Origin of the sequence: Oceanobacillus kimchii X50 (genome assembly GCF_000340475.1) — a bacterium.
Classification (GTDB): Bacteria; Bacillota; Bacilli; order Bacillales; family Amphibacillaceae; genus Oceanobacillus; species Oceanobacillus kimchii.
The window spans coordinates 3,053,934-3,111,604 of record NZ_CM001792.1; the positions used below are offsets into that span (position 1 = coordinate 3,053,934).

The 57,671-nt window shown below is 34.5% G+C and carries 42 protein-coding genes and 1 pseudogene (2 of these 43 cut by a window edge); 13 read left to right on the plus strand and 30 right to left on the minus strand.

Annotation, left to right across the window (positions count from 1 at the left end):
* From C794_RS15720 to C794_RS15745, 6 genes are all read right to left on the minus strand, one after another.
* Positions 1 to 755 carry the start of a polysaccharide biosynthesis protein gene (locus tag C794_RS15720; protein ID WP_017798118.1) on the minus strand. The gene continues 1,075 nt to the left of window position 1, outside the view, so the window shows 755 of its 1,830 coding nt (coding positions 1–755); its start codon is at positions 753 to 755; the stop codon falls past the left edge of the window.
* A gap of 25 nt (positions 756 to 780) precedes the next feature.
* Complete coding sequence (locus C794_RS15725) at positions 781 to 1,476, minus strand: LuxR C-terminal-related transcriptional regulator (RefSeq protein ID WP_017798119.1); 696 nt, start codon at positions 1,474 to 1,476, stop codon at positions 781 to 783.
* An 89-nt stretch (positions 1,477 to 1,565) separates the two neighbouring features.
* Positions 1,566 to 2,252 carry a response regulator transcription factor gene (locus tag C794_RS15730; protein WP_017798120.1) on the minus strand — a complete coding sequence of 229 codons (687 nt, stop codon included), beginning with the start codon at positions 2,250 to 2,252 and terminating at the stop codon, positions 1,566 to 1,568.
* 118 nt (positions 2,253 to 2,370) lie between these two features.
* A complete protein-coding gene (locus tag C794_RS15735; protein WP_017798121.1) occupies positions 2,371 to 3,135 on the minus strand; it encodes a tyrosine-protein phosphatase in 765 nt (254 codons plus the stop codon).
* A gap of 358 nt (positions 3,136 to 3,493) precedes the next feature.
* Positions 3,494 to 4,189: a CpsD/CapB family tyrosine-protein kinase gene (locus C794_RS15740; RefSeq protein WP_017798122.1), complete on the minus strand. Its 696-nt coding sequence runs from the start codon at positions 4,187 to 4,189 to the stop codon at positions 3,494 to 3,496.
* Entirely contained in the window at positions 4,167 to 4,931 is a 765-nt protein-coding gene (locus tag C794_RS15745; RefSeq protein ID WP_017798123.1) for a YveK family protein, read from the minus strand. Before C794_RS15745 ends, C794_RS15740 begins: the two co-directional genes overlap by 23 nt.
* A gap of 568 nt (positions 4,932 to 5,499) precedes the next feature.
* Here C794_RS15745 and C794_RS15750 point away from each other — a divergent pair.
* Positions 5,500 to 6,573 (plus strand): C40 family peptidase, encoded by a 1,074-nt coding sequence (locus C794_RS15750; protein WP_017798124.1) that lies wholly within the window; start codon positions 5,500 to 5,502, stop codon positions 6,571 to 6,573.
* Positions 6,574 to 6,709: 136 nt separating this feature from the next.
* Here the strand turns inward: C794_RS15750 and C794_RS15755 are convergent, their stop codons facing one another.
* Positions 6,710 to 7,663 (minus strand): NERD domain-containing protein, encoded by a 954-nt coding sequence (locus C794_RS15755; protein ID WP_017798125.1) that lies wholly within the window; start codon positions 7,661 to 7,663, stop codon positions 6,710 to 6,712.
* A gap of 254 nt (positions 7,664 to 7,917) precedes the next feature.
* Here C794_RS15755 and C794_RS21385 point away from each other — a divergent pair.
* From C794_RS21385 to C794_RS20525, 3 genes and pseudogenes are all read left to right on the plus strand, one after another.
* Positions 7,918 to 8,463, plus strand: a pseudogene (locus C794_RS21385) (cupin domain-containing protein); the annotation flags it as partial.
* 529 nt (positions 8,464 to 8,992) lie between these two features.
* A complete protein-coding gene (locus C794_RS15765) occupies positions 8,993 to 9,385 on the plus strand; it encodes a hypothetical protein (RefSeq protein ID WP_017798127.1) in 393 nt (130 codons plus the stop codon).
* Positions 9,386 to 10,130: 745 nt separating this feature from the next.
* Complete coding sequence (locus C794_RS20525) at positions 10,131 to 10,301, plus strand: YfhD family protein (RefSeq protein ID WP_017798128.1); 171 nt, start codon at positions 10,131 to 10,133, stop codon at positions 10,299 to 10,301.
* 95 nt (positions 10,302 to 10,396) lie between these two features.
* On the opposite strand, the gene nagA is transcribed toward C794_RS20525, so the two are convergent.
* Positions 10,397 to 11,572, minus strand: a complete 1,176-nt coding sequence (nagA, locus tag C794_RS15775) for an N-acetylglucosamine-6-phosphate deacetylase (protein ID WP_017798129.1) — start codon at positions 11,570 to 11,572, stop codon at positions 10,397 to 10,399.
* A 229-nt stretch (positions 11,573 to 11,801) separates the two neighbouring features.
* Between nagA and tagD the strand changes: the two genes are divergently transcribed.
* Positions 11,802 to 12,188 carry a glycerol-3-phosphate cytidylyltransferase gene (gene tagD / locus C794_RS15780; protein ID WP_026133829.1) on the plus strand — a complete coding sequence of 129 codons (387 nt, stop codon included), beginning with the start codon at positions 11,802 to 11,804 and terminating at the stop codon, positions 12,186 to 12,188.
* 136 nt (positions 12,189 to 12,324) lie between these two features.
* Positions 12,325 to 13,389: an LCP family protein gene (locus C794_RS15785; protein WP_017798131.1), complete on the plus strand. Its 1,065-nt coding sequence runs from the start codon at positions 12,325 to 12,327 to the stop codon at positions 13,387 to 13,389.
* Between the two features lie 42 nt (positions 13,390 to 13,431).
* Here the strand turns inward: C794_RS15785 and C794_RS15790 are convergent, their stop codons facing one another.
* Together C794_RS15790 and C794_RS15795 are read right to left on the minus strand one after the other, a co-directional pair.
* Positions 13,432 to 14,511 (minus strand): glycosyltransferase family 4 protein, encoded by a 1,080-nt coding sequence (locus C794_RS15790; protein WP_017798132.1) that lies wholly within the window; start codon positions 14,509 to 14,511, stop codon positions 13,432 to 13,434.
* A gap of 134 nt (positions 14,512 to 14,645) precedes the next feature.
* On the minus strand, positions 14,646 to 18,050 hold the full coding sequence (locus C794_RS15795; protein ID WP_017798133.1) for a peptidoglycan-binding protein: 3,405 nt from the start codon (positions 18,048 to 18,050) through the stop codon (positions 14,646 to 14,648).
* 177 nt (positions 18,051 to 18,227) lie between these two features.
* Between C794_RS15795 and C794_RS15800 the strand changes: the two genes are divergently transcribed.
* Complete coding sequence (locus C794_RS15800; RefSeq protein WP_017798134.1) at positions 18,228 to 19,241, plus strand: YheC/YheD family protein; 1,014 nt, start codon at positions 18,228 to 18,230, stop codon at positions 19,239 to 19,241.
* Positions 19,242 to 19,335: 94 nt separating this feature from the next.
* On the opposite strand, the gene C794_RS15805 is transcribed toward C794_RS15800, so the two are convergent.
* The gene (locus C794_RS15805) at positions 19,336 to 20,526 is read right to left on the minus strand and encodes a YheC/YheD family protein (RefSeq protein WP_017798135.1); all 1,191 of its coding nucleotides are present in this window, start codon (positions 20,524 to 20,526) and stop codon (positions 19,336 to 19,338) included.
* A gap of 23 nt (positions 20,527 to 20,549) precedes the next feature.
* Positions 20,550 to 21,995 (minus strand): acylphosphatase, encoded by a 1,446-nt coding sequence (locus tag C794_RS15810; protein ID WP_017798136.1) that lies wholly within the window; start codon positions 21,993 to 21,995, stop codon positions 20,550 to 20,552.
* A gap of 158 nt (positions 21,996 to 22,153) precedes the next feature.
* On the opposite strand from C794_RS15810, the gene C794_RS15815 reads away from it, so the two are divergent.
* A complete protein-coding gene (locus C794_RS15815) occupies positions 22,154 to 23,818 on the plus strand; it encodes an ATP-binding protein (protein ID WP_017798137.1) in 1,665 nt (554 codons plus the stop codon).
* 62 nt (positions 23,819 to 23,880) lie between these two features.
* Here the strand turns inward: C794_RS15815 and C794_RS15820 are convergent, their stop codons facing one another.
* The 13 genes from C794_RS15820 to galU all read right to left on the minus strand — a co-directional run bounded on the left by C794_RS15820 (position 23,881) and on the right by galU (position 41,922).
* Positions 23,881 to 24,912 (minus strand): CapA family protein, encoded by a 1,032-nt coding sequence (locus C794_RS15820; RefSeq protein ID WP_017798138.1) that lies wholly within the window; start codon positions 24,910 to 24,912, stop codon positions 23,881 to 23,883.
* Between the two features lie 19 nt (positions 24,913 to 24,931).
* Positions 24,932 to 26,584 carry an acylphosphatase gene (locus tag C794_RS15825; protein WP_017798139.1) on the minus strand — a complete coding sequence of 551 codons (1,653 nt, stop codon included), beginning with the start codon at positions 26,582 to 26,584 and terminating at the stop codon, positions 24,932 to 24,934.
* A gap of 21 nt (positions 26,585 to 26,605) precedes the next feature.
* Complete coding sequence (locus tag C794_RS15830) at positions 26,606 to 28,225, minus strand: acylphosphatase (protein WP_017798140.1); 1,620 nt, start codon at positions 28,223 to 28,225, stop codon at positions 26,606 to 26,608.
* Between the two features lie 18 nt (positions 28,226 to 28,243).
* Positions 28,244 to 29,626, minus strand: coding sequence for an ATP-grasp fold amidoligase family protein (locus C794_RS15835; RefSeq protein WP_017798141.1), 1,383 nt, complete (start codon positions 29,624 to 29,626; stop codon positions 28,244 to 28,246).
* 22 nt (positions 29,627 to 29,648) lie between these two features.
* Positions 29,649 to 31,754 carry a glycosyltransferase family 2 protein gene (locus tag C794_RS15840; RefSeq protein ID WP_017798142.1) on the minus strand — a complete coding sequence of 702 codons (2,106 nt, stop codon included), beginning with the start codon at positions 31,752 to 31,754 and terminating at the stop codon, positions 29,649 to 29,651.
* Positions 31,747 to 33,684, minus strand: a complete 1,938-nt coding sequence (locus tag C794_RS15845; RefSeq protein WP_017798143.1) for a glycosyltransferase family 2 protein — start codon at positions 33,682 to 33,684, stop codon at positions 31,747 to 31,749. The genes C794_RS15840 and C794_RS15845 overlap by 8 nt, the downstream gene beginning before the upstream one ends.
* Before the next feature lie 53 nt (positions 33,685 to 33,737).
* A complete protein-coding gene (locus tag C794_RS15850; RefSeq protein ID WP_017798144.1) occupies positions 33,738 to 35,303 on the minus strand; it encodes an ABC transporter ATP-binding protein in 1,566 nt (521 codons plus the stop codon).
* Between the two features lie 14 nt (positions 35,304 to 35,317).
* The gene (locus C794_RS15855) at positions 35,318 to 36,100 is read right to left on the minus strand and encodes an ABC transporter permease (RefSeq protein WP_017798145.1); all 783 of its coding nucleotides are present in this window, start codon (positions 36,098 to 36,100) and stop codon (positions 35,318 to 35,320) included.
* A 138-nt stretch (positions 36,101 to 36,238) separates the two neighbouring features.
* Positions 36,239 to 37,021, minus strand: a complete 783-nt coding sequence (locus C794_RS15860) for a glycosyltransferase family 2 protein (RefSeq protein ID WP_017798146.1) — start codon at positions 37,019 to 37,021, stop codon at positions 36,239 to 36,241.
* Positions 37,005 to 38,165 (minus strand): glycosyltransferase, encoded by a 1,161-nt coding sequence (locus C794_RS15865; protein ID WP_017798147.1) that lies wholly within the window; start codon positions 38,163 to 38,165, stop codon positions 37,005 to 37,007. The genes C794_RS15860 and C794_RS15865 overlap by 17 nt, the downstream gene beginning before the upstream one ends.
* 22 nt (positions 38,166 to 38,187) lie before the next feature.
* Positions 38,188 to 39,309: a glycosyltransferase gene (locus C794_RS15870; protein ID WP_017798148.1), complete on the minus strand. Its 1,122-nt coding sequence runs from the start codon at positions 39,307 to 39,309 to the stop codon at positions 38,188 to 38,190.
* A gap of 397 nt (positions 39,310 to 39,706) precedes the next feature.
* A complete protein-coding gene (locus C794_RS15875; protein WP_017798149.1) occupies positions 39,707 to 41,020 on the minus strand; it encodes a UDP-glucose dehydrogenase family protein in 1,314 nt (437 codons plus the stop codon).
* Positions 41,021 to 41,037: 17 nt separating this feature from the next.
* Positions 41,038 to 41,922 carry a UTP--glucose-1-phosphate uridylyltransferase GalU gene (galU, locus tag C794_RS15880; RefSeq protein ID WP_017798150.1) on the minus strand — a complete coding sequence of 295 codons (885 nt, stop codon included), beginning with the start codon at positions 41,920 to 41,922 and terminating at the stop codon, positions 41,038 to 41,040.
* A gap of 157 nt (positions 41,923 to 42,079) precedes the next feature.
* On the opposite strand from galU, the gene C794_RS15885 reads away from it, so the two are divergent.
* Complete coding sequence (locus C794_RS15885) at positions 42,080 to 43,393, plus strand: nucleotide sugar dehydrogenase (RefSeq protein ID WP_017798151.1); 1,314 nt, start codon at positions 42,080 to 42,082, stop codon at positions 43,391 to 43,393.
* A gap of 99 nt (positions 43,394 to 43,492) precedes the next feature.
* On the opposite strand, the gene C794_RS15890 is transcribed toward C794_RS15885, so the two are convergent.
* The 3 genes from C794_RS15890 to C794_RS15900 all read right to left on the minus strand — a co-directional run bounded on the left by C794_RS15890 (position 43,493) and on the right by C794_RS15900 (position 50,277).
* Positions 43,493 to 47,257: a S8 family serine peptidase gene (locus tag C794_RS15890; protein WP_017798152.1), complete on the minus strand. Its 3,765-nt coding sequence runs from the start codon at positions 47,255 to 47,257 to the stop codon at positions 43,493 to 43,495.
* 220 nt (positions 47,258 to 47,477) lie between these two features.
* The gene (locus tag C794_RS15895; RefSeq protein ID WP_017798153.1) at positions 47,478 to 48,932 is read right to left on the minus strand and encodes an APC family permease; all 1,455 of its coding nucleotides are present in this window, start codon (positions 48,930 to 48,932) and stop codon (positions 47,478 to 47,480) included.
* A gap of 253 nt (positions 48,933 to 49,185) precedes the next feature.
* Positions 49,186 to 50,277, minus strand: a complete 1,092-nt coding sequence (locus C794_RS15900; RefSeq protein WP_017798154.1) for a glycosyltransferase family 4 protein — start codon at positions 50,275 to 50,277, stop codon at positions 49,186 to 49,188.
* A 204-nt stretch (positions 50,278 to 50,481) separates the two neighbouring features.
* Between C794_RS15900 and C794_RS15905 the strand changes: the two genes are divergently transcribed.
* From C794_RS15905 to zwf, 4 genes are all read left to right on the plus strand, one after another.
* Positions 50,482 to 50,913, plus strand: coding sequence for a hypothetical protein (locus tag C794_RS15905; protein ID WP_017798155.1), 432 nt, complete (start codon positions 50,482 to 50,484; stop codon positions 50,911 to 50,913).
* 243 nt (positions 50,914 to 51,156) lie between these two features.
* Positions 51,157 to 51,903 carry a threonine/serine exporter family protein gene (locus C794_RS15910; protein ID WP_017798156.1) on the plus strand — a complete coding sequence of 249 codons (747 nt, stop codon included), beginning with the start codon at positions 51,157 to 51,159 and terminating at the stop codon, positions 51,901 to 51,903.
* A 68-nt stretch (positions 51,904 to 51,971) separates the two neighbouring features.
* Complete coding sequence (locus C794_RS15915; RefSeq protein WP_017798157.1) at positions 51,972 to 52,409, plus strand: threonine/serine exporter family protein; 438 nt, start codon at positions 51,972 to 51,974, stop codon at positions 52,407 to 52,409.
* Positions 52,410 to 52,537: 128 nt separating this feature from the next.
* A complete protein-coding gene (zwf, locus tag C794_RS15920; protein ID WP_017798158.1) occupies positions 52,538 to 54,013 on the plus strand; it encodes a glucose-6-phosphate dehydrogenase in 1,476 nt (491 codons plus the stop codon).
* Positions 54,014 to 54,125: 112 nt separating this feature from the next.
* On the opposite strand, the gene C794_RS15925 is transcribed toward zwf, so the two are convergent.
* Both C794_RS15925 and C794_RS15930 read right to left on the minus strand, forming a co-directional pair.
* Positions 54,126 to 54,443 carry a hypothetical protein gene (locus C794_RS15925; protein ID WP_017798159.1) on the minus strand — a complete coding sequence of 106 codons (318 nt, stop codon included), beginning with the start codon at positions 54,441 to 54,443 and terminating at the stop codon, positions 54,126 to 54,128.
* Positions 54,444 to 54,813: 370 nt separating this feature from the next.
* Positions 54,814 to 57,671, minus strand: the 3' portion of a protein-coding gene (locus tag C794_RS15930; RefSeq protein WP_017798160.1) for an efflux RND transporter permease subunit. 193 nt of this gene lie beyond the right edge of the window; the window shows 2,858 of its 3,051 coding nt (coding positions 194–3,051); its start codon lies beyond the right edge, outside the window — the gene reads right to left on this strand; its stop codon occupies positions 54,814 to 54,816.

Below are 57,671 nucleotides of genomic sequence, written 5' to 3' on the forward strand. Positions count from 1 at the left end.
TTCAAATGACTGACGGATACTTTCCCCATCATCAAGTCTTCGATCTTCGGAATCATTTGTACTTTTGCTTCTGTTTCCCCACAAAGCTCGACAATTCTCTTTAATTCACCATTTTTCAAAGATGGAATAGCAATAACAATATGTTCAATCTCAAGATCCTTTACTTTATCTGGTATATCTTTTGCTCTGCCGACAACAGGAAGATTATATACTTCCATCTTTTGCTTCGCTAAATCATCATCAATAAAGGCAACCGGGTAAATCTCTGATTGTTGGTGATCATTTTGAAGCTGACGAGCAATCATTGCTCCTGCTGACCCAGCACCAATGATTAGAGTACGTTTTTGATCCATATTTTTTTTAATATAACGATCTCGAACAATTCTCCACATAAATCGAGAACCGCCAATTAACACAATATGTAATAGCCACGTAATTACTAAAGCTCGACGATAAACCATTCCATTGGTTATTAATTGTACAACTGCAACAGATAAAACAGTAAGCGTTACTGCTTGTACGATCGCTAGTAATTCTCGTACACTAGCATAGGCCCATACTTTGTTATATAACTTATAAATGAATGCAAATACATGGTGGAATACGAGTAATGCAATTGCACTTACCCATAATTCTTCTCCTAGGAGTACTCCTGGATACGCTGGATACACGACCCAAAAAGCAATGAAAATGGCAGTACTGACAATTGCTGAATCAAGCAAAATTAGCAATCCTAACCTTTGCCTATACGACATCTATGCACATCCCTTTCTTATGCAATTATGAAATAACATTAAATTCTTTATTTTCCTTATCGATGAAAGAGTCAGATTTTAAATCATTTAAAAATTCTATCATATTTCGTCGACCCTTTATATGCAACTTTCGGTACAGATTACTTACGTGAATCTTTACTGTTCCTTCTGTAATGCCTAATTCACTTGCAATGTTAAGATTTCTTAACCCTTCCTTTACACGATAAGCGACATGCGCTTCTTTAATGCTAATTTCAATACCATTGTCGGTTAACTTCTGATAAAAAATATCGAAATTCGTTTTTTTCAATTCCTGCACCCGCTCCAGCAAACTTTTATGAACGGATATTGGCAAATAAAAATAATCATGTTGTAAATGGTTGATAACTTGCCGTAGTTCATTCTCTTTCATTTGATATTTTTCGAGAATACTGTCCACCTGACTATCAATCATTGTATACATTTCTTTTTCAAGGATGGTTTGGACTAGAAAGATAATCTTAATATCAGGTTGCATTTCTTTAATAATGGTCATTTTCTCCAACAATTCTTCATACGAGAGCGATTCCACATCAAATATAGCAACATCGGGACTATAGCTTAAGATACGATCCGTGATTTTCCTATCCCATGACAATACTTGTACAGCCTTACGTTCTAAAAGTCTATGTATATATTGCTTTTGTTCTTTACCGTTACTTACATACACAACCTCTATCATACTTTTTCCGCCTTACTTCAATAATCATCTATTTAAAAGATGTATATACATCATACTATAGACCCAATCATATAATTAGTGACTTTTTGTCATAAAAAGTCACTTTTAGAAAAATATTCCTCTGATTGGAAAATCTCCATTAAAAATTCAATTGTTTTAGATCGATTATGGATATTTAATTTGTTATAAATTTCACTAATATAGTTTTTTACAGTACCTTCACCAAGGAATAATTTAGAAGCTATTTGTAGATTTGTATGGTTAGTCATTAAAAGATAAGCAATATCCACTTCTCTTTTTGTTAGACGAATACCATGTTGTTTGATTTTCTCTTGAAATAATTCTTTTTTATCGATGACAACTTCCTTTAATTGCTCTGAAACGATTCCATTTACCTCAAAAGGAAAAACAGTAGCTCCAGCTTGAACAATACGTAAAGTCTCAATACTTTGATTGATAAATAATTCATACGGAATTACTGCATCTAATCCAATAAGCATTCCTTGCAGTAATTGTTCTTTATTTGGTGTGTTATAGATGAGGATTACTTTGCTATATGGTAATACTTGTTTTACCTTTTTTGCTTGTTGAAGGGTGTCATTATCAATATATTCTTCATGTAAAATAACCATATCCGGGATAGACTGTTCAATAGCATTCCCATCAAGTTTATTAATAGAATTTTGCTCGATTAATGTAAGTGTGTCAACTTGTTTCAAATAATCTTTTAGATTGACTTGATCTTCTTTTCCATTCTCGACTAATAATACTTTCATGCTAAACTACCCCTTTAATCAGTATGCGCTTCCCCCCAGAATTGCATATGAATAAATCCTGTTGTAAATGAAAATTCTCCCTGTTAATTTCCCCTTAGAAGAATTCCTTCTTGTTGTTTTAAAAGAGTCCTAGAAATTTCTTTTTTTTCGGTTGTGTTGGTTCCATTCGGTTAACATTACTATTGTTTACAAGTAATTGCGCATTTTCCTGAAGGATATATACGTAATCATTGCCAAATTTAGTTCTTACATGATCAAATGCTTCAGCCATCACAAATTTACGAGATTTAATATTATGTGCATCTGATGCTATGAAGTGTGTCTGGTTACATTCGATTAATTGGTTGGCATACTTCTGAATATCTTTCCCAAATTTACCAATGAGACTTGCCGCTGTTACTTGTGTAAGGGCACCATTTTTCACAAAGTTGTATAGCTTATCTTGCTGTTCCATCAATTCTTGATTTCTTTCCGGGTGTACGATTACTGGAGTATACCCTTTCATTTGAATGTCAAATAACATTTGCTTAGCATAACGAGGCACACTGGCTGATGGAAATTCGACAAATAGATACTTCGAATAATTAATTGGCAATAAATCATCTGCATCTATGTCAATAATCATATCTCCATTTATTCGAGTCTCTTGTCCCGGCAAAATTTCCAATGGAATGTGGTGATCGGATAATAATTGATTTAATATATTCACATTATGAACAATGGAAGATTTGTCATTAAAATATGAACCATTCCGGTGATGTGGTGTCGCGACGATTGTCGTGATGCCTTGATTAACTGCTTGTTTTGCCATTGCGATGCTATCTTCTTCTGTTTTTGCACCATCATCGACGCCAGGTAAAATATGTGTATGGATATCTATCATGTTGAAAAACCTTCCTTTCTATAAAATATTTTCATATCAATTATTTGAATTGTTAAACTATTAAAATCTATTATACGGTACTCTTATGACTAATACAATAATTAACTTGCATATTTGTATGTCTTAAGGTATATAACGAGATTCCTAAATAGGAAAAATTTACCACACGTAATTGTAGCAAAAATCCAAGTAAATTTCTAGGATTTTCAGTCATTAAAAAGTCATAGATTCATCTGGAGATTCCGATGACTTTGAAAAGTGTACTCCGAGCTATGACGTCACATCTACACGACAACCCCTTACAGTGGTAATAATAAAGAAGGAGCGCATCACAGAATGGTTGCGCTCCTTTTTTCACTTAACTTCCATAGTAATAATAGTAGTTCGCATCTTTCTTATCACGATCATTTAACACAGCTCCTAGCACGTTTGCGTTAACTGATTCCAATGCTTCGAGGGCTTTATTGGCTGCTTCATTATCTGTTCGTTTACTACGAACGACAAGAATCGCACCGTCTACAAAGTTGGACATCACTTGTGCATCTGTTACCGCTAGTACTGGTGGCATATCAAAAATGACTACATCATAATGTTGCTTCGCTTCTTCGATAAAGAATTGCATACGTTTCGATCCTAATAATTCAGAGGGGTTTGGAGGAATTGGACCACAAGAGATAAGATCCAGATTTTCTACATCGCTTGACTCCACAGCATCTTGCATCGATGTTTCCCCTACTAAGATATTACTAAGACCACGAAGATTATCTAATCGGAACGTATAATGAATGGTTGGTTTACGTAAATCCGCGTCTACTAATAGGACACGCTTTCCTTGCTGTGCATACACAATTGCCAAGTTTGCAGTTGTCATTGATTTTCCTTCTGAAGGACCTGCAGAAGTAAGCAGGATACTCCTTATTTCATGATCAACTGAAGCGAATTGCAGGTTCGTACGGATGGTACGATATTGTTCTGATATCGGTGAACGTGGATTTATCTTTGTGATTAAGTGACGCATCTTATTGTTGATGTTAGACAGTTTTTTTCGCGCCATCCAGACCACCCCTTACTGCATTTTTGGAAGTTCCACGTGAGAACTGTTCATTACGAATATCCTTTTCGTCTAAATGAGAGATTACACCTAACACAGGGATATTCAATTGCTTCTCAATATCTTGTTCTGTCTTAATCGTATTATCTAGGTACTCTAGTAAGAATGAGATACCCACGCCTACCATCGCCCCCAATACAATTGCAATTGCAATATTCAAGATTGGGTTTGGAGCAACTGGTGTAGGTTCTTCTGCAAGTTCTGCCTGAGAAAGAACGGAGACATTATCTACATTCATAATTTGTGGTATTTCCTCTTGGAATACGTCAACTGTCGTATTGGCAATATCAGTCGCTAATACAGGATCAGGGTCTGTTGCAGTAACGGTAACTACTTGGGAGTTTTCCTCACTAGTCACACTAATTTTCTCTGATAACTGGCTACTTGATAAATCTAATCGTAATTCATCAGCTACCGTATCTAAAATTGCAGGACTTTTAATAATAACGTTATATGTATTAATGATTTCTACATTCGTACGAATATCTGTCTGGGTAAATTGGTTTGCTTGTTCTTGGTTGCTCTGATTTACAATAAACTGTGAACTATTTTCATATTTTGGTGTCAATACAAAGTAACTTATAATTGCTGCTGCAAGCGCCGCGACTAAAATAAACGTAAAAATTAATAAAAGGCGCTTCTTGATGACCCCAAAGATTTCCTTGAGGGATATTGTTTCTTCCATTTGTGTACCTCCAATATTTTGTGTCACCTTTGGTATGATGACAAAAAGAATAATTTCATAATTCAGAGTAGAGGAGCCGACCTAGATCTCCACACTTTACTCGATAGTATAGATCAACCTCTTTTACCATTCTCTTCATAGAGTTTAGATTTAAACCAATTACCAACAAAACTACCAAAATTATCCTCTACGATACGACATTATAAACCGAATTATATCATATTACTATGTGAATTCTATATTTATTTTATAAAGTTTTGAAAATAAGGTTTATTTTTTAGGCTGAATTACCCAGTCGCGACTGAATTCCCATGTTATATATTACAAATAGATTACAAATAACCTCTGAATCTATAAAATTATGTCAAAAAACGGTATAATATGATTAAATTATTGTTAATAATTGGATATTATTTAAAAATCAACCAATCTCACAACTATCGATTCGCTTCTTTAGACCTACGACATCCTAATGCTTTCAGACTTCTCCTACGATTTATCTACGATCAGGCAGAAGTATTTATTACAATCAGATTTCAATTATTAAACTCAACTAGGGGGACTACGAATGGCAAATAAGAAAATCTTTTTTTCAGTTACCGCAAGTGCAGTAGTGGCATCGGCATTTTTTGCAGTAGATGAAGCAGAAGCAGCATCTTACAAAGTAAAATCTGGGGACTCATTATGGAAAATCGCTCAGCAACATAGCACTTCTGTTTCCACTTTGAAGTCGATTAATAATTTATCTTCAGATGTGATTTATCCAAATCAAGTATTGAAAACAAGTAAGTCTAGTTCTGGAAGCTCTAGTAACTCAAACTCTAGTAATTCTAGTTCTAACTCCAATTCCTCAGGCAGCGCGACATACACTGTTAAGCGCGGTGACACATTAAGTGGAATTGCATCTAAACATGGTATTTCATTATCTAACTTAATGAAATGGAACAACCTTTCAACTACTTTAATTTATCCAGGAGATAAGTTTGTTGTAAGCAAAAATGGTACAAGTAATTCTGGATCAAGTAACTCCGGTTCCAACTCAGGAAGTTCAAATAGTGGTAATTCTAATTCAGGAAGCTCAAAGGTACATACAGTCAAATCAGGTGACACATTATCCGCACTTGCGAAGAAGTATAATACGAGCGTATCAAACTTAAAGAAATGGAATAACTTAAATTCAAGTCTAATTATAGTTGGACAGAAGTTGAATGTATCTTCTACTGGAAGCAGTGGCAATAGCAATAGTAGTAGTAATTCTTCTAGCAATGCAGATGTTGATTATAATGTCGATAAATTAATCAGCACGGCCAAAAGTCTAAATGGTACTCCTTATGTATGGGGAGGATCTACACCAAGTGGATTTGATTGCAGTGGTTTTATCTATCACGTATATAACAAAGCAGGCAAAGGAATATCTCGTACATCCAGTCAAGGATATTTCGATCGTTCCTATTATGTGAATTCGCCACAAAAAGGTGATTTGGTATTCTTTAAAAATACTTACAAATCTGGTATCTCTCATTTAGGAATTTACATTGGTAATAACCAGTTCATCCATGCTGGTTCTAGCGGCGTACAAATTACAAGTCTAGATAATTCATACTGGAGCAAGCACTTCGATAGCTTCAAGCGTTTTTATTAATAGTATATTTTCTAATCGAACCCTCGTGATGAACGAGGGTTTTTTGATTAAGATCTTTTTTAAATTTCTTTTCTTTAAATATCCACAAAGATAAAAGGCTACCCTCACCTTTTTACAAAATGCGGATAACCCTTTATCATTTCAAAAACCATTTCTGTTGTTTCTTATTAAATACATAGTTAGCACTCTTCAATAAGTATTTCACAATATGCCTTGATGTTACATGTAGCCATTTGGCAGCCTCTTTATTTGTTAGTGAACGTTGAAAAATATAATAATAATCCATCAATGCTTGTCGATGAGCATGTTTCGATGTATGCTTACAAGACTGACATTGCCACTTCCCATTATACCGGAGCATTCCTAACTTCCCGCACTCGGGGCATGCAACTCCAGTTAAGACATCGCCTTCCTTGATTCTATATTTCTTCAAGATATTTATTTTCTTCTTTTTACATACAGATTTTAATCGATCTCCCAACTTCTCATGATTAATGATTGGCGGATGAGTCGATTTTTCCTGTTCGAGATCCGTTATTTTTTGCTGAAGTTTATTTACCATTATCACCGAGTCATTCATGGGTATTGTATCTTGCATAATCTTCATCATTATTTTTGGATCACTTATGACGATAAAAGCCTCTATCGATAAATTGTATACCTCTTGGGACTCTAACCATTTTTGTAATTGAATTTTTTTAATTTCTAATTGTTGGAATGGAAATAAATCTTCTATTATAAGCTTTGGTTTGTATGGCACATTCTGAATTTGTTCTGAAGTAAATTCAAATGCAGGTTCAACGATATCATTATTTACATCTATTATATAAATAGTATGCGGTGTAATAATCAAGTTATCTACCTCTAAGTATTGATTCTCAACTTTAATATACACTTCATGTAATATCGTATAAGATGCTCCTATCGCTTTTAAAGAAAAATCAACAGAAGTCATACCAAGAAAATGACGATGACTTTTGGAGTAATGTTGTTCAATTATTTCTTTCTCCGTAAAGTCATTTCTCAATCTAGCCAATATTGATTCATACGAATTCAATATAATTGGCTTCTTCCTTTTCTTGATAATCATCCAAAATCACGTTCCTCTATCTCTATATCTTTCCATTACATTCTTTCATTATGTAGAAATATAACAAACCTAGTCTATAAAATGCACAGTAATCCTCTTATTCTACCATCAAATTGACAGTAAATTATATAATAAATCATTACTTAAAATTAAATTGATATATCTAGGTATCTGTCACAACCAACCACTTCTTTACATAGGCTACTATTGAAAATTTAAAGATTGGAGTTGTATTTATGGCAGGATTATCCCCAATGGAGTTTTATTCAAATCCAAATAGACAATACTTTTTAGATGTAAATCAGGAGCGCCTATTTACTCGTAATGACAATAACTACATTAATCGTCTAGGAAGAGATGTATTAGATACACTTGGAGACGTGTCAATGCTGGATATATATTTAAGTAATGGTCGTGTCGTTGAACCACACTATCATCCGAATGCAGCTGAACTGGTTTACTGTATTACAGGAAGCGTGGTTGTCTCATTTATTAATCCATTCACAAATGAAAGAAAAGATATTACAATTACTCCTGGAGAAGTAGCAAATATTCCGAAAGGTTGGTGGCATTGGGAGGAAGCTTCCGAAGATCAAACTCATTTATTAGCCATTTTTGATGCGCCTTATCCACAGTATATTCTTGGTTCCGATATCCTAACAAAAACACCAGTGGAAGTGATGGCACATACGTATTGTCTTGATCCAGATACATTTAGTGAAGCAATTGCACCAATTGGTAACCAATCAATTGTTATTGGTCCAACAGATGCTTGTATACAAAATCGGGATAATCGAAATTCGGGAATAGCTGAACAAGAAACCAATCCTGAACGAGAGGTAAGCAATCCAGAAGACCATGTAGATCAACCAATATATCAACAAAACTTACCACAATACACACCAGCGCATATACAACCACTTGGAAATCCTACACAGCAATCCAACTCTTTTCCAAATCAATCGCATGATTGGGAAAATCAACAATATCAAGGACAACCAGAAATTCAATCAAATTGGCATCCAAAACAACAACCTTATCTATTATACCCGCAAATGAATCAAGTAGGTACAAATTTAAACTTTCATCCCCAACAGACGATGTATCCGAATAACTCAGTAGCTCAAAGTCATCTTATCAATGAATACCCACAGCAACCTAGAAATTATGATCGCCCTGTAAATAATTTTAATGGCGGACCAGTATACTATTACCCGAATCCAAATGGTAATAACGACTCTGTATAGGTATAGGAAACAAGTCTAGTAATATTCACCACTCCTTGTCCATAAAATGTACAAATGGACTTTTTTGAGGAGGAAATGACTAATGAATACAGGGGATTATGCAGTTACAGAAGATATGCTATCTCGATATTACGAATTAAATAAGCTACGGAAAGAAATTGACTCCGAAATGAAAGAACTGAAAGAGGTGTTTCATTCCTATATGGACCACCGGGTAGGAGAAAACAAAAAAGGGGAATTTTCAGAAGGAAGTTATCAATTAGTACGGCAAATTAGAAAAGCAGAAAAATACCGTGAGGCTGAAACTGTAGAGAAATTAGAAGAAATGCAGCTACATGATTTAATTCAAGTGCAAAAGAAACCAAATGTCACAAAAATTAATGCAGCTGCTGAATTAGGTTTACTCCGTGAAGATGAACTAGAAGATTTAAAGACAATAAGTTATACACAAGCAATTGCAGTGAAGAAAGCATAGCTCGCTTCAACTGACATAATAGGAAGAATTGATTTATGAAGTTAAACCATAACAAAATGCGCCAGTTAATTGGTACCTTGCATTGTTGATTGATTGGATTAATCCATTTTCACCAATTTAATTAAGGTGCATTTTTGTTTTGGGGTTGGGTTTTGGGGTAGTTTGAGTGATGAGAGGTGAGGGTTGAGTGATGGATTTCGATTTGTAAGTTTGAGCTTAACCGTTTCCCTTACCTTTGCCTGTAAAAAGTGAGCATAAATCAAAGCTTACTTATCCTCGTCTCCTATTTTGAGTTCGGGAAGTCATCATCTTTATGGGTGCCCATGTTTCCTTTATTCCTTGTATTCTGGTTACTCATCACCTATATGAGTGACCATTTTTTCACTCTTCCTTGTATTCTGGGCATTTATCGCCTTTATGAGTGACCATTTTTTCACTCTTCCTTGCATTCTGGGCATTTATTTTATTTTACGTAAAAATAGCAAGACAATTATTACCTTATTGGGTCGGCTAGTGTATTTCGGACACATATTTCCATCTTGGAGATGGCTTCTTCATTACGGGCACTTATTTTCTGTTTATCTTACCAATCTCGGATGGTACTTTATTTTCGAGAATATTCCACAACTTCACATTAATTCCTCCCCAATAGCATATTTAATTTCCCTCTTTGGGCTTTAGTGATAATAATTTAACCGCATTGGTAAATACTAAGATTCTAAACTAATACAATGAGGTGATTATCATGGGTAGAGATGAACACAAGAAGTCGAAGAACAACTTTCTTTCACAAACTCCTGAAAATCAAAAGTCAGATGGTCGTGATATTGAGTTCTCCGAGGAATTAGCAGATTATGATGACAAAGAGGCACAAGCAAGAAGTCGTGCTGCGGATAAACGTGCAAAGAGGAAATAGTTAATACGAAAGAGGCGATTCCTTTATGAATCACCTCTTTTTAATACCTTTTCTATAGCATAGACTTAATCAAACGTTTGATCAACACTCATACATTACTTACGATAAGCAGTTTTCCCTCGACAAATCGTATACTGAATATCCAACTCATTATTTACCAGGAGAATATCTGCATGCTTCCCTACTTCTATACTCCCCTTCTGATCAAAAATACCAACTTGCTTAGCGGGGTTTACAGAAGCCATCTGAATAACATCTTCTATACTAACTCCTTCTAACCCTAACATATTCTTAACACCATCAATCATTCGCAACACACTTCCAGCTAAACTACCATTCGCAAGTGTTGCTCTCCCCTCTTTTACCGTTACAGGTTGTCCGCCTAATTCATAATCACCGTCTTCTAGTCCTTTTGCTCGCATCGCATCTGTAATAATAATAATTCGTTCTGAACCCATTGAATCATAAATAAGTTGCATCATTTCTGGTACAACATGAATTCCGTCTGTAATTAGCTCTGCACGTAGGTCTTCTAATTGAAAAGCTGCTCCCACAGCTCCAATACCACGATGATGAATGCCGTTCATCGCATTACATAGATGGGTTAATTGACGAACACCTTGAGATACAGCTGTTTTCATTTGAGAAAATGAAGCATCTGTATGACCAGCAGATACATTCACGCCTGATTCGTGTAGGTATTTAATAAATTCTCCATTTGCATCATGCTCGGGTGCCATCGTAATTGTACGAATGTTATTTCCTGATATCTGTTGCCAATGTCGAAATTGATCTAAGTCTGGCTGTACAATATATTCTTTTGGCTGTGCTCCAGCTTTCGACACTTCCACAAATGGCCCTTCTAAATGAACACCCATCATTTCTGCAGTACCAGCCTGATTTTCAAACGAATAAACATTTGAAAGAGCTTTTTCAATTTCTTCAGGTGATTGAGTAATTGTTGTAGCAAGATAACTTGTCGTTCCTTCACTAGGAAGTTTTTCCGCTAACATTTGTAATGAATGAACATCTGCATCCATAACATCAACGCCATATCCACCATGAATATGCCCGTCAATAAATCCCGGCATTGCATTCCATTCATGGTTTGCATCAATTACTTCGAAACCTTCTGATGGCTCAAACTGCTCCTTCTCGGAAATAATGCACTCAATTTTCCCTTCACTTACAAAAATCCCTGCATTCTCTATTTTTTCAAAACCAGTATAAATCGTTTTTATATTCTTTATCCATACGTTTCCGTTCCCCATTTTTTCAGGCACTCCCATTCTAAAGCATCAATCATATAGTACTTTTATTATATACCTTCTACCGAAAACAAAAAAGATTGCTGTCGATATTTCCCGGGAAATGATAAGTTAGTAATTAAATTGTCTAATTTTTATCCAAAAACAAGAAATTTTTCTATAATTATATTGTAGGATTAGTCCATATAGTTATATAATATAGAAATAAGTGTTTTACTTGGAGGGGAAAATTATTACTACCGTCTTAACATATGGTACATTTGATATGTTACATATTGGACATATTAATTTACTTAAAAGAGCGAAAAGTTTAGGCGATTATTTGATAGTAGGAATTTCAACAGATGATTTCAATACATTAAAATCTAAAAAATCTTACTATTCATATCCAGACCGTAAATTAATTGTAGAAGCAATACGGTATGTAGATAAAGTAATTCCAGAATCCACTTGGGAGCAAAAAATAGAGGATATTAAGAACTATAATGTCGATTATTTTGTAATGGGAAGTGATTGGGAAGGTAAATTTGATTATTTGAATCCATATTGTGAAGTAATATACTTATCCAGAACTGAAGGTATATCGACTTCCAAGATAAAAGATGACTTTTCACAATAAATTACCATATTAGCCAATTTCCGACAAATTACATTTGAAATGTAATTTTAAATTTACGTAAAGTTATATTCATAGTAAAATGATATATGGTTGTCAAGAATTCCAACCTAAATCCTTTTGAAAAGGAGTTTAAAAGATGAAAAAGAATAAATCTGTACAAACACGTACAGTAATGAGAAAAAAGAAAAAACGTAGAATAAGAAAGCGTGTCTTATTTATTTTACTACCAATAGTTATTATATTTTTTGGAGTGTTAGGCTACGGCGTTCATTTATATGTTCAAGCTCAAAATGCTGTCTCTAACTCGTATGAAGATGATGGCAGAGAAAAATCAGATCTACGAGAAGGACAAGTGGATCCGAACATTGATAATGTATCTATCTTAATTATTGGTACAGATGCAAATGAACACCGTGATAACGCAGATAATGCAAGATCAGATGCACTTATGCTTGCTACATTTAACAAAGATAAAGAAAGTGTGAATTTAGTTAGTATACCACGTGATTCTTATGTTCATATTCCCGAGGTAGGATATGAAGACAAAATCACACATGCTCATGCGTATGGAGGACCTAAAGCAACAATCGAAACCGTGGAAAACTTGATGAATATTCCAGTTGACTATTATGTTCGTGTAGACTTTCATGCTTTTGTAGATGTAGTTGATGCTATTGGGGGTATCGATGTTAACGTTCCTTATGAGTTTAAAGAATCTAACTCAATGGATAAACGAGACGCAATTCACTTATTAGCCGGTGAACAAACAGTAGATGGAGAAGAAGCACTTGCTTTAGCCCGTACTAGAAAATTAGATAATGACATTGAACGTGGAAAAAGACAAATGGAAATCATTAATGCAGTAGCAAAAAAAGCAGCTTCAGTTAATTCAGTATTTAATTTTGATGATGTCATAAATGCTGTCGGTGACAACATGTCTACAAATATGAGTTTTAAAGAGATGAGAACTTTCGTAAGTTATGTAACAGGTGGGTTAAATATTAATAACTATACTTTAGAAGGAACTGATTATCAGCCTGGTTCTACGTATTACTGGCAATTGGATGAAGTAGCACTTCAAGAAACAAAAACTATGCTACAAGATCATCTAGAGATATCAAGTCCTACAGTGAATACCGGAAGCGAATCATATAATCAGACAAACGAGACTCAAGAATCACAAGACCCTCAAAATTATTAAAATAAAACTACCAATCTATAAATATCAGATTGGTAGTTTTATTTATCTATTAATTTTCACTTTTTCTCCCAAAATACGTAATTGTGAGAGGATCGGTTTTTTCTTGTCAGCAATGCCTACTATTTCTGAGAATAGCTGTATTGCAAATAATATTAAACATCCTATCATCAATGAAGTAATCATACGAGCACTATTAAAAATAACGGCCATTACTCCAAAATAAATACTAAATCCATAGATAATCAGTACAGATTTCCGATGAGAATACCCTTTATTCATTAACAAGTAATGTATATGTTTATTATCAGCAACCGCTATCCCTTGATGGTTACTTAAGCGTCTAAAAATAGCTAATATAGTATCAAATATAGGGATTGCTAATACGATTGCTGGAACAATGAAACTAAAGAATGCAATATTTTTAAACAATCCTAACATGGAAACAACAGCTATAGAATAACCTAATAATAATGCTCCTGTATCTCCCATAAAAATTTTAGAAGGATAGAAGTTATAAGGTAAGAAACCTAACGTACTTCCAATCAGTATCACACATAATCCAATCACTAAAATACGATAGTCCATGATAGCCATCACCAGAATACTGGATAATCCAATGACTGATATGCCAGCAGCTAATCCATCTAATCCGTCTATTAAATTAATCGCGTTAGCTGCAGCTACAATCCAAAAAATAGATAAGGCTATTCCTATATAATCATTTAAAAAAACTGTTCCAGCAAACGGAATCGTCAGTTTCTCAATCACAAGTCCCGAAGATGTAACAACAGTTGCCGCCATTAATTGACCAGCCAACTTATAACTTGCCCGTAAATTAAACATATCGTCTAATAATCCTGTTAGTAGTATAATTACAGCACCTATTATAATCCCAATCATCTCAGGTGAGTCTGGTGATAAATATATAAAGCCAACAGCTATACCGATAAATATCCCTAATCCACCCATACTAGGCTTTGGTATTTTATGCATTTTTCGTACTTGATCTGGTCTATCTACAAAATTCAAAGTATGAAACAATTTTATCATCAATGGTGTAACAATAAGAACTGTTCCAACTGATAAAAGAAATGCAATTAACAACTCTCCTATCGACCACATAATAATCCCCACTTTTCAAGGAGTTTTGTATATCCTTGTACATTTTATCATATTTTTAATAGATTAGGTGTTTTAATGTAGAAATATAGTAAAAACCACTGACAAAGAATTGTCAGTGGTGATTATCATCAGTATTAACGGTATTGTGGAATATCGAATTTATACATTGGATTATCCAATTGATCATAAATATTTTTAATATTATTTACCTGTTTTGTTGCCCAAGCAATATCTGTAGCATATTGATGAGTAGCAGGATTAGCCGGATTCCAACGCATTTTGTAAAGGGTATCTTGTCCACCATGGATATACCCTTCTCCAATAAATTTAGCTCCTCCTATAATTGCTTGTTCAGGAGAAAACCAACCTTCATTATATGCACGAATAGCTCCACCTGCTCTTGCATTACTATCTACTGCACCGATACCAAACATATTATAGGATGTTTTAATATTCGTAAGACTAGATCTATTAGATGATGTTACCAACACTGGATTTCCACTACTATTTTTACCTACTTCAATTCCAGTAGCTAAATCTGAAGTTCCATGCCCAGTCTCTAATAATGCATGTGAGATTAGATATACTTCGTTAACACCATGTTGACGACTTGCACTGATAAATGACTGGCCTTTTCCACTTAAGATACCCTTACCAGAGAGAACATTATTTAATGAAGATGCTGTCACGCCAACACTTTCTGAGAGGACAAGATGTTGGAAAATATCATTGTTATCCGGATCTAGGTACTGTAAGACATCTTGTTCAGGAGCATTTCTCCATGTTTGATAAGAAATCCCGTGCCAAGTTCCACCTTCTTCTACTATGTTTACCGTTGTTCCTCTTGGAATCACACCATAAGAATGGCTGCTGCTGCTCTTTGCAGATCGTACATTAACGTTCGCTGTTGTTCTTCCAACGAGTGTATTTATATTGGCCAAGGATGAGTGAACATACACAACTTGGCTTCTGTATCGAATTTTGTACCATTTATTACTACCACTATAAACGGCACCCGTTACTTCCTCAATATAATCTATTGATGTTCCATTACTTACATTAAATGCAACATTACTAATTAATTGTGGAGCAGTGCGTAAGTTGACACTAGACCCCGTAATAGCAGCTGTTCTACTTAGTTCAATATAATTCTTATGAACATAAGCTGGAGAGTTACGATACGCATCTGTCTGGGGACTCACAGCCATTTGCCTAGTTAGAGTTTGAGATAATGTGGTTGGATAAGGCGTATATTCTATAATCCAACGATTTTCACTAGCTTCTTCAATTTTTGCTAATGTAATCTCATCTGCAATACCACTAACTGGAAGGCCATAATCCTTTTGGAATTCCTTCAGTCTTTTTTCTGTCCAATCACCAAAGTAATCACTTATAGCGATCCCATCATAACCTAAATTATTTAGGTTTTCTTTTAAGGTTATGATATCTGGATGTCTATTCCCTAATTGTAATGGACTATTATAAATTTCATCAATCTTAGCAAAAGTAACTTCATCTGCTATCCCATTTACACGCAGCCCATAGTGCTCTTGAAAGTTTCTTACTTGAGTTTCAGTAAAACTACCAAATAATGTAGATACCGTAATATAACCAAAACCAATATGATTTAATTTCTCTTTTAATTCTACGGTTCCATCATGGCGTTTACCATTCTGAAAGGGACTATTATAGACGCTTGAAATTTTTTCTTCAGTAGTATGATCTACTTTTCCTGTTACGGTTAGCTGATAATATTGTTGAAATTGTTTAACACGGGTTTGTGTCCATTCTCCAAAATAATTAGTCTCAGAGATACCACCAAATCCAATCGCATTTAATTGTTGTTTAATTTTAATAATATCATCATGACGATCTCCTAATTGAAAGCTTGAATTATAATAAGTTTCATCAAGTTTTAACCAAGTGATCTCGTCTGCTATACCATTCACCACAAGACCGTGATCCTGTTGGAATTTTCTCACTTGAGTTTCTGTAAAACTTCCATATAATGTGGATACTGTAATATGGCCATATCCTAGGCGATTCAGTTTTTCTTTTAATTCTACTGTATCTTCATGACGTTCTCCTTCTTGGAAAGGACTATTAAAGACTTCCTCAAGTTTATCTTGGGTAGAACCATCTATCTTTCCTGATACGGTTAGGTGATAATATTCTTGGAATTGTTTGACACGGGTTTCTGTCCAACTTCCAAAGTAGTTAGTCTCGGATATACCATCAAATCCGACTCTATTTAACTTCTGCTTGATAGAGATAAGCGCATTATGTCGATCTCCATACTCAAATACATCCGTAGATGCCAACTCCTCTAGCTTCCTTAACGTTGGTTCATCCGCTATTCCATTTACTCGCAATCCATGGTCACGTTGGAACTGCTTCACTTGACTTTCCATGTAATCTCCAAATAATGTCGTTACAGTAATATAGCCATATCCGATACTATTGAGCTGTTCTTTGATCGCTTTTGTATCTTCATGACGTTTGCCATTCTGGAAGGGGCTATTGTAAACACTATTTAGTTTCTCTTGTGTTGCTGGACCTATTTTCCCGTCAACACTCAAACCATAGTATTCTTGAAATTGTTTAACACGAGTCTCTGTCCAACTTCCAAAGTAATTGGTCTCGGATATACCATCAAATCCAATCGCATTTAACTTTTGCTTGATAGAGATAAGTGCATTATGACGGTCTCCTAGTTCAAACACATCCGTAGATGCGAGTTCTTCTAGCTTCGCTAGAGTGCGTTCATCTGCTATTCCATTTACGCGAAGGCCATGATCGCCTTGGAATTTCTTCACTTGGCTCTCCATGTAATCTCCAAATAATGTCGTTACACTAATATAGCCATATCCAATACTATTCAGCTGTTCTTTGATTATTTTTGTATCTTCATGACGTTTACCAAGTTGGAAGGGACTGTTATACACACTATCTAACTTATTGATGGTTTCCTGGTCCACTTTTCCTGTCACAGAAAGTTGATAGTATTCTTGGAATTGCCTCACACGAGTCTCTGTCCAATCACCGAAGTAATCCGTCTCAGATATACCATCAAATCCTATGTGATTTAATTTTTCTTTGATTTCTACAAGATCTTCATGGCGATCTCCTTTTTCATATGGAAGGGAGACTGTCGCTGCAAAAGCTTCTACCTGCTCAGAATCTGTCTTCCCCTCTTCCTCTCGAGGAGTTGTTTCTTTTTCTTCCGAAGAATTGTCATCTGAATTCTGTTCTTCGTTAGATTCTTCTTCCTCTTTATTCTCTACTTCTTTATCATTTTGGAATGAAGAGTTTTCTTTTTCATGAGAAGATTCGTTATTATCTTCTTCGGGTTCCTCTTGAAAATCACCTTTTTGAGAGTCATCCGTATCATTATTTACCTCTTTACTAGATTGATTTTCTGTTTGAGAAGCTTGCTCTTTTTCTCCATTACTCGCCATATTGGCATGAGTAATTGCTGGACTAAAGTGAAACAAAACCATAATACATATCAATACTATTACGAAATTCTTTCTTGTCACTTTAGTTCTCACCTCCTTTATACTTATACTAACTTACTAATCTAGTATTGGTAAAGGTTTACAATAAATAAAATTACAATATTGTATCTAATTTGTAATTATTATTTAAGATTATGTAACTACAATTTAGTGTATAGTACCATATAAACCTTTATTTAAATAAATGGAGTGAACATTATGTACTTATGCTATATGAGAAACTATAAAAAGCCCTTTGAATTCGTACGATTGCTAGCAAAAGCCAGTAAATATTATGGAATCGATATAATATACTGCCATCCTTCACAAGTAGACACAAAAGATGGAAAGATTAGCGGAAAGATACTATTAAATAATCGTTGGGAATCTATTACCGTCCCTATTCCTGAATATATTGACTTGAACGCCTATTGTTATAAATATAAAGATACTATGGATTATTTGAAAAAAAAGAGTACCCTATCATCGCCAAGGAGGTTTGGTTCAAAAGAAAGCGTATATAAAAAACTTATTGATGATGGACAATTTGCTAAAATCGTACCTCCTACACTATTAATAAATAGTGAAAATGATTTTTGTTTACTAGTAGAAGATTATAACAAAGTGATTTTAAAGCCAAAGAAGGGGCATAAAGGACAAGGGATTTATATGATCAATATTGTAGAAGATGGTTATCATGTAACACAAGATTGTGAGGAAAAAATATTTAATCAAGCCGAAATGGAAACATTTCTACAAAAACAGATTATTCCCAATAATTACCTCGGGCAGAAATATGTAGAGTCCACAACGAGTAACGGTGATCCGTTTGATTGCCGAATTCGTCTTGAAAAAAATGGTGAAGGTAATTGGGAAGTAGTTATAAATTTAGTCCGTATAGGGTCTGGTAATAAAGTAGTTTCGAATGTTGCACAGGGCGGAAGTGTGAACAAGCTAATACCATTTCTAAAATATAATTATCCCGAAAACTGGAATGAAATTAAAGAACAAATTGATTATATAGCGGAAAATTTACCTGAAAAGATTGAACAGTTATTTAAGAAGAAAACTTCTTTTCTTGGAATTGACCTAGGGATTGATAAAAAAGGAAATGTGTACTTGTTTGAGGTGAATTCTGCGCCTGGTGTTGAATTTGGTGAAGGCGAATTAGCCAATATTAAGTCCGATTATTACAACTATATATTAAAAAACAAAAAGCTTAGCAAGAATTAAACAAAAGCAGACTATCGACAAATTTTTCGACAGTCTGCTTTATTCATAAGTACATTTATAGGTAGAAAGTGTTGAGTAAGGAGCTCAAATGAAATTACTTATTTTTAAATAGCTTTCCAACTATACGAATAAGTCTAGTCATTTTCCAAGATGTACTTGACTTTATTTGATTTATTTCTTTGTCTTTTTGCTTATTTTCTAATCTCAATTGTTTTACTTCTTGTTGCAATTGATTTAATTGGCTACTGTTTTTATCTTTGTCTGGAATACTCAATAGTTCTCTTAGCGCATAGGAATAATAATTACTTCTGTGATATGCTACTTCAGAAATTAAAGCAATTGTGCTTGGGCCATCGTTCACTTCAAATAAATATAATTTTCCACTACGATCAATTCCTATATCCATTCCCATATACATAATATGTGTATTTCTCAATTCCTCCATCTTTTTAGGAATTGACTTTCCTACTTCCTTTAAAGAATCATATATTTCAGACCAATTATTATTAAAATTAGCTTTTAGAAAAGGTTTTGGGTCACTTATTCCTCCTCCTTGGTTAACATTAGAAATAATTGATTGTCCAATTCCGATTCTTATATACATTTTTGCAACTGACCAATTTCCACTGCCATCTTTTTCGACATGGATTCTACAATCAAATGGATCTCCTTGAGTCGTCCTTGATGACACATATTTTTGGAGAATGTAACCTTTTCGGTGAATAGTATGATAATAAAATTCTTCAAGCTCTTGTAGATTCATGATTTTCATTTCTGTCTGATAACCAAGTCTAAAAGTATCTTCGTTTTCCACTTCCAAGAAATGTACACCTTTTCCTCGAAGTCCCCTAATAGGTTTCAATACTGTTTTTTTATAAAGCTTTAAATAGTTCAACAGTTCTTCAAATGTTTTTACTTTTTGGGTTGGAATAACTAAATGAGAAAAATTATTATCTTCTTTTAATATGTCTTGTAATTTTTGTTTACTAAGAGTGTTCTCTCTATTATCTGACAGAAATGTGTTGTCTTTGAGATAATCCATAATCTCCCTATTGCTCTTTTTAAAGCAATAGGGAGAAATATCAATAAATCTAGGTACCTTCGTTGATTTGGTTTTCCATTTTCCATTATTCAATACCTTCCCACGTACCATACCAGAATCTATGTCTACATCTTTTGGTCTTAAGTATATTAAATCAATATCATAGGATTTAGCAATCAGTGCTGTGATGGTTGCTAATTTTGTCGGTTGATTGAAATTTGTCATAAAACCAATTTCTTGCATAAATATATCCCACTTTCCTATTCTTAGCTTATTATTCGAAAACCAGTTTTTGTAGGTTTCCCAGAAAATACGACTTCTTTATCTTCAATATTTTTTACTATTGATTTTCTTGATCCTTTTTGAACAAATTCTTTAAAATCTTCAATTGATTTCTGGCTTTCACTAATAAGATAAATCTCTACTTCATTCTTTGTTATTTTCTTAGCATAACCATAAAGATTTCTTCTTAAAGCTTGTCTTCTTATATAAGTCATATATCCAACTTTATTAAGTTGACCAGTTACTATATATTTCCTAGCATAGATGTCCTTTTTGGGTGTTTTTACAACCTTTAACTCTTCTACTGCCCAACTTTTTAAAGGCTCTAATAAACTTAGATAATCAAAATAAAATGGTGATCTGTATTTTCCCTTTGTTTCCGGGAAATAATAATCAATAATTGCTGCTGGTACATCCTTTGATTCACCAGTTAAAGGGAATGGATGGAATCCAATTTCAGCAGTTGCATTGATTTCGAGTACGACACCTTTACTCTGATCGCTTGGATCTACAATTATATCGACGCCACCGTGAGGAATAGAAGGCAATGCTTTTAATGCATCTACGGCAATCTGTCTTACAGATGTAGATAATTTGTCAGTAGCTTCAACGGGATCACCACCAGAAGAAAGGTTACTTTTCTCTCTTAAAATTACATGTTCCCCTTTTTCAGGCACACTATTTAAATCATACCCTACTCTCTCAAGCATGAATGTTATCTCATAATCTGCCTTAATTGGTTTAGGTGATAAATATGGATTCTTCTTTCTTTCTTCATTCTTTAGATCAATTAGTTTTTCTACAGTATGCTTTCCATCCCCAATAATATTAGCTGGCTTTCTGTTCGTAGCACCAATCACTTGATTTCCAACTACATAAATACGATACTCTTCACCAGGATAATGTTTTTCAACTAAATACTCCTTGTAGGAAAATTTAGACCTCAATTCTTTCAATATACCCTTCAATTCTTGTTCTGAATTAATATTTGTATAAACACCTTTACCCATACTCCCCTTGAGAGGTTTTATAATTACTGGATAATTTATTTCATTGGCATAGTTTATGATATCATTGTCTTCCTCTAATACTTTTCCTAAGGGAATTGGTACATTGCTTTTCTCCAGATATGATTTTGTTTCTTCTTTATCCTGACAAATTCTAACGGCTTTATTAGTTACTTTATCGCCTCTGGAACGGAAAAAATAATGTGTTTTATTGCCATCACTCAATGAGTAAAATTTCCCGTGTGTACTACTGTTTAAACGGTCTAATTTACATTTACTTGTTTCATCATTATACCATATAAGCGTTAATCCTCTTCTCCAACCTTCTAGTGCCACTAAATATGAACATAACTTAAATCCTGTTATATCTTTTACTACTCTTTTATTTAAGTGTGGAAGAAGTACCACTTCTTGAGATTTCATTAACATTCTCCTCAAATTCTTATAGTTGAAACATTCTATACTATATATTATATTTAAATACACTATAAATAAAAAGCTATAACTACAAAATGGAATGAATAAGCAACTATGGTATAATATTATTGGGGAATGATACCTATAAGTAAGGGGGAATAGATATGGCAGACAGTCGCTTTTTAGAAAGTTTAGATCATGACATACCTGAAAAAGCAAATAATTATATGTTGAGCACATATAGTATAATTTTAGAAGCCTGGCGTAGAGGATTAGATATTAACATACGGATATTAAAAGAAAAATCTGGATCGATAGAACCTTACTATTCAATTAGTAATGGTAATAAAGTTCATCATTTCAGTGCTACAAGAGGTGATTTGGTTTCTAAGGAAGCTAAGGAACTTACTAAAAATAAAGTAACGACTAAACAAATCCTGAATAAATATAAAGTACCAACCCCTCAAGGTAAAGAATTTGAAGAAGCAGCTACTACAGAAGAAATAGTTAGCTATGCAACAGAAATTGATTATCCCGTAGTAGTAAAGCCTGTATCTGGTACAGGCGGAAAAGGCGTTATTGCAGGAATTCAAAATAAAGACGAGTTAGTAGAAGCTTTAAAATATGTGCGAGAAAAGTTAAAGTCACCTAAGATTATTCTTGAAAAGTATTTTGAAGGTGAAGATTATCGAATTTATGTAGTAGATGGACATGTTATTGCAGCATTAAAGAGAATAAAAGCAAATATTATTGGAAACGGAAATGAAACTATAAAGGAATTAATAGAAAATAAGAATAAGTATCGTTCCCAACTCCCGTCATTAACAAATAGACCAATTAAAATAGATGATGAAACAAAAACGCTTATTCGAAGAGCAGGATATACATTGGATTCTGTTCTACCTGATGGGGAATTACTGTATATTAAAACGAAAAATAATGTATCGGCCGGTGGTGACTCTATTGATATAACAGATCAACTGTCTGAAAATATTAAACAAATTGCGATTGATGCAACTAATTGTTTTGACTCACTCCCCCATTGTGGCATAGATTTGATGGTTGATGAAGCTAATAACAAGGCAGTCATTATTGAAATCAATTCTCGAGCTCATATTACACAGCATCTATTTCCAATGGAAGGTCAAGCTAGGGATATCCCTAGCAGCTTAATTGATTTTTACTTTCCTGAAACCAAAAATTATAATCGTTTAGACTCCTTTAAGATGTTTATTGATTATGACTATATTTATGATTCCTGTATAAGCAGAGAAGCTGCGGAAATACGCATAACAAAGAAACCAGAAGGTCCAATCTTATTAACACGTTATTTAATAAATGGCGTAAAATTAACCGATCAATTTGCAGCTCGAGTCAAGCGAATAGCTTATAATAACCAAGTTAGTGGTTATATAAAACCGTTAAATAATGGTGATATCTCTATTATCGTTGGAGGAAATAAAAATAAGATTGGACAATTTAAAAATAGCTTAGATAAATATATAACTAAATTTAGTAAGAAATATGATATTATAACTAAGAAACGTACTACCTCTATCCCTCACGGTTTTCATATTCATGATAATAAAGTTCAAGATTCTATTAATGAGGTTACGTCTTCTACAAATGTATATATGAAGAAATATAGTAATCTTAAATCAGATTATCAACAACTTGTTCGGAAAGTTGCTGAATATGAAAAAAGAGAGAGAATATTAGATATAACTCAAAAACAAAATAAGCAATTGAAGAAAAGACTTAAATTAATGGAAAGTAGTACTTCTTGGAAAATCACCAAACCAATCAGGAAATTAACACGAAAAAAATAATACTCGTTTATCAAAAAAAGTCCGATCCGCCCAAATTATAGGGTGACTCAGGACTTTTTTAGTTATCTTACTTCTAACTCTGGCATCCATTTCGTTAATCGATTATTTAATTCGCTATATATTTCTAGACTATCAAATGTATCATGTATAGTTTTAATATAAGGGTTTTTTTCAATAAATTTATTAAAATGATGCATTTGATAATTTTCTTTTTTACTTGCCGCTACAAATGTCAAATCAATTTTAGGATTTGTAATATTAATCTTGCTGTCCGAATTCTTTTCAATATCTATTGATAATGCTCCCCCAATTTGACGATAGAGGCCTTTTTGACCAGAATAGAAATTCCCTAATGAATAGATAACAAAGGTTTTATTCCCACGTGAATTAGTAATCCATTCAGCAGGTTGCAATACATGTGGATGATGTCCAAGTATAATATCCGCTCCAGCATCAGACAATGAAGAAGCAATATCAACTTGCATAGAACCTGGTATAAGTGCATATTCTCTTCCAAAGTGAGTAGCAACAACTACAACATCTGGATTCTCTTCTTTTTTTAAACGTTCTATCTCTCTTCTAATACCTGCTGTTGATCCCTTTACAATTCGATTCAATAAATACTCTTTCTTTTTTGGTGGATTCTTACCTAATGTTACAGCAGTGTACGATAGCACAGCAATTTTAATACCATTTTTTTCAATAATCCGGAATTTCCGCTGATCTTTCTTTGATTTGTGTGATCCAACATAATCTAATCCAATACTTTCTAAGTTCCTAATTGATTTCAACACGCCTTCTTCACCATAATCCAAACTATGATTATTTGAATTAGTAACTATATCGGTCCCAAATTCTTGCAGATTTTCAGCTAACTCTATCGGATTATTAAATTCCGGGAAAGAAGATAGACCAAGCTCCTCTCCCGCTACTATAGATTCTAAATTAACAATTGATACGTCGCCCCTACTAAGCAACTTTTGTGCAGGAGCCATTTTGTCTTTAAAATCATATTTACCGTTTTTTTTACTAATGTCATAAATTCTGGAATGCAAAAGAACATCACCAGTAGCTACAAGTTTCACCTTCGACATAGTAACACCTCTATCCCCTTTACTTATTTTTTGCCTTTATTATTCCGCCCAGTTTCCTGACAGGTTCTGTATATTTCCAAGAACTACTTCTTAAAATATGTTTCATGTCTTTATCAGCACGATCTTTTAATTTCCTCATCCGTTGCAAATCTCTATCCATTTTACGTAAAGCATGTTGAACAGATCGTACATTATTTGTATTATACTGTTCAGAAATTTCGAATCCAACTGTGATTGGATCTTCGTATACTTCCTCTTTTATTTTTGAAATATTTGATCCTTGTGGGTACCCTTGTATAATATCTTTAAAACCTTCAATACTCTTTTTATCGGTACTAGCTACTACTATTTCAATTTCATCGAATACAATACTTTTAACGTAACCATGTATGTTCTGTTGTATTGCTTGCTGTTTCAACCATTTATGGAAGTTATATCTTTGTACATTCCCTTTTACTATATATTGTTTCGCATAAAGTTCTCCTATTGGTGCGGGAGCTACCTCTACTTCTAAAGCTGCTCTATTTTCAAGAGGTTCTAGCAATGTAATTAAATCAAAATATACTTTCGATTTTCTCGTGTCTACTTTACCTTTTGTTTCAGGGAAATAATAATCAATAATCGCTTTAGGAATATCTCTTGCTTTTCCTTCAATTGGATATAGGGCACCTCCAATTTGAGCTGTTGGGTTTAATTCTATAACCACCGCTGCGCCTTTTAGATCTCCGCGATCATTAACAATGATGTCTACTCCCCCGTGTGGAAAATCTGGTACGGCCTTCAAAGCATCAATTGCAATTTTTTTATACTCTTTCGGAAGACTGTCAGTTACATCTACTGGATCTCCACCAGAGGATACATTTGTTTTTTCACGTAAGTAAATTACTTTTCCTTTTTCCGGAACGCTCTGCAAGCTATACCCTGCCTCTTCAATAAATTCCAAGATTTCTACATCCATATGAATAAGACAGCTGTTTAGCCGAGCATTCTGTTTTCGAACATTATTCTTCATATCGATTAATTCTTCAATATTATGTTCTCCATCCCCAATAATATTGGCAGGTACGCGATTATAAGCTGCAACTACTTCGTCACCAACAACATATACACGATATTCTTTACCACTCACATATTGTTCTACAATCACTTCTTTATAATCTAATTCAGTTCTCACATAATGCAATGCTTTTATTAATTGCTCTTCATTTTTTATATTCGTTACTACGCCATTTCCAAGGCTCGCATTGGTTGGTTTAAGAACTAGAGGATAACCCAAGGTCTTACTATATTCAATAATTTCCTTATTTGGAGTTTCCGGCTCAAAACCCTTTCCTAAAGGAATTGGCACCCCTGCTTTTTCCATGTAGATTTTTGTATCATCTTTCTCAGAACCTATGTCTACAGCTTCATTGGAAACAAGATCTCCACGGGTTCGAAAGAAGTAATGAGTTTTTTCGTCAGAGGAAAGTGAAAATAGTCGTCCTGGTGGATTCACTCCAAATATGATCATATCTTGAAAATGCTCAGAGTCTTTTGTGTACCACTTTAATTTTAGTCCTCTTCTCCAACCTTCTAATGCTACTGCAAAAGCATCAAGTCTTGTTTTTCTTGCATTTTTAGTTATTTCATTTGTTAAATGAGGAAGACTTATTCCTAATGGTCTTTCTTTCATTCTTTATTCCTCCTATTTTCCTTACTTCCTTAACTTTTTAAACATGGAACCCACGGCACGAACTGGCGTCGTTGCTTTCCAAGAGAAACTTTCATAATACTTTCTACGTTCTAATTCTGCTTTTTTAAGCGCTTTTTCTGTTGCTTCTAACTCTTGTTTATACATCTGCAATTCTTCCAATTGTGTCTTCAAATCTGTCTTTATTTCAAATCCGACCTTTAGCGGTTCATCATAAGGCTCTTCTCTAACTTCAATTACTTGTGCTCTTTCTTCATCTTCCCAAAAAGCATGTTTGAAGTCATCTACCATTTCGGGGTCAGTACCTCCAACTACTACTTCTATATCGCCATTATCCATTCTCATAATATACCCATGGAGAAAACGTTCAAACGCATGTTTCCTTAAACCCCGATGATACCCTAGCTCTTGTACATTACCAGTAGCAATATATTTTTTCATATATATTTTATCCTGTGGACAAGGGGTTACCGTTGTAACAACAGCATCTCTATTTTGAAGTGGATCAAGAACATCATGAAAATCAAAAAAGGTATTTGTTTTCTCCTTTTCTGATATAGTTTCTGGAAAGTAATAATCGATAATCGCATTTGGAATATCTCTTGACTTACCTTGAATAGGGTATAATAAACCTCCTAATTGTGAGGTTGGATTTAACTCTATAATATATGACTCATTTGTATTAGGGTCAAAAATCATATCAACTGCACCGTGATGAAGTCCTGGTACAGCTTGAACAGCTTTTACAGCATAGTCCTTTATATGCCGTGGAAGCTCATCAAAGACATCAATAGGATCGCCACCTAATGAAATGTTACCTTTAGAATTAAGAAATACTTGTTCTCCATTATCCGGTACTGACTCTAAGGTATAACCATGCCTACCGATATAATCAATGCATTCATTATCAGCTTTTATTAAACAACTTACCAGTCTTGGATTCAGTTTTCGTTCGTCATTCTTAATATCAATTAATGCTCTTACGGTATTTACGCCATCTCCTATAACATTTGGAGGCATACGATGCATTGCAGCTACTACTTTTTTCCCAACTACATAAAGCCTGTAATCATTTCCTGGTATAAATTGTTCGAGGATAATATCTTCATACCCTAGTTCATTCCTTAAGTAATCTAATGAATACGCTAATTCTCCAGAACTAGATATATTAGATATCACACCTCTTCCAAAGCTACCATCTGTCGGTTTAATGACAATTGGATAACCAATTTGGCCTGCAAACTCGATAATTTCTTGATTTGTTTTCTCTTTCGTAAATTGCCTTCCATTCGGTACCCTTACACCGTCCTCAGAAAGTATCTTCTTTGTTTTTTCTTTATCTTTACCTATATCTACAGCCTCATTAGAGACTTTATCTCCTCTTGTACGGAAGAAGTAGTGTGTCTTTTGATCAGAGCTTAATGAAAATAATTGTCCAGGTCTATCAACAAACCAAGTTCTCATTTCACTAAATTTCTCAGAATCTTTAACATGCCACCGTAATTTAAGCCCTCTTCTCCAACCTTCTAGAGCTATTACATAAGCATCAAGTAAATTTCCATGTGCATCAGCAACTATTTCTTCAGAAAGGTGTGATAGCCATTCTGTATTATTCTCATTCATTTATTATCCTCCTAAAACCTATCCTGCACTACCATTATTCGCTATTTGTTTTATTTTTTTATAGTCTAAAAATTGTTTTCCATTTATTAAATCATATTCGAGTTTACCTTGCGCTTTTAAAAAGTAATTCCCTAATAATTCATCTGTTTCATTATCAAACTCATCATAATTCCCTGGTTTTGGGGTGAATTCTCCAAATACTAACCCATCCTCAGACTTCAGGAAATCGATACGAATAAATGGAGCGGGTATCAGGGAACTAATTTGTGCTGCTAATTCCATCTCATCGTTCGATACGCCTGTCCCTTCAAACAAACTGTTATTATACTTCCCAGTAAACACTCTGTTCCCTTCAGCATCCCACCAGCAATATTTCGTTTCTGGTGTGCGGATGATTTCTAGTACTAGACCTACTTGGCCATAAAAACAATAAAATTTAATATCTCTAGCTGGAATCTTATCATTTTTGTTCTCTAAAATTAATTCTTCTATTATCCATTGGTCTTTTTCTACTCTATTCTCTAATATATCTTTTTCCATGCGGTTTAGTAGTAAATCCCAATTCGACAGTCTTTCGGCATTTTTCACATTTATTATATCATTAATGTCGTTAACAATATAAACTCCTCTTCCACCAGCCCCGTCTACAGGTTTAATTACCATATTAGCTTGCTGAGGAATTTGCTTATACGTGTAGGATTCCGAACTAGACCAAGGTATGCGAACTTGTTGAGATTCCATAAAGCGATAAGCAGTTTTCTTATCATCTAAGAGCATTTCAGGAAGTTCACCAATAATTTGATACTGCCTCATTCGATTCGTTAAACTTGCTCGATAAGATGCAACTTTCTTCAATGAAAAATTATCATTTGAAAACGCTGATCGTACCATAAATTCTGGTGTTTTTTCTTTTAAAACTTCAAATAATTTTTGGTAAATATGTTTTTTGTATTCATATGGTTCTGAGCTAAATATTCTTGCAACAGATTGTAATAAATGGTTGAAGTTTTCATCGGCTATACTATGTTGATTAATATATTGATTTAGCAACTCGATAATCTCACCATTATCTTTTTTGTTTTTTGCGTATCTCCAAATGCTTTCATAATCAAACCTTTGCATCTGCATGCGAAGTCGATCTGATTCTTCTTTTAATGTTGATAATTTAAAGTGGTACGTCATGATTTCTTCTTCTAAATTTTTGATGTATATATCCTTCTCTTTATTAGAAGAAGTTAACTTCCGAAGCCTTGCAGTTTTCTTTAATGACTTACTTTCTACAATCTGTTTAATTAACTTTTCATGTTTTTTGATTTCAGCTTTGGTCTTATTTACCTTTGCTTCTGTTTCGATAAGTTGATCTAATTGTTCAGCATAGCCTTGTTCCGTAGAATGATTCATGTTCTAAATCCCTCCCATCCGTTCATAACACCCAGTCACTTATATTAGGACATTTACAATTATTTTCGAGCTTCCAATTCTCATGTGAAAGTTGAATATATCTCAATACAGTTGCTTGCTTTTCGCTTAATTGTTCACGAACCTTTTGATTTAATGGCATCCATTTTGTCTTACATTTTGTATATCGCTGAATTTGTTGTGCGCATTTCCTTAAATTATAATTCGAATCTTTGTTATTTGGCACTTCATTTACAATAACCCTTGTTACTTTTGTACTTATTTCAGGAACGTAAGATTGTCTTTCTTGAAATACTAAGGGATTGTATACAATAGTTAGGTCACTATAAACTTTTTCACCATAAACTAACATTTCTACATGAATACCATCTATCATTTCTCTATAATTAGTATGGATAAGCTTCTTTAAACCAAGATCATACTTGCCCATTTGAATTAAACCAACTTTGTACCCTTGTTCTTTGAATTGCTCCAATTGATTACATATAAAAGTGTCTAAAATCCGAAAGTCAGCAACGAACGCAATATCAACCATGTGTTTAGCATCTTTCGATCGATTAGGTTTCATTGGGCTTGGTACAGGGAAGAACCTTTCTTCTATGTTATAAGGTAAATAATAAGTATTCATATGTGCATGGGCATATTGATGAGCTTCTGCATATTCCTTACGAGCGCCCTTCATAAACCCACTGTATCCGTATACCGATCCTCCAGTTAAAGAACCTTCTGATTGTAGTGATAATCCCAATGGGCCTGTGTTTAGATCTACTATTTTTTCTTCCCCAAAAACCCTAATCAAACGTTTCTTATACTCACTATCCCCTGCAAATCTTACTGGATCCCAATAACCAACCTTCTTCATAACCTTCGTCCGACGAAACATTATTGATGACATGTTAGAGAAGATATATTTTCCTTCTTGTCCTCTTCGATGGATAAGTAGATCTTCGGTAACTCTAATATGTTTCGAGCTGTTAGCTATAACAGATTCATCACTTAGTAAATGTCTCACTTGTTTTTCAATTTTTTGAGGATGCGCCCAATCATCTGCATCATTGATCGTAACAAATTCCCCAGTAGCTTCACGTAAAGCTATGTTTCTTGCCACATATGGACCTGAATTTGCAGCTGTAGACAATAAAGAAATACGCTCATCTATCTTCATCCATTTTTTAACTTCCTCTACCGTATTATCAGTGCTACAATCATTTACTACGATAATCTCAAGATTTTCCCATGATTGATTTACTAAAGAATGTAGCGTTACTTGAATCCCTAATTCAGAGTTATAAGCTGGAATTATAATTGTTACTTTTGGAAGCTTATTTTCCTGAATAGGAGTATGATAACTATGCAAACGATGGTAGAGACTTTTCTCTCCTATACCGCTCAAGGTAATTGGGTCTAAATCATAAACCTTCATTACTTCATTTATCCAAAATAAACGATCATTCTCGTTACTGCAGAGGTTTGCAATAGCCAACAATACATCGGTATGGATATTATTATTTGAATTGATTAATACTTGTTTCAATATTCGAAGTCCTTTATCCTGATGACCTAACATTCGGTGGGCTTCCGCCTTTTGTATAGCTATCTGTCGCAATATATCCAAATTCGTTTCATTCTGAGATGCAACTTCCAAATAAGGCAAAGCTTCTTTAGCTCCATCCACTGTCTGTTTATTGGAATACCACATAGCTAATTCCCAAGCAGCTGCCTTTTTTAAATATACATTACTTTCATACATATATAGCCGATAAAGATCCTTTAATGCTCTTGATTCAAAGCCTAAATCATATAAATACTGTTTATATTTCTTTAGACTATTTCGAGCATCTTTCAATTTATAGCTCTTGCTATATATTTTTTTAAAATTTCTTCTACGTAATGCATAAGCAGGTATAGCCTTTGCAACGACTATACCTCCATTTTTCATATTTGATAATTGTTCAATTATGTTTCTAGCTAAATAGAATTCTCTTCTATACGCAGCTAGTTGACCTTCTACTAATTTATTTTTGCTTTTAAGAACATGTAATTCCTGTTCCATTTGTTTCAAACGTGAATGAAGAAGATTTTGATTATAATTATCCGTATCTTTAGTCATTATTGATACATCCTTTATCCCAAACTCCTCCAAATGATTCGCTTGGTATCATCTTAAGAGACTGCTGCACTTCGTGATTTATTGCATACCAGGCAACGTTTGATTGAAAATAATTTGTTAAATTCTCTTTTATATGAGTAACGTCATCGCTGGCCTCATCATCAACTTTGTTTGTGAGAATTGCTTTCAAATGATCTGTTGTTATTTGTGGTACGTATTTTTGAGAAATAGAGAATGTAGTTGGGTCAATTATAATCAGGTATTTCGTGTGAATTTTTTCACCGTATACTATAAAGTGATTATGCTTTCCATCTACTTTATTTCTTACTCGTTCTTCTATTTTTGCTTTTAAATTTAAGTCATAATGAAAGACTTGAACTAAACCAATTTTAGTATGAGAATACTCATCTAGTAATTGATTAAATACGTTTATCTCTGAATCATCCATCTGCCTGTAATCTGCTGCAATGACAATATTAAATGAGCGTATTCCATTAGTTTTCTCTTCTCTTTCTGGCCACATTGGTTCCGGAACTGGGTAGGGACGATTCACCATCGGGTAAGAATAATATAGGCTTTCAGCATGATGATGATAATGCTCTAAAGACTCTACATACTCTTTCCGTACGCCCATAAAGAATCCATTATAACCAAATGCAGAGCTACCTGTTAAAGAAGTAACTGACTGCCTTGGCAATGATAATGGGCCTGTATTTAAATCGACGTAAGCACCTGTTCCAAACTGTTTCAGTAACCTGCGTTTGAATTCTCCATCAGCAGCAAAGCGAACACTATCCCAGTAACCAATCTTTTGTAAAACAGGTTCTCTTCTAAACATAATCGATGACATATTTGGAAAAATATATTTCCCAGGAGTTCCTCTTCTGTATAGCTTCATGTCTTCTGTTATTCGAGCATGTTCCGAAGTATTTGCTATAATCTGTTCGTGCGCCATTAAATGTAGTGCTTGTACTTCAATTTTTGAAGCATGTGACCAATCATCAGAATCGTTTATCGTAACAAAATCGCCTTTTGCATGTTGTAAAGCAATATTTCTAGCGACATAAGGACCACTGTTACTTGGCGTTTGAAATACTTTCACCCTTGAGTCTTTTTGTTCATAAGCTTTAATCACATTCAATGTATCATCTGGACTACAATCGTCTACAATCAATAATTCTAAGTTGGTCCAGCTTTGAGAAAGGATGGACTCTATAGCAATCTGAATGCCGTCTTCCGCATTGTATGCTGGAATAATTACAGATACTAACGGTCCGTTACTTCTTGTCTCTATATGTCCTCTGGTTTGCAATGAATCATATACTTGTTCTTCATCAACATCAATTTCTATCTCATTTAGATCGTACATTGCAAAAGCATGATTGATCCATTCAAAGCGCTCACGTAAATCTGATTTTAAATTTGCCATTGCTAAATATAAGTCCGGGTGAGCCCCATTTTCTAATGCTTTTTGTATAACAGTAACACCTTCTGCAGGTTGACCAATCATATCAAGAAGTTCAGCTTTTATAATGGCAATCCTTCTTATTTGATCTGTGTTTGTTTCTCCATCCTCCACTGTTTCCATGTACTGGAGTGCTTTATTCGCATCTATTTCACTATATTGATTCGCATGCCACAGCACTAGCTCCCAAGCAGCCATACGTTTAAAATACGGAGAATCTGTATTTTGCATATAATTTTTTAATTCTTGAAGACTTTGGTCTATAAATCCTAAATTATATAGATGAAATTTTATTTGTTTTAATTCTTGTCTCTGTCTATCTTTTTTTCCTAGCAACAGTCGTTTTAATTTTTCTTTTTGCTTATCATTGATGGAATTTAATATAAACTTCCGTTGTTTCTCCCCCATTACAGTATATAGAAACCAATCAACAGGACCTTCTATTATTCTTTTTACTTTTGACAATCTAGCCACCACCATTTTGCATTGATTCATTAATACTGTAAGAGATAGTATTTTTAATTATTCGTATTAGACCTTTTTACAGTCTTCTTAACTACCCTGTTTTTCTTTATTATACCTAGTGATTCTCGATATTTTGCTACTGCCTGTTCTGCAGATCCGTCAAATCGCACCTGCCCTTGTTCCATCCAAATACCTCTCGTACAGACCTTTTCGACAAATCCCATACTATGTGAAACAATAATAACTGCTTTTGCATGTTCCATCATTTCTTGGATACGTTCACTTGCTTTTTGCTGAAAAGCTAAGTCTCCTGTAGATAATGCCTCATCAATGATGAAAATATCAGGTTTCAATATTGCTGCAATACTAAATCCAAGTCTAGATTTCATTCCCGCAGAATACTGTTTAACTGGTTTATCGATTGCTTTCTTTAATCCAGAAAACTCTACAATCTCATCGTATTTATCGTGAACTCGCTGTTTAGAAATACCTAACAACATGGCATTCAAATAAATATTATCTGTCCCAGTTAATTGAGCATTAAACCCTGTACCATATCCTAATAATGAAGAAGTTTTCCCTGTTACCTTAATGTTTCCTTCATCAGGACGTAAAATGTTAGTCAATACTTTACATAATGTACTTTTTCCCGCTCCATTATGTCCGATAATACCAACAACTTCACCTTCATTAATTTTAAAGTCCACATTTCTAAGTGCCCAGTATTCTTCCTTATTATTGTTCAAATTAAAGGAAACACCAACATTCTCTGCTCTAACAACCTCTTTGGAACCTATTGTCGTTTCCGTTTTCGTAAGTTGCAAACTTCTTTTGCGTTTAGGAGGAGTAGGCACCGTTTTTTTATAATTTTCTATTATTGTTTTTGGATCTCCAATTTCTCTTACTTCACCATTGTCAAGCCACATTAACCTATCACAATTTCTTTGTGCATATCGTAAGCTATGGGTAACGATAATAACCATTTTAGCATTCGCAACTAATTCTTTAAGTTTCTCTGCAGCTTTTTTACCGAATTTCGCATCCCCAGTATTTAACGCCTCGTCTAGAATAAGAATCTCTGGGTGTAAATGAGAAGCAACGCTAAAACCTAATCTTGCTTTCATACCACTGGAATAATATTTCATTGGTTGTTCAAAGAACTGTCCAATTTCTGAGAATTCATGAATAGCATCGATATATTTGGAAATTAATTCTTTATTTATCCCTAACATCATTCCATTTAAGTAAACATTTTCTCTTCCAGTGAGTTCTTTGTTAAAGCCCATACCAAAGGAAAACAATGCAGTTACATTCCCGTCCACGTCCATTGTTCCTTTGTCCTGCTGCAGGATCCCAGCGATAATTTTACTTAATGTTGTTTTTCCTGCTCCATTAGAGCCAATAATCCCAAGGATTTCTCCTTGGCTACCAGTAAAATTGATATCTTTTAATGGCCAGACTTTCTCTTTCTTATTTTTTGCTTCTTTTCGTTTAAACATATTAAAGACAAGGGATTTAATATCATCCTTTTGATTACCATTATCAAATGATACACCAATATTTTTAGATGTAATCACTGTATTATGATGTTTATTGTTCTTGTCATTATGTTCTTCCATAATAAACCCTCTTTTTATAAAGCCTTAATAATTTTATGTTCATTTTTACTATAGTGTCTAATCATTACAACTCCTAAAATCACACTGAGAGCGAATATAATTGCGAGTCCAATTAAATTTGGTACTTGATGGTCAATTAAAACATCTCGATAAGATGTTACTAAAATTGCAATTGGGTTATAATCTACAAAAAAGCTATACTCTTCCGGCAGACGTCCTCCTACCCAAATAATCGGTGACGCATAGAAAAATACTCGAGTAACATAAGTAAGTACATTTTCTAAGTCTCTAACAAATATTGTGATATAACCTAAAATCAGACCCAACATTAATTGAAACACTAACTGAATTAATATAATCATTGGTAAGTAAACAATATGCCAATCAGGCATAATTCCATAAACAGCTAAAAAAATCGCAATTACAACAAGTCCGAATGCAAAATTAAACAACTGCGTTAAGGTAAATGATATTGGGAACAAGGCCTTCGGTAAGGATACCTGATTTATAATTGAACTATATCTTAAAATAGATTTAGAAGAAGAATTTATACTTGTAGATACCCAACGCCAAGCAACTAAACCAACAACAAGGAATAAAGGATAATTCGGATGATCGTCTCCTCTTCCTAATATGATAATTACTAAGAAGTAATACACCATTACGTTTAATAGCGGATCTAATAACCACCAAAAATATCCTAAATAACTATTTCTGTGCTCTGCTTTTAACCCAGATTTTACTAAGTAGTATAATAAATCTTTTCTTCGTAACATTTCATGAATATAACTTTTCATTTTAACAATGACACCGCCTACTAAACTTAAACAAAAATTTGTCATAAGCTGTTAATAACTTGTTAAGAAATAATTCCTAACCTTTATATTATAAAACTAAACTGTAAAAAGATAAAATATCTTTTACAAATTAATACCTTAACGCTTTGTTTTCCATCTCCATAAATCCATTAAGGAACGAATAACATAATGAGTGAAGTAATATATACTTTTAATTAAACTTTGGTTCTCAATTTTACGAAAAACATACCAGTTTCTTTTCGCTGCTTTCCATTTATTACTTGAAATTGAATTATCAACTAAGCGATACTCCGAGAGTATCTCTGGTAGCCCATACGCTAAATAACCTTTTTTTGTAATTTGAAGCCAAAAAGCATAATCCTGCCTAGTGCGTATATTTACCATACGCATCTCTCCTATTTTATCACGGTCAAGCATAACAGTGAGGCAGCCAATTACACACCTTTTCATTAAATCATCATAGTTTACAGATTCTGGAGTAGTACTTACTGCATTTGTTTTCGTACCATCTTCAAGAATACGAGTATACTTTGTAAATGAAAAAGCGATATCTTTTTCTTTCATAAAGGATAGTTGTTTAGCCAATTTTTCTGGTAGCCATAAATCATCACTGTCTAAAAACGCAATATATCTGCCTTCCGCATGGTCCATTGCGGTATTCCTAGCAATTGCTGAACCACTATTTTGTTTTAATTCATATAAATGAATACGATTGTCTTTGTCTTGGTATTCTTTTACTTTTTCAACTGTGTTATCCGTAGAACAGTCATCGACAATAATCATTTCCCAGTTCGTATATGTTTGAGCCACTACGGATTGAATTGTCTCTGCAATAAATTCACTTGAATTAAATGTTGGTGTGATTACAGAAACCAATGGTGTATTAGATACCATTGCCATCACCATCTCTTTCACCTTGGTTGAACCGTATTAAATCCGAATACCATGTAATTAATTTATTTTCTTCTACTTCCCAGTTCAACTCATGTTGAACTGCTTTCTTTCCATTTGCACCCATTTCTTGAGCTTTATCCGGATTCTCTACTAAATAAGAAATAGCATCTTTTATTTCCTGATCATTGTATGGATCCACAGTAATTCCACATTGATGTTTATTTATGAAATTTTCCCATACCGGGAAGTTCGAACATATAACTGGTATGCCGGCATTCATATATTCAAAGAACTTGGTCAATTCTTTTTTCATATAGTGTTCAGTAGGTGGAAAAAGAGCGATTCCAGCTAACCAATTATATTGTAAGTATCTTTCTTCAATATCTTCTTTTTCTACAAACTGATCTATACCTTCAATTTGAATATTATCTTTTTTGGTAGCAGCTTTGTTATAAATTTGCTCAGCTAATGTACTCGGACATTTTCCTACATAATAAACTTCCATACGCTCATCAATAACAGGAATTCTAGCATGTATTAAAGCACCTCTATCTAAGGTTACATTTCCTGTATATAGTAATTTGTTTTCTGATGTACCAGTTCGTTTGTGCTCGCTAAACTTCTGGTTTATCGTTGGATAGTTTAAAATACATTTCCCTGTCGGATAAATATCTTGGTAATATTTTTCAGCCAGACAAAGCTCCATATTTTTTGAAAAGAATCTTTCCATTGTTTTATACGTAAATGCGATTAATTTTCGAATTGGTCGAGACACATAATCTTTCTGCATAATACTTGTTATATAGTCTTCATGAATATCATATATCACATGATTATTTTTGTTTTTTAATAACCAACCAATTGGAAGCAATTCCGGATCGTGAAAATGATAAACATCAGCATTTAATTTTTTTGCTTGCTTATACGCAGCTAACGCGCCGATAGTCATTCTTTTCAGTCTGCTTGTATAACTCTTGAGCTTTATATGCTTTATAGGTTCTTCCTTACGTTCGCTATTTTTGTCTTCCTTCGCAAGTAAAAACACTTCAAAACCTGCTTTTTGTAAAGATTTACATTCTTTATGATAAATCCTCGGATCATAAGGATGATGTACTGTTGTTAGCTGAACGACACGATTTGAAGTAGTCATTACTTCTTTTCAACTCCTAATACTAATCATCTATAGTTTCTTTAAACAATTGTTCATATTGTTTTACAATTTTACTAGCCTGAAATTCTTTTACTCTCTTTAAACCTAATTCTGTTACTTCTTTCTTCTGATGCTCGTCCCACTGAAGGACCTTCTCTAAATTTGAGGTTAGCGCATCGATATCTCCTACCTCTATTAGTAGTCCATATTTCCCGCTATCTAATACTTCTTCTGCACCTGGTTTAGCTCTCGTAGATACTACTGGAACGCCGGTAGCTAATGCTTCTGTTAACACATGTCCAAAGCCTTCTCTCTTAGAAGTTAGTGCAAATACATCTGAATGATGGAAATAAACATATGGGTTCTCTTGGAATCCGATAAAGTATACCTTATCCTCTATTTTTAGTTGCTTGACTAAAGAAGTTAGCTTTTCTTCCAATTCACCTTCACCAAGGATAACCAAGTTAGCTTTAACTTTTTCTTGGAGTTTTTGAAAAGCATAAATTAAAGTTATATGATCTTTATCATCTACAAACCGCCCAGCTGTAATAACAACTTTATTCTCCCCCAAAAAAATACTTTGATGTTCTTTTGACAGAAGATTAATGTTAGTCTGTAGCTCGATTCCCTCTATATCAACTGGATTATAGATTACACACACTTTATTTGAAGGTACCTTATATTGTTCAATAATGTTCTCCTTAACTCCATTCGATAGAGCAACTACTTTTTTGGCAAACAGATAAAATAATCCATATATTTTCAATTTTACTTCCATTTTCTTACTTCCACCTAAAAATGCTGCTTCTCGGACGATGTTTTTTGCTTTAGTGAAAGAGAGTAATCTTGCAAGAATAGCAACAATATTATAATTAGGGATAGTACTAAAAACAATATCTGCTTTTTCATCTCTTATAATTTTTGATAAAGGTAAAATCGCTGACCTTAAACGCTTTGTTGGTAGTTTGATAAACTTAATTTCTTCATTTAAATATTTTTCATAATCACCATTGTAATTGCAAGTCACTAGAACCGGTTCGAACGCTTCCAAATCTATATTATTTAATATATTAAGCATGGTTCTTGCAGCCCCGCCAGAGCCCATTTGATAAATAAAAAAGACCACTTTTTTTCTATGCACCATACTTCATTCCTTTTAAGTAAATTGCGTTTACACTGAACGAATTATACCATAGGGGCCATAATAAATAAATTGTCGATAACATTACAAATATGTCTCATTAAAGAAAGCTTCATTCAGTGGGAATATTACTTCATAATGGATTTGGCTAATATATAGATGATGGAGATTAATAATGATTGAATGGGGATAATTTAATAATACACTAGTATATAATTGCGGATTTGTGATACAGAATTGTTGTTTTTTTTATGTAGACCCTTGTAGAATGGTGGCTAAAGAGGGACTCCAAATACATATTAAGTAAATAGAGGCCCTCTAGCCGATAGTTGATAATCAGTATACTTTTACAGCGATTTTCATAAAGTAAAGTTTTTAAATAGGCCTCTATTTCTGTCCATTATGATAAGTTATTAATTGTTTTTCTACCAATTGAATGGTATTCTATTTCGTATTTTTGAACTTCTTTCATCTCAAAGCAATTTCTTCCATCCATAATAATAGGAGTAGCCATTAATTCAACATATTTTTCAAGTGGGAAATCTTTAATTTGATTCCATTCCGTAACAATCAATGTTGCATCTTTTTCTTTAATTGCTTCCTCTAAACTATCAGTATAATTCACCTGTTCTGGTAGTACTTGCTTTGCTCGTTCCATAGCCACAGGGTCAAAAGCTGTCACTTTTACGCCTTCTTGCACCAATTTACGTATTATAGATATAGAGGCTGCTTCTCTCATATCATCGGTATTTGGCTTAAATGACAGCCCAAGTACTGCTACTTCTAATCCTTCTAAAGATTTAAAACGACTTCTAACTTTATCAACGAGAACTTCTCGTTGCTTTTCGTTTACTTTAATTACCTCTTCAATAAGAGAAAGTGGCATTTCCACTGATTCAGCAATATGAACCATTGCTTTCGTATCTTTCGGAAAGCAAGATCCACCAAACCCAATGCCAGCGTTTAAAAATGAAGAACCAATACGTTTATCCATCCCAATCCCTTCTGTTACGGATTCTATATTAGCACCTAACTTTTCAGATAGATTAGCTATTTCATTAATAAAACTGATTTTCATTGCTAAAAAAGAGTTAGCTGTATATTTAATCATCTCTGCACTTTTTATATCCGTTACTACAATGGGAAGATGAAAAGAATGATATAATTCTTCTAACTGTTTTTTAGCTTCTGGATGATTTGCTCCGACAATAATTCTATCTGCATGGAATGTATCGTATACTGCAGTACCTTGCCTTAAAAATTCTGGGTTTGAAGCCATTCTTATATTAACACCTGGTTTTACTATTGAATTTAATTTCTCATCAATTTGTTCACCAGTCCCTACAGGTACTGTACTTTTTATTACTACAGTAATATCTCGATTAATATAATGCGCCATTGTTTCACTAGCTTTATATAAATAAGATAAATCAGCTGAACCATCCTCTGATTCAGGGGTACCTACAGCTAGAAACACAATGTCTTTCTGATGTAACCCTTCTTCATAATCTGTTGTGAAAAACAGATTATCTCTTTTTATTCCGTTTTTTAACAGTTCCTCGATACCTTCTTCATATATAGGACTAATTGCATTGTTAAGTTGCTGAACTCTTGATTCATCAATGTCAATACAATGAACTCGATGACCCTTCTCAGCCAAGCAAGCACCTGTAACTAACCCTACATATCCTGTACCAATAACCGCTACTTCCATTGTAACCTCTCCTTGTTCTACTCCATTGAATCTAATGTTTTCTTTAAAAGTTGCTTTACATCTTGATGCATGTCTTTTCTATTCAAAGCAAAATCAATCGTCGCCTCTATAAAACCTAGTTTATTCCCAACGTCATAGCGCTTTCCTTGGAAATTATAGGCAATCATTTCTTCTACTTTTTTTAATTCGATTAAAGCGTCTGTTAATTGAATCTCATTATCTTTACCCGGGGAAAGCTGTTCTAAAATAGGGAACACTTCAGGTGTTAAAATATATCTTCCCATAATAGCTAAGTTAGATGGAGACTGATCAACTCCTGGCTTCTCTATCAAATCCTCAATATACTGTACTGCTGAAGAGCTATCCATACCTTTGCTTGGTTTTACAATTCCGTATTTTGATACATCTTTCCAAGGAACATCATGTACTCCAATTACTGATTTTTGATGATTTTCTTCAAAGACATTAATTAATTGTTTTAAACATGGTTCCTCTGAAACAACAATATCGTCACCTAATAAAACAGCAAAGGGCTCATTACCGATGAATGTATGTGCACAATGAATTGCATGCCCCAAACCTTTAGGCTCCTTTTGTCGAATGTAATGAATATTTGCCAACCCGGAAATCTGTTGAACAGCTTGCAACATATCATAGTCTTCTTTTTCTATTAACTTTTCTTCTAATTCATAGGATTTATCAAAATGATCTTCTATCGCTCTTTTTCCTCGACCAGAAATGATTATTATATCCTCGATTCCAGACTGTACAGCTTCTTCTACTATATATTGAATCGTGGGTTTATCTACTATCGGCAACATTTCCTTAGGTTGTGCTTTTGTAGCAGGTAAGAATCTAGTTCCTAATCCAGCTGCCGGAATTATTGCTTTTTTTACACTCATTTTCAGGCACTCCTCTTCTGTTTACCATAATAGTATTATAAACTTAATGGTACAACTCATTCATTTCATGTATAACTATACAAGAATACTATATAATTGTATAATATTGAGCAAAGATATTTAACTTTAATCTCTACAAAAAGGTAGGCATAAGATAATGAGTTTATTTGAGAAGATTCAAAATAAAACTGAAAAGATTGCGGTAATCGGTTTAGGCTATGTAGGTTTACCACTTGCTGTAGAACTTGCAAAAAAATATGATGTTATTGGTTTTGATTTAAACAAAGAAAAACTAGCGCAATATTTAAGTGGTATTGACGTGACTTCTGAGGTAGGTAATGAGGCTCTTAAACAAACAACACTAGAATTTACTAATGACGAAACTCGATTAAAAGAATGTAAATTCCACATCGTAGCTGTCCCAACACCTATAAATACGGATAAAACTCCAAATCTCAAGCCAGTGATTGGGGCTAGTGAATCAGTAGGAAGAAATATATCAAGCGGATCGATTGTTGTGTATGAATCTACTGTATATCCAGGTACAACAGAAGAAATTTGCATTCCAATTTTAGAAGAAAAATCAGGTTTAACGTTTGGAAAAGACTTTAAAGTAGGGTATTCACCTGAGAGAATTAATCCTGGTGACAAAGTGAATACATTAGTGAATATAACAAAAATAGTTTCTGGTTCTGATGAAGATGCGTTAAAAGAGATATCATCATTATACGGATCCATCATTGAAGCGGGTGTGTTTGAAGCCGAATCAATTAAAGTAGCAGAAGCTGCAAAAGTGATAGAAAACTCTCAACGTGATATTAATATCGCTTTTATGAATGAATTATCCATGGTTTTCAATAAAATGGATATTGATACGAAAGCAGTATTAGAAGCAGCAGGAACTAAGTGGAATTTCCTGAATTTTACACCTGGATTAGTTGGTGGTCATTGTATAGGAGTGGATCCTTATTACTTCACATATAAAGCCGAACAATTAGGCTATCATTCCCAAATAATTCTATCTGGCAGAAAAATTAATGATGATATGGGTAAATATATTGCAGGTAACATTATCAAAAAAATGATTAAATCTAAAATCGAGATTGATGGTGCAAGAGTAGCTATTTTAGGTCTAACATTTAAAGAAAATGTTGGAGATGTAAGAAATACGAAAGTGAATGATATTGTAACCGAATTAGAGGAATATGGTGTAGATGTAATTGTTCATGACCCAGTTGCCCAAGGTCAGGAAGTAAAAAAAGTATTTGGAATTGAATTAGCTGAAAAAGAAGATCTACGTGACCTCGATGCTGTTGTATTAGCTGTACCGCATCAACAATATAAGGAACTAAATGTAAATAAAATCAATACGATGTATAGACAAGATAATAAAAAAGTATTTATTGATATTAAAGGGTCACTTGATAAAAACGATTTTTATCAAGCTGGTTATAGTTATTGGAGTTTATAGATAGCATAAAAAAGTCCTCAATCAAACATTTGATTGAGGACTTTTTTTAATACAACAAGAGCACCCACAATATATCGCAGATGCTCTTGTTTATTTTACTTATCCGAATAAGCTCCAGATAATACTGATTATATTTTTAATACCACCGATGATTTTGCCAATCCAGCCGTTTCCTTTACCATCATCGTTATCTCCGCCACCATCACCTTTTCCTGGTTTCTTTTCAATAACGATTTCTTCTACAGTTTCATTGCCTGCTAGATCCACAACTTTGAATTCAAAGACATTTTCGCCTTCTTCTAAATCGAGATCTACTTCAATTTTTTCATTGAATTTCTTCTTTCCGTACGGTTCGGATAGTTCATTCATATACACATGATTTCCATTAACAAATAGATCGATTTGATCAAAGTTATCTTTCACATGTGCTTTAACTGTAACCGTATCTTTTTTCGTTTTTTCAGGAGCTTTTACGCTTATTTGTGCAGCTTCAGAATCTACGAAATAACGGCGTGCAATTTCTGTATCATTACCTGCATTATCGACTGCTGTAATTTTACTTGTATAGTATCCATCTTTATCTTTTTTAATTACTTTAGAGAAGTAATAACGATCTTCTTCTTCGTTATATTCTAATTCAACTTCTTCTCCATCAATAGTTACTTGAGCAACACCAGATTCATCTGTTACATAGCCGGTGAATTCGACATCACGAGATCCTTCTACACCTAGAAACTCTGGTGTTTGAAGACGAAGATCAGGTACCGTTGTATCTGGCACGATTTCCTCTGGCTCCTCTTCTGCTGTATTACCAGCATAGTCTGTCGCAACAATTGTTACGGTTTGCTCTTCCCCCAGTTCTTCACTTAATGTATGTTCTGTTTCTCCATTTACATATGGAGATTCTAATACGGACTCACCGTCAACAAGAACATCCCATGAAGCTACTCCGCTTAGTTCATCCGATACATCTACCGTAATAACATTGTCTTTTGGATTTATTGTAGCCGCTAATTCAGGCTCTGTTAAATCTAGAATTACTGGTAAATCTAGTGTTTGACGTTCTGCATCTTCGTAGTCTATTGCTGCATCAACAGATAGATAGTATTGCCCTTCTTCTGCTAGTTTTCCATTCACCTTACCATCCCATGCTCTTGCAGATGATAAAGAATAGTATGGTGCTCTTCCACCATCGTAGTAATTTTTACGAAGTTCTCTTTCCATTCGGATAGTACGAACTACTTTTCCATCTTCATCACGAACGGTAAATTTGGCATCTTTCGAGTTTCTTAGAAATGATAATACCATTAACGCATTATCTTTTGTGCCATCACCATTTGGAGAAAAAGCAATCTTCTCTGGATCAATTTCTCCCGTTGCTAGGTCTTCACCTAGGAATCCATAACTTCCTCCACCAAGATCTGTTAGTACTCCAGTCATTTCATAGAAAGTATCATCTTCCCATACTGGCGTATCAAAAATTGGAGCTTGGTCCCATTCCCCTTTAAAGCCCACATATGGTACTGATAACTCTGGATTAGTATCTGTTGGGTCTGTTAACGTGACAAACCCTTCTAACCAATATCCATTTGTATAGATTTCATTTAAATCTGCGTCCACTGAGCTTAAATCGATTGTTACTGTAAATGTTTCTTCTTCATTTGCAGGAATTTCAATTGTACCCGTTGCTTCCCCATTAATAGTCGCTAGTTCCCCTAAATCGGTAGCAGGGAAAAGATTAGGTGCATTGACTAGTACTCCTCCACCATCAACTGGAGTATCTGTTTGTACATTTGCATCTACGTCATAGCTTACTGCTTCATCTGTTACGTTTTCTGCAGTTAATTCAAAACTAATTTCATTTTCTGTAATTTCTTTTAAAGCTACTTTGGCTTCATCTGTTTCTGATTCCGTTACGATTACTGGAGTAGAAAGTGCTGCGTGAAGTTGCATCATACCAGCACCTTGACGACGTGGAGATACATACTCCCCTTCAAATTCTACTTTTTCAGATGTATTCATCATAATATTTTTTGCTTGGTGGACGCGATCTGCATTTTCATAGCCAAACTCTTCATCCACACGTTGTAATACTAATGCTCCTCCACCCGCAACATGAGGCGCAGCCATGGAAGTACCACTCATTAATCCGTATTCATTATCATTTAATGTGGAAAGAATTTGTCCACCTGGTGCCGTAATTTCTGGTTTGAAATCAAGGTTAGGTGTTAATCCCCAAGACGTAAAGTCACTCATTTTGCCTGCACTTGGGTTTTCCATTTGTGTAGTTTCACCATTAAATGTAATCGATACTTCTTGTTCATCTTGCAATGCTTGAGCTAAACGATCTCCATCTGATTTCAACATAAATAGTTGAGGAATTGTAATCGCAGGTTCTGTCGCCATATTTACAATTCCATCGGTGTTATTGTAAATAATTACACCAACTGCACCTGCTTGTTGAGCATTTATTGCTTTTTCGGTAAATGCATTTTCTCCACGCTGGATAAGCGCATATTTACCTTCGACATCAACACCTTCAAAATCCTCTGGAAGTCCCAACCCAGCATCGACTAAGTCAAATGTCTTCTCATCTACATCATTTGGATGGACATTACCTGCTGATAAGAAACCAGACATACCAGGTTCTCCATCAATCTCGTAATCTAGTCCATCTACTTCCATATACGTATTTTCAAAGGATGCTACTTGCAGAGATTCATAGGATACACCTGGGGATCCACTTACACCATAATCAGGATTCGACGTGTATGGATGGAAGTATCCGTCCGCGAATAGCGCAGAGTTTCCAGCTGAAATCGACATCAATATACCATTATCCACAGCACGAGCAACCGCGATTTGTTCCGGTGAGTCAGCATTTACAAATCCAGCTGGTGATCCGAGACTCATATTTAATGCATCTGCACCTAATTTAATTGCATCATCAATTGCTTTAATGTAAATATCTCCATAGGTCGATTGCATTTCTGGATCGTTACCAAATACTTTAAGTGCAAGTAATTGCGCTTCTGGAGCAATTCCTTTTATTCCTCCATTTTCTTCATCACCATTCGCACCAACAGTTCCACCTACGTGCATTCCATGATAGTTCGCTCCTGCATGGTTTTCACGAATTTCATCATTTTCATCCATATAGTTGTAACCATAAGGAACTTTTTCCGTATAGAATTGTCCTGGCAAATCTTCTTCATTAATTTGTTGGTTAACAAATTCTTCTGATAGTGCAGCTTCGTTACCTTCGCTTAGAATCATATCTTGATGGGTAGGGTCAATGCCTGTATCAATAATCCCAACTACAAACCCTTCCCCTTTATAACCATAGTCGCGCCATGCCTGCTGCGCTTCTACTAACTCTTTACTATATTTCATATCTGGTTCTACTTCTGGACGCTCATACTCATTGACGATATGTACTGTTTTTACGCCTTTGAGTTCTTCAATTTGTTCAATGTCCTTTTGTTTTACTTCCACACTAAAGCCGTTGACTACTGTAGTAAATTCTTGTAAAACTTTAGCGTCTAGTTTTTTCGCTTCCATTTCTTTTTTTACTTCTTGTTGTTGTGCCTTCACATTCTTTTCTAATTGTTGCTTCTCTGTTTCTTCGAGTGTTTTGTACGTCATTCCACGTTTTGTGGCGATTTCAATAGGAGCCTCTTTCTCCATTTCCACAACCACACGTACTTCTTGTTCCGGATCTTCTGTGCCTGTCAGTTCATCCGAAAGATTTCCTTTTGTTAAATTTTGTCCTGACAGCGATTGAATTGCCGCTGCGCTCGACATAGCAAAATTGGAAAAAATAAGTAGAAATGCTAAAAATAATATCCCGACTTTTTTCCGCATGCTTCTCCCCCTCTACCAAAAATGTAGTATATCTGAGACATTTGCCTCTATTTCACGAAATTTCAGAGACTTAATATTCAGATATATTAATCATATATCAATTATTTTATAGGTAACAGGGGACAAAGTCATGGTACTTTTTGTTGAAATTTTCAGACGATAGAATTACTATAAGGGAAAAATAGACTAGCTATTTATATCAATAGCTAGTCTAATCCTATTAATCTTTCTTCACTTTAATTTCTTTAGATCCTAAAATAAGATAATTCATCTCTTCTTTGTCGAGATTTTTATAATCTTTGTATTTCATGATGTAGAAAAGGATTCCTAGCACAACCCATACGATTAATGCAATACGTGATTCTACACCAAGAAATGCGGGCGATCCAGGGATCAGCAATAAACCGAGGAAGGCAATACTAGCAACCATCCCTAGTAAAGCAAATATTTTCTTACCCGGTGATACGACATGTTTGTTCGCATTAAATCCATTGTTTTTATTCCACTTAAATAATGAAAATGCTGTGTAACAAGTGTAAAAATATGCGATTGTTACTCCAATCGATGACATATCTACCACCCAAGTTAATGCTTGTCTACCAAACCATGGTGCCACCATTGCGACAATGACAGTAAAAATAATGCTGATATATGGTGTTTCATGTTTACCAAGTTTCGAAAATGGTTTGGGGATGAACTTTGCACGTGACATCGCAAATAGTAAACGACTTGTAGAAATAATAAAACCATTCAGTCCTGTGAAGATTCCCATTAATAGTGCGACAACTAATATAACGACTCCTACTGTACCTAGTACATTTTGTATTGCTTCGGCAGTTCCCCAATTATGTCCAGCTGCAACTAATCCTTCCCAGGGTTGTGTCATAGCCGTTGTGAAAATCATGAGACAATAAAGTATGGTTGCAAATAAAATTGCTAAAATAATTAATCGAAATGCTTTTTTTGAAGAAAAATTAAATTCTTCGGCAGCTTGTGGAATATTGTCAAAACCAACAAAAGCCCAAGGCGCAATCGCTACTATCGATAAAATCGCTGCTATAGCTGTTTTGTCTGATGGGAATAATGGTGCTATATTACTGATACCAGCAGATGGATTAATTCCTACTAAAGTTGTTAATAGCAATACTCCCCCAACCATAATGATACAAAAAATAAATTGTGCGCTGCCTGTAAATCCTCCACCTCGTATATTTAAATACCCAAAAATGATAAGTGCGATCGTTGCGATTATGATTTCCATACCATATACATCCCAATCAGCAATCTGATACATATAGAAATTTTCTAATACCGATGGAAAGACGAACTTAAACATTAGTGCGAGTGCGGACGCGTTTAATGCAACAATACAAATGTAACCTAACGTAAGAAACCAACCACTAATAAAGGCATGGGTTCTTCCTAAGCTAATAAATGCGTAAGCAAATTCACCGCCTGATACTGGAAAGCTTCGAATAAGAAATCCGTAACTGACTGCAATCAGCATCATAAGTAGACCACCAATAGCAAATCCAATCATTGCCCCCAATGGCCCAGCAGTCCCCATCCAAGCAGCGGGTTGTACAAAAGCTCCCCAGCCAATAGAGGAACCTAACGCAATTGCCCAAACCCAATGTGGCTTTAGCGTTTTCTTTAAGGTAGTACGTTTTTCCATATAAATGATACTCCTTCTATTTTGTCATTTTATAATTTATGCTTTATTTACTTTTCCCATATAAGAGCATAAGTTACAAAAAATACAAAAAATACCTTACCATATAGGAAGAACGTTTACCATTATTTAAATTTTGCTACTAATACTTATAGAACGTATGGAAAAGATAATTGAATGAGTTACCAGATCTCTCTTCACTCACTATTTTAGGCATTCATCCCTAACAATAAATTAGAACAATATCTCTAGCTAGTTATTGTGAGCGTCTTCTAAACAACCCAATTATCTTTTGCTTCAATCTTCTTAACGCTGTTACTACTGGACGTTTTCCTCCTAGTACTAATCCTGCTAATTCTGCAAAGATGTGAAGTAATACGAGCAAAATCACAGTGCAAACTAGAGAAAGGATGGCACTTGCTTCTGAAAATAAAATGCCAATGAAGCCAAATAATGTACTAAATATGTAAATAATAATAACTGTTTTCCGATGACTATATCCTGCATCAATCAATTGATAATGAATATGTCTACGGTCGGCAGCCATAATACTTTCTTTATTATAAAGTCTACGGATAATCGCAACTACTGTATCAAAAATCGGTACCGCCAAAATAACGATAGGAATAATAAAGCTAAAGAATGTGATATTTTTAAATAAACCTAATATAGATATTACAGCCATAATATAACCGAGTAAATTTGAACCTGTGTCCCCCATATAAATTTTAGCAGGGTAAAAATTATGATAGAGAAAACCGATATTTGCACCTATAAACGTGACACAGAGATAAGCAACTATGACTTGCATATCAACTAATGCCATTGCAAATATACTTGTCATTGCAATAGTTGTAACACCTGTAGCCAGACCATCTAGGCCATCTATAAGGTTAATCGCGTTTGTAATTCCAATAATCCAAAAGAATGTAAGAACCGGTCCTAAGTAACCTAACTCAATCATCCCTATAAATGGGATTGTTACTCTTTCAATAATTAATCCAGCGTAAATTAACAGGCCAGCTGCAACAATTTGACCGGTTAATTTCATATATGGTTTAAGTGTATATTTATCATCCAATGCCCCTGTTAACAGAATGATTAATGAGCCAATTAGAATTTCATCCATATAAATATGATACGGTTGAAGATAAATCATTCCCACAAAAGCACCAATAAATATGGCTAATCCCCCTAGTCGTGGGGTTATTTCTTTATGTATTTTACGACTACTTGGTGCATCCATCACACCAATTTTAATCGCAAATCTACGAACAGGGTACGTGACGAGTAGTGTCGCTATCAATGAAATAGTAAAAGCAATGAATAAATCTACATAGTTAAACATAATATTCTCCTATTTTTATCTTGATGTTGATCTAAGTTGTTAATTTCTACATTTTTCCTATATTTTGTCTATAATTGTCTTAAATTATATCGAACATACAATAGGTTTAGCAAACTTTTCTCCGAATATTTCATGCATCCTCTGGAGTAATATGCTAAGATTAAACGGAATTTCGAATTGTTTGAAAAGAAAGGAGGATTAACCATGATACCTTATTTATTTGTAGTAGCTGCTGTTATCGCTGTAATAGGGATTATCAGTGCATACAAAAAAGCCCATAATGCCATTTTAGAAGGAGAAGGTGATACCGCAAAGATACAAAGCAAATTCTTTTTACAAGTGGCTATTATCGAAGCTTTACCAATTATTCTTATTATTATTGGTTTTGTGCTTGCTGAGGGACAATCTTTTACCATGGAAGATATTTATATTCCATTAGCAATTGTTATTGGTCTTTTTATTTTTAATGCTTTTATTGTCTTTTCACAAATTTCTCAAGTAAAACATTTACGCCAATCAAAACAAATTGAGGAACACACCTTAAATGCTGCTAGGGGTATATCGTTCATTGCTATCGCTCTTGCCAATGCTGTCCCTATTATTAGCTTGGTTTTTATGATTATGATTACTAGCTAAACATTAGATGAACGAGTACATATACCCTTACGATTAAATTCCAGTGGGCTAGTCATAACGCCCACTGGAATTACAACATCTACATTCCTCCCAGAAATAATCCACGTATCTAAACAATTTTCACTTTTTCTAAGAATAACCGGTATTGCTTTTCATATAATCAAAGCTTGCATATAATAGGTATGATTATTAGGTTTTAGCAAATGACATACAATCTTTAGACATCGAAGTGAGTGATGATGAATGAAAGACGAATTAATTACTGTAGAAAAAATATGCCTGATTGCTGGAAAAATAATGCTGATTAGTGGTGCGGAAACGCATCGTGTAGAAGATACAATGAATCGAATTGCTCGAGCATATGGCATCACCAATCCACAAAGTTATGCTACCCCGACAGGAATTAATTTTTCGATTGATTTAGCAACGACAACTAATTTTTTACGTATTACCAGTCGATCAACTGATTTACATAAAATTGCAGAAGTCAATCATGTCTCAAGACAAATTGTGGAAGGAACCATCTCAAAACAAGAAGCTTACAATGAGCTTCAACATATAGAAAAGAATAAGTTAACGTTCTCACCAACTATTCAAGTTATTGCTGCCATGCTTGTTAGTGGTGGGTTTACAATGATGTTTGGGGGTTCCTGGCAGGATTTTATTCCAGCGCTTTTAGCTGGCGGAATAGGATATGCAGGAATGTTAGCTTTTGAAAAGCTCGTGGAAATTCGGTTTCTTGCTGAGTTTTTTGGTGGGTTTGTTATTGGCTTATCTTCATTTTTATTTCTATGGCTTGGTCTTGGGGAAACGATTGACAGTGTGATTATCGGTGCAGTGATGCCACTTGTTCCGGGGCTACATATTACAAATGCAATCCGTGATTTAATGGCGGGACATCTCGTTTCTGGTGTTTCAAAAGGAATAGAAGCACTTTTAACGTCGTTTGCGATTGGTGCAGGAGTAGCTATCATGTATGCATTCTTGTAAAGTCCATCTAATCATAGTTAACGAATGAATCCATGAATAAAAGACATAATGAAAAAGGAGACTAAAAGGTGATAACGCAACTAATTATGAGTTTTATAGCTGCGGCAGGATTTGGGGTTTTATTTAATGCTCCCCGTAGTGCATTAATACAATGTGGAACAATCGGAATGCTTGGTTGGATACTATACTATTCCTTAGTTCAACAAGGAATGGACGTTGTTCCTGCAACAACATTTGCAGCGATGCTCGTTGCAATTCTAAGTCATTTATGCGCCCGCTTTTTCCAAATGCCGATTATTGTTTTTACCGTTTCTGGTATCATTCCACTTGTTCCCGGAGGAATTGCTTATAATGCGATGCTTCATTTTGTAGAAAATGATTATAATACAGCCGTACAACTGTCTGCCCAAGTTATGTTACTAGCAGGAGGAATTGCAATTGGTTTAATGTTTTCTGAAGTGTTGAACCAAATTTTGAAGAAAATCATACAGATTCAACGCACATAATGACATACGGTGAAAAGAAGTTAGTATATTTATAGTTCATATGGTTGGTACGTGTTTATCTTTTGGATTATACTGTGAAATGTCTTACAATGATAATATATTATGAAAAAGAATTGAGGAAATTAACGATGGAACAAACTATACAGCCAAGAGCAGTTATTGTAATCTTCGGAGCAACTGGAGATTTAGCAAAGCGTAAACTATTCCCCTCCATTTATCGTTTGTACCGAAGCGGAAAATTAGATAAGCATTTTGCAGTCATTGGTTTAGCACGCCGTCCTTGGACAGATGAAGTACTTAGAGAAAATGTGGAAACTTCCATTCAAGATGCTCTTTCTCCAGATGAGGATTTATCCGAATTTATTTCCCATTTCTATTATAAATCATTTGATGTGACTGAAAAGGAATCGTATCAGGGACTAAATGAGATGATTCAAAACCTTGAAGGTCAATACAAAACAGAAGGAAATAGACTATTTTATTTAGCAATGGCTCCAGATTTCTTTGGTGCTATCGCAAATCAACTTAATGATTATGGATTAAAGAATACGAATGGTTGGACTAGACTGGTAATCGAAAAGCCATTTGGTCATGATTTACCTTCTGCTAAAAAGTTAAACCAAGAATTGCAAGCAGCATTTCGTGAAGATCAAATTTATCGTATCGACCATTATCTTGGTAAAGAAATGGTACAAAATATTGAAGTTATCCGTTTCGCGAATGGTATTTTTGAACATTTATGGAATAATCGATTTATTTCCAACATCCAAATTACAAGTAGTGAAACGCTTGGAGTAGAGGAACGAGCACGCTACTATGATACTTCTGGTGCTACGCGAGATATGGTTCAAAATCACATGCTTCAAATGGTTGCATTACTTGCGATGGAACCTCCTATCAGTTTAACTACCGAAGAAGTACGCTCTGAAAAAATTAAAGTATTGCGCGCCTTAAGAACGATGGATTCAAACAAAGTAGATGACTATTTTATTCGTGGTCAATACGGAGCGGGTACAGTTAAAGGTAATTCTGTTATTGGTTATCAAGATGAGGATGAACAACTCGAAAATTCTCGAACAGAAACATTCGTTGCTGGAAAACTTCTCATCGACAATTACCGTTGGGCAGGCGTTCCTTTCTATATACGTACAGGAAAGCGTATGACAGAAAAATCAACGAAAATCGTGATTGAGTTTAAAGATATTCCAATGAATCTATACTATAAAAAAGATGATCAAAAGAACCCCAATTTATTGGTTATTAATATTCAACCAAATGAAGGAATTACGCTTTGCTTGAATGCACGTAAATCAGGTGAAGGTGCTCTAGCAGAGCCAATTCAATTAGCATACCATCAAAATGCCGTATCTGGAATCAATACACCAGAAGCATATGAAAAATTAATTTATGATAGCATGCTAGGCGACGCAACTAACTTTACCCATTGGGATGAAGTTGCTTTATCTTGGCAATTTGTTGATAAAATTTTGGCAAACTGGTCTGAAAATCAACCAGAATTTCCAAATTATCGTTCTGGATCAATGGGGCCAGATGCATCCGACGAATTATTGAAAAAAGATGGTTTTCACTGGTGGCCGATCTAAACGTTCTATAATTAAGTGCGATTTTTAAAGTCGACACGTTTAAAAAAGGTATTGTTATTTATAGACATTACGTGGGTTTTCTACCTACTTCTATAAAACAATACCTTTTTTATTATTGATATATTATGTTTTCATCATCATTTTTATCGGATTGCAAACCTGAGATGATTAGCGCTATTGCTGAAATCCAATGCATGACCATTCCAACTATTGGAATCCAAGCGATAACACTTGTAATAATACCAATCACACTTCCTGCAATCCAACGTCCATCACGTTTTGCTAAAATAAGCGTTAAAATATGAAGTAATAGCATGACGAATAAAGGAGTCCACGCATTAGAAAAAATATAAATGCCACCGATAAGAGGAATACCTAATAAAGCTTCTGCCACCCCTGTTACCCACTGCATAATTCTAGATATTGACATATCTGATCCCCCCTCTACAGTAAAATTTCTTTTAAAAATATCATACCCGGTTTATTTAAAAATCATGTATAATCTTGCTGAATTTTAATCTAAGAAATAGTATTTTATTTACCATGAATCCATCAAAATAATGTGTTTATATTACTAACTTACGCTACATTACTGGATTATGGGAAACATAAATCCTTTTTATTTTAACCTTAATTTAGTGGCCCTAAGTAGCATAATGAGATTATGACTTGATTTCCAACTTATATCACTCCCTGAAATCCAAAAAACCGTATGGCTAAGGTACCATTCGAGCTGTAAGTAAGAATTTATCCTACCTGCATATACGAATCCTTATCCCATACGGTTTCATTTATTTATTCTATGCTTCTTTCTTTTTTCTTCTAAATTTCGCTGTTATATTATCAAATATTAAGTAGATAACAGGGACAAAGAATAAAGTAAAGAAGCTAGATACTGTTAGTCCAAATATAATTGTAACTGCGAGTGGTTGTTGTAATTCGGCTCCTTCTCCAATTCCTAAGCCTAAAGGTACCATGGCTAAAATAGTAGTTAAAGTCGTCATTAGAATTGGACGTAGTCGAGTTTTACCTGCTTCGATAATTGATTCTAAGCGATCTGTTCCTCGTCTGCGTAAAATATTTATATAGTCGACAAGTACAATCGAATTATTCACCACTATACCGGCGAGCATAATTACACCGATAAACGCTGGAATGCTTAATGATAATCCTGTAATCCAAAGTCCGCCAATAACTCCAATAATAGTTGTAGGTAAAGCAAACATTATGATAAATGGCTGCAATAGATTTTCAAATTGGATTGCCATGACTGCATATACTAGGAATATGGAGAATACTAATGCAATCGCTAATTCTGCAAATGCTTCTTCCATATCTGCAGCTTGACCTCCAATTGAATAGCTATATCCTTCTGGAAAATGCATACCATCTAATGTAGCTTCTACATCAGCTACAACACTTCCTAAATCTCGATCTACAATATCAGAAGTGACATTCATCTGTGGTTGTTGATTTTCTCTTAATAATGATTCTGGCCCTTGTTCTTGTTCTAATTCAACCAATTCATCCAATGGAACTTCCGCACCTGTTGGTGATTGAATAGACATATCTTGTAAATCATTAATGGTGCTTTTTACTTCTTCAGGATATACTAGGGTTACATCCATTTCTTGTCCATCTTCACGATATTGTGTTACCACTTGTCCAGAGAATTTCATTTGGATTTGGCTGCTTACTTGGTCTGAAGTAAGTCCATAACTACTTGCAACTGCATCATCTACTGTAATTGTCATTTGTGGTATACCCTCTGAAGCAGCAGTAGAAGCATTGAATATTCCATCGATTTGATTGATTTCCTGAAGTACTTCTTCGGATAAATCAGTTAACACTTCATGTTCTTGTCCATTTAATTGGATCGTAATCGGGTCTCCCATTTGCATACCGCCGTCCATTGCACTTGCTACAATTTCAGCACCAGCAATATGCTGTAACTTTTCATCAATTTCTTGAACAATTTGTGTCGTCGTCTGGTCACGTTCTGAAGCTGGAATCATCTGAATCGTATACGTCGCCTGGTTCCCAGATCCAAAACCTGTAGCTCCGACAGTGACATAGCTTGTTTCTATATATTCATTATACTCACTTAGTATTTCGTTTACTTGATCAGAAATAGTTTGTGTATAAGCTAGACTACTACCTGGTGCAGTCTCAACCGTGATTTGTGCCTGTCCTTGATCGGAAGACGGCATAAATTCAGCACCCATCCGTGGGATTAAAGCAAGACTCCCTGCTATCGCAAGAATTACTAAGAGTACTGTCGTTTTTCTAAATTTCAATGCCCGACTTAGACCACCACTATAAAGATTTCGCAGCCAATCAAGAAAACGATCAAACCAATACCTTCTACCTTTGTCCTCCATTGCCTTCGATAAAAGTTTAGAGGACAACATAGGAACTAATGTAATTGCAACAACAAGTGATGCAATTAATGAGAATGCAACTGCTAACGCTAATGGAGCGAATAGGTCCGCAGATAAACCTTCTACAAATATAATTGGTAAAAAGACAACTAAAGTAGTTGTTGTAGAAGCAATAACTGCTGGTGCTAATTCAGATGCACCTTTTGTTGCAGCATCGAACAGATTATATCCCCGTCTTTTGTATGAATAGATATTTTCTAAGATAATGATCGAACTATCTACCATCATTCCAATTCCGAGTGCTAATCCACCTAATGTTAAAACATTTAATGTTTGACCAGTAAAATACATTAATGCAAAAGTAGAGATAAGCGCAATTGGAATCGATAATCCGATAACGATTGTAGCTCGGAAACTTTTCAAGAATAATAAAAGAATGAGAAAAGCAATCGCTCCACCAATTAAGATATTATTTATTACAGAGTCAATCGACATTTCAATAAAATCAGAGGTATCAATTACTGTTTTTAAGTTAGCTCCTTCTGGAAGGTCCCCCATTAAATCTTCCATGGAAGATTGTATATTACTCGCTACTTCTACTGTATTTGCATCGGTTTGTTTCATTACCGACAACACAATAGCCGGTTCTCCATCCACTAAAGTATCGGAACTTCTATCTTTAAAATCATCATTTACTGTCGCTACATCCGATACTTGAATAACACTACCAGCTTCCGTTTGAATCCGTGTTTCTTCAATATCATTTAACGATTCAAATTGTCCTGTTACTCGTAATTGCAGATCTTGAGTCCCTTGTTCTACCGTTCCAACAGAACTAGAATTATTGGACTCTGAGATGGCTTGCATGACCGATTGGGAAGTAATTCCATACTGCTTCATACGAGCTTCATCTAGTTCAACTTGAATCTCTCGTTCTAATCCTCCTTCAACCGATACAGAAGCAACGCCTTCTTGTCTTTCAAAATAAGGTACAACTTGTTCGTTGGCGATTTCGGTTAATTCGGCTGTATCTCCACCAGTTAGACCTAAATAAACCACTGGCATAGCTTCTGGGCTAAAACGGAGAATATTCGGTTCACCAGCTTGATCAGGTAACATACCTTTTACCTGATCCACTTGCTCTCGAACATCTAATAAGGCTTGATCTAAATCTGTGCCATTTTGAAACATCATCATTACCATCGATGATCCTGATTGAGACTGAGATTGTACAGTATCAATTCCCTCCACGGAACTTACAGATGATTCAATTGGCC

Bases quoted from the DNA above. Each gene is read 5' to 3' on its own strand.
- C794_RS15725 (WP_017798119.1), bottom strand. From the start codon at position 1,476: ATGATAGAGGTTGTGTATGTAAGTAACGGTAAAGAACAAAAGCAATAT.
- C794_RS15730 (WP_017798120.1), bottom strand. From the start codon at position 2,252: ATGAAAGTATTATTAGTCGAGAATGGAAAAGAAGATCAAGTCAATCTA.
- C794_RS15735 (WP_017798121.1), bottom strand. From the start codon at position 3,135: ATGATAGATATCCATACACATATTTTACCTGGCGTCGATGATGGTGCA.
- C794_RS15740 (WP_017798122.1), bottom strand. From the start codon at position 4,189: ATGGCGCGAAAAAAACTGTCTAACATCAACAATAAGATGCGTCACTTA.
- C794_RS15745 (WP_017798123.1), bottom strand. From the start codon at position 4,931: ATGGAAGAAACAATATCCCTCAAGGAAATCTTTGGGGTCATCAAGAAG.
- C794_RS15750 (WP_017798124.1), top strand. From the start codon at position 5,500: ATGGCAAATAAGAAAATCTTTTTTTCAGTTACCGCAAGTGCAGTAGTG.
- C794_RS15755 (WP_017798125.1), bottom strand. From the start codon at position 7,663: ATGATTATCAAGAAAAGGAAGAAGCCAATTATATTGAATTCGTATGAA.
- C794_RS15765 (WP_017798127.1), top strand. From the start codon at position 8,993: ATGAATACAGGGGATTATGCAGTTACAGAAGATATGCTATCTCGATAT.
- C794_RS20525 (WP_017798128.1), top strand. From the start codon at position 10,131: ATGGGTAGAGATGAACACAAGAAGTCGAAGAACAACTTTCTTTCACAA.
- nagA (WP_017798129.1), bottom strand. From the start codon at position 11,572: ATGGGGAACGGAAACGTATGGATAAAGAATATAAAAACGATTTATACT.
- C794_RS15785 (WP_017798131.1), top strand. From the start codon at position 12,325: ATGAAAAAGAATAAATCTGTACAAACACGTACAGTAATGAGAAAAAAG.
- C794_RS15790 (WP_017798132.1), bottom strand. From the start codon at position 14,511: ATGTGGTCGATAGGAGAGTTGTTAATTGCATTTCTTTTATCAGTTGGA.
- C794_RS15800 (WP_017798134.1), top strand. From the start codon at position 18,228: ATGTACTTATGCTATATGAGAAACTATAAAAAGCCCTTTGAATTCGTA.
- C794_RS15805 (WP_017798135.1), bottom strand. From the start codon at position 20,526: ATGCAAGAAATTGGTTTTATGACAAATTTCAATCAACCGACAAAATTA.
- C794_RS15810 (WP_017798136.1), bottom strand. From the start codon at position 21,995: ATGAAATCTCAAGAAGTGGTACTTCTTCCACACTTAAATAAAAGAGTA.
- C794_RS15815 (WP_017798137.1), top strand. From the start codon at position 22,154: ATGGCAGACAGTCGCTTTTTAGAAAGTTTAGATCATGACATACCTGAA.
- C794_RS15820 (WP_017798138.1), bottom strand. From the start codon at position 24,912: ATGTCGAAGGTGAAACTTGTAGCTACTGGTGATGTTCTTTTGCATTCC.
- C794_RS15825 (WP_017798139.1), bottom strand. From the start codon at position 26,584: ATGAAAGAAAGACCATTAGGAATAAGTCTTCCTCATTTAACAAATGAA.
- C794_RS15830 (WP_017798140.1), bottom strand. From the start codon at position 28,225: ATGAATGAGAATAATACAGAATGGCTATCACACCTTTCTGAAGAAATA.
- C794_RS15835 (WP_017798141.1), bottom strand. From the start codon at position 29,626: ATGAATCATTCTACGGAACAAGGCTATGCTGAACAATTAGATCAACTT.
- C794_RS15840 (WP_017798142.1), bottom strand. From the start codon at position 31,754: ATGACTAAAGATACGGATAATTATAATCAAAATCTTCTTCATTCACGT.
- C794_RS15850 (WP_017798144.1), bottom strand. From the start codon at position 35,303: ATGGAAGAACATAATGACAAGAACAATAAACATCATAATACAGTGATT.
- C794_RS15855 (WP_017798145.1), bottom strand. From the start codon at position 36,100: ATGAAAAGTTATATTCATGAAATGTTACGAAGAAAAGATTTATTATAC.
- C794_RS15860 (WP_017798146.1), bottom strand. From the start codon at position 37,021: ATGGCAATGGTATCTAATACACCATTGGTTTCTGTAATCACACCAACA.
- C794_RS15865 (WP_017798147.1), bottom strand. From the start codon at position 38,165: ATGACTACTTCAAATCGTGTCGTTCAGCTAACAACAGTACATCATCCT.
- C794_RS15870 (WP_017798148.1), bottom strand. From the start codon at position 39,309: ATGGTGCATAGAAAAAAAGTGGTCTTTTTTATTTATCAAATGGGCTCT.
- C794_RS15875 (WP_017798149.1), bottom strand. From the start codon at position 41,020: ATGGAAGTAGCGGTTATTGGTACAGGATATGTAGGGTTAGTTACAGGT.
- galU (WP_017798150.1), bottom strand. From the start codon at position 41,922: ATGAGTGTAAAAAAAGCAATAATTCCGGCAGCTGGATTAGGAACTAGA.
- C794_RS15885 (WP_017798151.1), top strand. From the start codon at position 42,080: ATGAGTTTATTTGAGAAGATTCAAAATAAAACTGAAAAGATTGCGGTA.
- C794_RS15890 (WP_017798152.1), bottom strand. From the start codon at position 47,257: ATGCGGAAAAAAGTCGGGATATTATTTTTAGCATTTCTACTTATTTTT.
- C794_RS15895 (WP_017798153.1), bottom strand. From the start codon at position 48,932: ATGGAAAAACGTACTACCTTAAAGAAAACGCTAAAGCCACATTGGGTT.
- C794_RS15900 (WP_017798154.1), bottom strand. From the start codon at position 50,277: ATGTTTAACTATGTAGATTTATTCATTGCTTTTACTATTTCATTGATA.
- C794_RS15905 (WP_017798155.1), top strand. From the start codon at position 50,482: ATGATACCTTATTTATTTGTAGTAGCTGCTGTTATCGCTGTAATAGGG.
- C794_RS15910 (WP_017798156.1), top strand. From the start codon at position 51,157: ATGAAAGACGAATTAATTACTGTAGAAAAAATATGCCTGATTGCTGGA.
- zwf (WP_017798158.1), top strand. From the start codon at position 52,538: ATGGAACAAACTATACAGCCAAGAGCAGTTATTGTAATCTTCGGAGCA.
- C794_RS15925 (WP_017798159.1), bottom strand. From the start codon at position 54,443: ATGTCAATATCTAGAATTATGCAGTGGGTAACAGGGGTGGCAGAAGCT.